Source organism: Acidocella sp. C78, assembly GCF_907164655.1.
In genome coordinates this window covers 1-53,978 of the sequence record NZ_CAJQZK010000003.1, presented here as the reverse complement: position 1 = coordinate 53,978, position 53,978 = coordinate 1, and the positions used below count along the sequence as shown (strand labels likewise).

Sequence of the window (53,978 nt, the reverse complement as noted above, 5' to 3'; positions counted from 1 at the left end):
CTGCAGCAACATCTCCTGCGCCGTCCTGGCGGTGACCGGGAGATGGTGGAGATCCTGGCCCTGGTGCTGCACCATGACGAGCAGGCGGTGTTGGTGGCGGTGGAACTGGCGCTGGAGGACGGCGTGCCGTCCAAGACGCATATCATCAACCGGCTCCACCGGCTGATCGACGGCAAACAGGCTCCGCTTCCGGTCATCACCGCGCCACAGGCACTGACATTGGCCAATGAACCCAAGGCTGACGTCGAGCGCTACGATAGCTTGCGCCAATCTGAGGAGGCCCGCCATGCGTCATGATCCCGCCACCGGCGCGCTCGTCATCATGCTGCGCAGCCTCAAAATGCACGGCATGGCACAGGCCGTCGATGAACTGGCCCAGCAGGGTGCCCCGGCCTTCGAAGCCGCCATCCCGGTACTCTCCCAGTTGCTCAAGGCCGAGACCGCTGAGCGCGAGGTCCGCTCCATGGCCTATCAGTTCAAGGCCGCCCGCTTCCCGGCCTATCGCGACCTGGCCGGCTTCGACTTCGCCAGCAGCGAGGTCAATGAGGCCCTGGTCCGCCAGTTGCATCGTTGCGACTTCATCGAACCCGCCGACAATGTCGTGCTCGTCGGCGGCCCGGGCACGGGCAAAACCCACATCGCCACCGCGCTCGGCGTGCAGGCCGTCGAGCATCACAAAAAGCGCGTCCGCTTCTTCTCCACCGTCGAGCTGGTCAATGCTCTGGAGCAGGAAAAAGCTCAGGGAAAGGCTGGGCAAATCGCCGGCCGTCTGATCCATGCCGACCTCGTCATCCTCGATGAGCTTGGCTATCTGCCCTTCAGCGCCTCAGGCGGAGCTTTGCTGTTCCATCTGCTCAGCAAGCTCTACGAGCGCACCAGCGTCGTCATCACCACCAACCTGAGCTTCAGCGAATGGTCCGCCGTCTTCGGCGACGCCAAGATGACCACCGCGCTCCTCGATCGCCTCACCCACCACTGCCATATCCTCGAGACCGGAAATGACAGCTTCAGGTTCAAAAATAGCTCCGTGCAGAAATCCCAAAAACGAAAGGAGAAAAATCCAGCCTTGACCCCATCATGAAACTCAAATCATAAACTATGGGCGGGTCAAATCTCGATGGAATTCCCGGGTCAGATCTCAGCGGAAATCAACAACGAGACCGCCGCTACGTACCGGGCGTCTGTCGTGAAGAGCCTGTTCCAGGGCATCGAGGACGAAACCGGCATGCGCGGTGCGGCTTACCCGCCAGCCAACGATACGCCGGGCGAATGTATCGATGACAAACGCCACATACACAAAGCCCTGCCAGGTCGCGACATAAGTGAAGTCGGAGACCCAGAGCATATTCGGCGCCGGCGCCTGGAACTGGCGGTTGACGCGGTCCTGTGGGCAGGGTGTCGCCCTGTCGCTGATCGTCGTCCTGACCGGCTTGCCGCGGATCACGCCCTGCAGGCCGATGATCCGCATCAACCGCTCCACCGTGCAGCGGGCAACAGCGCATCCTTCCCGCTGCAACTGCCGCCAGACCTTGCGAGCACCGTAGACCTCGAAATTCTCCGCGAACACGCGCCGGATATCCGCCTCGAGCGCCTCATCCCGCCGGGCCCGTTCTGACCGCCTCTCGGGGTTGGCCCGCTTCGCGACATGCTCGTAGTAGGTCGATGGGGCGATCGGCAGGACCCTGCAGATCGGCTCGACCCCATAAGCCCCGCGGTGATCATCGATGAACGAGATCATGGTTTGAACCGGCGGTCGAGCTCCGCCTGGGCAAAATATGCCGACGCCTTGCGCAGGATCTCATTCGCCTGGCGAAGCTCGCGGTTCTCGCGTTCCAGTGCCTTCAGCTTCGCCGACACTTCCGACGGAACACCAGGCGAGCGGCCGCTGTCGCGATCCACCTTCTGCACCCATTCACGCAGCGTATGCGGTGAGCAGCCAAACTTCGCGGCTATCGACACCATCGCCGCCCACCGCGAGGGATGTTCGCCCTCGTGCTCCAGCACCATCCGCACCGCCCGCTCGCGGACTTCAGGAGAAAACTTGTTCGTCGTCGGACTCGTCATGGCTCCATCCTATTTGGGAGTTGGAGCCTCCGGTAAACCCAGGGCGGTTCAAAAGAGCGGAACGTGGAATGGCATTACATCGCGCCCGGCAAGCCCCAGCAAAACGGGTTCGTCGAAAGCTTCAACGCCCGGCTCCGGGACGAGTGCCTGAACGAGACCTTGTTCACGAGCCTGCCTCAAGCGAGGTCCGTGCTGGCCGCCTGGCGTCACGACTACAATCATCACCGCCCCCATTCGAGCCTGGGCAACAAAACCCCGGCAGAGGTGGCGGGAAAAATCAGCGGCGCGCCGGGTTGGGGGTTAACCTGCGGATTCCGGAGAATTCGCCCATGGATTCCGATTTTACTCAGCAGTCGGTAATATAGGCGACAGTTGGTGCTTTGAAGAATGATTGCACGAGACGTGGTTTGCGCTTGATGGCGGCGAGTTGGGCTTCGATTTTGTCCTGAAGCTTTTCGCCTTGGCGTAGCGGAGTCCGGGCGACGCCCGTCCGCTTCATGTGGCTCCAGACCAGTTCATCTGGGTTCAGGTCAGGGGCGTAGCCTGGCAGAAAATGCAACGTCAGCATTCCATTGGTCGACGCCACGTAGGCTTTCACCAGCGCTGTTTTGTGGGCAGGCAGCCCGTCGAGGACCAGGTGCACCGGCCTCGTGCGGTGCCGCATCATCCGGCGTAGCAGCGCTACGAACAACTCAGCATTCAGGCCGCCTTCATAAGTGCAATACCAGAACCCGCCGCGGGCTGTCACCGCCGAGGCGGCGCTGATCGATTGCCGTTGGCCCGGACGCTCGACGATCGGCGTCTGTCCCTTCACGCCCCAGGTCTTGCCATGCACGGCGTCGGCCCGAAAGCCGGACTCGTCCCAGAAAAAGACCTCGCCGCCACAGGACTTGGCCTGCCTGGCGATTTCAGGAAACCGCTCACGTCGCCATGCCTCGATCGCCTCCGGATCGCGCTGATAGGCACGCTGCAACGGCTTTTGCGGCGTCAGGCCCAGTTTCGACAGCAGTTCGCCCACAGCCGTCACACCGAGTTTGATACCAAACTTGCGCTCGATCAGTTCGGCCACAACGTGCCGGGTCCACAGCCCGAAATCCAGGCCGTATTGGCGCGGATCGCGGCCATTGATCCAACGCAACACCTGCTGCTCCTGGCGCGGCGTCAGACGCCGCGGCCGGCCGGTTGCCGGCCGTGACCGCAAGGCTTTCACCCCGACCCCAGGCTTCGATGCCGCGCTGAGCCATTTATAGATTGTTGTGCGGCTGAACCCGTATGAGGCAATCACCAAAGAGGCCGCTTCGCCCTCGCGCACCCGCTCTACAGCCATCAGCCGGATGGTTTCCAGGGTGCGATGATCAAATCTGCGACCGTCCCGTTTCATGCCAGAATTATATCATCCCCGCAAACATACGACTAGCAAAATGTCGTCTTAATTACCGACTGGTGAGTAATTCGCCCACGATTCCGACGTTTATTCGCCCGGGGATTCCGAGATTTATTCGCCCGGGTAGCGGTCTCTGTGGCTGTTGATTTCGTTGCTCTCCTGTTCTCGTTGGGTCAAGCGGTTTTTGGGGTTTGCTTGCGGATCTTGCGCAGGCTTTCGCCGGTGAGTTCGATGCGGTGGGCATTGTGGAGCAGACGGTCGAGAATGGCGTCGGCGTAGGTCGGATCGCCGATCAGCTCATGCCAATGCGCCGGGGGGATCTGGCTGGTGATGATGGTGGCGCGGCGGCCGTAGCGATCCTCGACGATCTCGAGCAGGTCGTGACGGGCGCCGGCGTCGAGTGGAGCAAGGCCGAAGTCGTCGAGGATCAGTAGATTGACGGCACCGAGGGTGCGGATCATCCGGCCGTGACGCCCTTCGGCGCGGGCGACCGCGAGTTCTGCGAAGAGTTTGGGGGCGCGCTGATAGAGCACGGTCCTGTCATCGCGACATGCCTTGTGACCGAGGGCACAGGCCAGCCACGATTTTCCGACCCCTGTCGGCCCGCTCAGGACGAGATTGTCGTGCGCGTCGATCCACTCACCCTGGATCAGCTTCTGGAACAGAGCCCGATCGAGGCCGCGGGCACTCCGGTAATCGACATCCTCGATTGCAGCGTCATGGCGCAGCCTGGCATGGCGCAGCCTTGTGCTCAACCGCTTGTCACGTCGGACGGTGATCTCGCGGTCGAGCAGAAGACCGAGCCATTCGGCGTGACTGAGGCTGGGGGTTTCGGGATTGGCGTGCAGCTCGGTGAACGCGCGGGCCATGCCTGCAAGACCGAGCTGGTGGATCTGATCGAGGGTCGGATGGTTCAGCATGAGGCTTCTCCTTGTCATCAGTGGAAATATCCGCCGCCCCGGATGTTGGGGTGGCGGATCGGGGTGGGATCGGGACTGGCGGTGCCGGCGGCTCGCTCCAGCCGGTTATCGAGGATGGATTTGACCGAGCCGTAGGTCAGGGTGCCGATGGTGAGCGCGCGCTCGGCCGCGGCATCGAGCCGGTCGGCGCCAACACTGCGGGCCAGGCGAAGGATGCCGATGCAGGCGCGGAACCCCTGCTCCGGATGAGGCCGGCGTTCGAGGATCAGGGTGCAGAGTGTCGCGACCGAGGGACCAAGCCGTGCGGCTTCCTGATGGATCCGTGCGATGGTCCAGTCGCCATAACGCCGGTGGCTCGAGGGCATGTGCTCGGCGATCGTCGTGTGTTTGCCGTTACCCGGCCTGCGTGCGTGCACGGCGATCCGTTCGCCACGGAGAAAGATCTCGACCGTGCGCACGGTGAACCGGGCCTCGACCTCGGCGCGGGCGTGCCGGTAGGGGACGGAGTAAAAATGCTTCTCGATCTCGACGTGATAATCGATGCCGACCCGCCGGCGCCGCCATTGCGCCAGCACATAGGGTTCGGCCGGCAGTTCCTTCAGCGCGGGACGATCGAGTGTTTCCAGCAGATGCCGTCTTGTCGCCCCCAGGCGACGGACGACCCGCTCCTCGTTCAGCCAGCGGCAGAATTCAGCGATCGCGGCATTCAGTTCGGCGAGGCCGTAAAATGCCCGGTTGCGCAGCTTGCCCAGCAGCCACCGCTCCGCCAGCAAAACCGCCACCTCGACCTTCGCCTTGTCACGCGGCCGCCGCGGCCGCGCCGGGAGAATGGCCGTGCCGTAATGGCGCGCCATATCGGTGTAGGTCCGGTTGACCTGTGGATCGTAGAGGCAGGCGCGGATGATCGCGACCCTGGCGTTGTCGGGCACCAGCAGCGCCGGCACGCCGCCAATTGCTGCCAGAGTGCGATTATGCGCCTCGATCCAGTCCGGCAGGGTCTGGGTCCAGGTCGCCTCAGCATAGGTGAAGCTCGATGCGCCGAGAACGGCGACGAAGATCTGGGCCGCACGCGTCTCGCCGGTGAGCCGGTCGATCACCACCGGCACCGTGTCGCCGGCATAATCGACGAACAGCTTCTCGCCCGATGCGTGGGTCTGGCGCATCGTCACCGGTAGCCGGGCTTCCCAGCTCCGGTAGAGCTCGCAGAACCGGCTGTAGCGATACCCATCCGGGTGCTCGGCAATATACTCGTCCCACAGGATCGACAGCGTCACGTGCTTGCGCTGCAACTCGCGGCGGATACGCCCCCAGTCCGGCTCATCCACACGTCGATGCCCCGGCCGCTTGCCCACCGCGCCGTCGAACAAGCGCCTTTCCAATGCCGCTTCGGACAGCGCCAGAGCCCCTGGCCCATCGAGCCCGGCCGCCTCCAGTCGCCGCAGCGTCAAGCGCACCGTCGATGCCGCAACCCCGACCCGGATCCCCACCTGGCGGGTCGAAAGCCCCGCCATCCTCAATCTGACAATCTCGCGCACATCGCGCATCGCAATCCGCTCCACTGGCATTCATCCGCTCCCTCGATCAGCCAAAGGGAGGGAACCTGAACCAGCCAGCAGAGACCTCAAGCCAACCCGGCCAACCCCGCCCGCCTGGGCGAATAAAAGTCGGAACAGGTGGGCGAATTAATCTCGGAATAGGTGGGCGAATAATTCCCGGAATCCCGGGCGAGTTAATCTCGGAATCCCGGGCGAATTGAGCCCGGAATCAGCAGGTTAACCCCCAACCCGGCTGTTGCACCTACGCCCAATCGTGGGCATCACTCGGGGATGAGACTCTACTCGTGAATGGCGGGAACTTGGGGCTCAGACCACCGAAATCGCGCTCCGGTTCGGCCGCCCGCGCCCTCTCCGTTTCTGACCCTTCCTCCGCCGCCCCGGCGCTCAATTTCAGCGATAAACTTCCCTTCCCGTGCCGCCGCCCAATGCACCGCGGCCAGATCGACCTCCTGTCCCGGTACCAAAGTGTGAGCCAACGGCATGCTGTGTTCGTTGATGCCCTGGACCATAATCAGGCTGTCCTGCCGCCACTGATCTCGGCTATGAACGGGGCCTCATTCGCCGCGAGTGCCAGCCCCCCGGCCATCAGCGGCGTCAGCTTCAGGCCGAGAAGCGGCAGAGCGTCATAGGCGAAAACCAGTTGCAGGATCAGCGGCGTTCCTCGAAAAATAGCCACATAGGTCCGTCCGAACCCGGCCAGCAGCGCAAAGCGGGAAAGCTGCATCGCCGCGAGCACGACGCCGATCAGCAGGCCGCCACCCAATCCGAGGCATGTCAAGTCGAGCGTGACGATGATGCCCCGGAGCAGATACGGCATGGCCACTTAGTGGAAGAAGAGATCCATCAGCCGGTCGTCACGAGTCTCGGCGTAGCTCTGCATCCAGTCGACACAGGAGCGGTCGGAGCCTGAGACGAACAGCCGGAGCAGTGTGGCGACGAAGACGGCGCGTTCGACGGCAACGCCGAACTGACGGCCTTTGAGGAGATGGTTCAGCACCTCGCCGATGCCGAGCCGGTCCCAGAGGCGGCCGAACAGCAGGGGGGCACCGATCCTGTGGGCGGCGATCCGGCCGGCATCGATATCGGAGAGGATGATGGAACGTTCGGCGTGCCGTGCGATGGAGGCGACGAGCCTGTCGAGTTCGCCGGATGCGGCGAGGACATCCTTGCAACCGAGGGGTTTGATGATGCGCTGGCGGACGGATTTGCCCACGCGGACGCTTTCGACGAGGTAGAGATAGCTGTGGCCGCGGGCGACTCTCTCGACAACGAACATGCTGATGTTGTGACGGCAGAACCATGCCGAATTCAACAAAGAACTGCTATTCCTTCTTCCTGTGATGGGGTGATTTGTGCTGGATCGACCTGAAGTTTGGGCCGCATCCGAACCCGCCGCAGCACCCGCGCGTCATCACCTCAACCTGGCCCGACAGCGCTCGTCCATCAACAAAAAACCGGGCTGCATACCTCCCGGCTGATAACCCGCTGGGGCTCTTTCGCTCGGCTGATCGTCGCCTGCGGCGCAGCAAGCGCATCTCTTGGGAGTCGAGGCATTCAGACGGGGCTGCGCGCAATCGATTTGATCGCCTCTCTGACCTTGCCCGAAGACCGTTCGATTTCGCGATCCTGCGCCTCTATCTCGGCCTTGACCGCTGCCTCGCTGCCGGGACCATCGGCAATTGATTTCAGGATCTTGCGGCGGGAACTGCGGCTGCCATCGGCATAGGTGACGTCGAACAGGACAATGGCCCGATCGATTCGGCGCTTCATTGCTTTACCGCTTCTACCGAGAAGTCCGACGCATCTGCGTCCGCTGCGTCAGGGGTGTTCGCCTGGATCGGAAGATCGCCTTCTTGGCCCGACTTGCGTCGCAACGCCGCGTCACGCCTCTCCAGATCCTTGGCTTCTTTTTTCGCCTGCTTGAGGCGGTTACGCTCTGCGCGTTGCAAGCCGTAATTTTGCCTGAAGACCACTCGCTATTTTCCTTTTGTCTTCGGAACGCGACAGCATCCGAGACGAATTGACCCATTTCGTCGCTCTTGCTCGGAAGCCATACAGCGTCATGGCATCATCAACGGCCAGGCAGATGTTTATCCGGGGCGTGCATATGTTACCGGGCGCGCAAACTTCGGTCATGGCACATTCGCGTTGTGCGGTCAGCGACACCCCATCGGCTGACCGATGGGGGCGCTATAGATTGAAGGTTAGGCGGCCTGCAAATTCACGGCCGACATTTTGCCCTGCTGGCCGCGCTGCAATTCATAATTGAGCTTCTGTCCTTCATTGAGGGAACCCAGACCCGCACGCTCGACGTCGGACACATGGACGAATACGTCCTTCGAGCCGTCGTTTGGCATGATGAATCCATAACCTTTTTGGGAATTGTACCATTTAACCGTGCCCTGCGACATGGCTTGTCTCCGTCGTTTCGGCGGTCCGCAGGATGCAGACCTATTTACCTTCCAAGAGGGGAAACCGACGGATCAGCGCCGCATGTGAGGGTACACAAACCCCGGCAAGAAAAGTGCCGTTTCGGACTTATGAGCGCTCAGGAAGAAAAACACAACACGGGCCATGATGATAGCGTCCGTCAATGTGGTGGAAATTCTGGTGTAGCTGAAGCGGCCAATGGTCACGCGGCGACGGTGGAAATTCGTGGTGTATCGGCATCGATGGCGGGTGCCATGAGTTCGACCATTCCCTCGATCTGCATATAGCCTGAAGTTTTCACTGATTCGAAAGCAAATTCCCTGTATTTATCGGTGAACTTCGAGATCTGATTTTGCCGCTTACTGGACACGCATGGGGTCGATCCCGATCAGGGCGAAGGCGGTGGTTTGCAGCGACGTGGGGTTTGCCAGAGCGGTGAAGGTGGCGTTCGGCGCCTTGGGTAGGGAGGCGGTGTTGAGGGTCTGTGTGGCGAGATGCGCCATCAGGTCGGTGAAGCTCGAAATCGGCAGGTTCTGGTCGTTGCGGCGTCGCCCGCGCTTGCGATCGGCGGCCGGGGATATCGATGCGGGGGCAACCGGCGATGAGCGTTCAGTTTCCGCGCCTGGCCGGTCGTGATCCTGGAACAGCAGGGGCTTGAGGGCGTCGCGCAGATGCCATTCGACGTAATAGGCCATCATGCAGAGGAAGACGTGGGCACGCACCCGCGGCGAGAGCCAGTGATGCACCGGGCGGATCGCGAGATCGACCGATTTGAGGGACCGGAACGCCCGTTCCACCCGTGAGAGATCCTTGTAGGCTGACACGGCTTCGGTCTCGCTCATGACGTCCGCGCTCACACTGGTGCGGATGACATAGATGCCGTCGAGGGCCGCCTCGCGCGCGATGCTGGCGGCGTTGCGCTGGAAATCGAAGCGGCTGGCGGTGATGGTGAGATCGAAATGCTTGGCCATCTTGCGCTGGTTGATCACCGCCCCCACCGCCAGCCCGATCGCGGCCTCGCCATGAAGAGGAGCGCGTTTGCGCCGTGTCGCATCCCGGATCCGCGCCAGTTCCGTCTCGGTGGCCACGAGCAGCGCCTCGCGCTTGCGCCGTCGTTCGGTCGCCAGGGCGGCGTTGCGACAGGCGATCAGCCGCTCGCCCGGATAATCGGGCGACGTGATCGCGGCGATATCGCGCTCGTCGAACAGCGACATCTGCAGCGGTCCCTCGGCAAGATCCTGGATCTGCCCCGCGCGCAGGCAGCTGATCCAGTCCAGCCCCGCCGGCTTGATCGTCTCGCGGATCCGCGCCGTGGTGATCATTCCGCGATCACCCACCAGGACGACGCGCTCGAGATGGAACCGGCGCTTGAGTTTCTCCACCTGGGCGGCGATCGTCGCCGGATCGGCGGTGTTGCCTTCGAACACTTCCACTGCGATCGGCCGCCCCTCGCGATCGCACAGCAGACCATAGACGATCTGCGGCCGATCGGGCCGGTGATCCCGGCTGTATCCGTGGTGTGCCAGTTCGCAATGCCGGCCTTCGAGGTAGGATGAACTGACGTCGTAGAGCACCAGCGTGCCGTCGCGCAGATGGCGCCTTGCAAACTCCCGTTCGATCCGCCCCTGCTGCGTGCCCAGCCAGTCCAGCGCCGCATAGATCTCGCGCTCTTCAATGACACCGAGATCAAGCATCTGCCCGAGGCTCGATGTTGCGGTCTCCGGGTTCAGGCCGCGCAGGGTCGAGAGCTTCGATCCCGGCGCGATCACCCGGCCGGCGATCAGCGCCAGGGCGAGACTGCGCTCGCGCGACGCCCTCCGGCCCAGCAGGCGGGGTATCCCGAGCTTGCGCATCATCCCGAGTGCCGCCGCCACATGACCATGCGGCAGCGAACGCCGGATCTCCAGCGCCTGATCGGCACCACCAACCACCGCGCCACCCGCGAGCAGCGCTCGTAGGCCATCGATCAACGCGGGCGGCATCTGGCTCAGATTGGCGATGGTACGCTTGTGAACCTTCCGCCCCTCGCGGAAACTCTCCCGCAACAGCACGGCCGGCGCCGATCGGCCATTCGGAACCACATCGATGAACATAACCCGAGCGAATCACAGATCGAGTCGCACCGCAAGCCCCATTTATGGACACAAAACGCTCGCAAGAAATCAGCGCTACGCGAGGCTATCCGCCACGTTCAGGTCATTCCCAAGTAAAAACTTCAGTATAGCGGTTCTGTGTCTGCCATTCGTCGTTGGCCTCGAGCAGCACGGCCCCGATCAGGCGGATGATCGAACCTTCATTGGGAAAGATGCCGACGACATCGGCGCGGCGCTTGACCTCCTTGTTCAGGCCCGACTTAAACAGTCAAACCCGGAACGATACGGTATCGTAAGTTGAGATCTTTGATTTCACTCGAGATTTTCGTAGGCACGTCGGGATTTTGCAAAAACGTGGTGCTAAATAATTGCGCAAATTGCTTCTTTTAACTTGATTTATGATTGGTTTTCGGCTGCCAATTCGGCATGTTCGTGCGCGAGAAGCGAATCAACGGCTACAGCTACCTTTATCTGGTCGAGAGCGTCCGTGAGGACGGGCGCAGCAAGCAGCGCATCATCAAGAACCTGGGCCGGAAGGAAGTCGTCCTGGCCGATGGAGGTCTCGACCGCCTCGCCGCCTCGATCGCGCGCTATGCCGACCGTGCCTCGGTCCTGGCCCAGCTGGCGGCAGGCAATCCGGACGGGCTGAGCTGCAAGCGGATCGGCGCGCCGCTGTTGTTCGGCCGACTGTGGCAGGAGAGCGGGATCGCTGCTGTGTTCGAGGAGCTGCTGGCCGGGCGGCAGTTCGAGTTCCCGGTCGAGCGCGCGGTGTTCGCCACCGTGCTCCACCGGATCATGGTCTCGGGCTCGGATCGCGCCTGCGACAAATGGCTCGAGGATTACGACATTCCCGGCACCGAGGAGCTCGGCCTGCATCACCTCTACCGCGCCATGGCCTGGCTCGGCGAAGAGCTGCCGGACGAGGAACAGGGGGATGCCACGCCCTTTGCGCCACGGACGGTGAAGGATCTGGTGGAAGAGCGTCTCTTCGCCCGACGGCATGATCTGTTCACCGACCTCTCGGTCGTGTTCATGGACACCACCTCGCTGTATTTCGAAGGTGCCGGCGGCGAGACGCTGGGCGCGCGGGGCCACTCCAAGGATTACCGCCCACAGCTCGCGCAGATGATCCTCGGCGTGGTGATCGATCAGGACGGAAGGCCAATCTGCACCGAGATGTGGCCAGGAAACACCGCCGATGTCTCGGTGCTGGTGCCGGTGATCGACCGCCTGCGGTCGCGCTTCGGCATCGGCCGGGTCTGCGTCGTCGCCGATCGCGGCATGATCAGTGCCGCGACGATCGCCGCGCTGGAGGAGCGCGGGCTGGAATACGTGCTCGGCGCAAGGGAACGCACCGACCGCATCGTCCGCGAGGTGGTGCTGGCCGATGAGCGCCCCTACACCCCGCTCTGCCTCGAGCGCGCCGGTGGCGACGAGACCCAGCTCTTCATCAAGGAGGTCAAGGTCGCGGGCAAGCGCTATATCGTCTGCCGCAACGAGGCGGTGGCCATCGAAGAGGCCGAGACCAGGCGCAAGGTGGTCGCCGCCCTCGATCGTCAGCTGACGCGCGGCGATAAGGCGCTGATCGGCAACTCCGCCTATCGCCGCTTCCTGCGCCCGGTCAGTGACGCAAAGCCCGGCCGCAAGCACAAGCTGTTCGAGATCGACGCCGGCAAGCTCGCCGAGGAAGCCCGCTTCGACGGCGTCTTCGTGCTGCGCTCCAACGCCCGGATTTCACCGCTGCAGGCGGTGATCCGCTACCGGGACCTGCAGAATGTCGAACGGCTGTTCCGTGTCGCGAAGGCGACAATGCGCACCCGGCCAATCTACCATTCCTCCGACGCCGCCATCCGCGGCCACGTCTTCTGCTCGTTCCTCGCGCTGATCCTGCACCAGGCGCTCGACGAAAAACTCCGCCGGGCCGGCAAGCGCGTCGAATGGGCCGATCTCCTGCGTGATCTCGACCGCCTCCAGGAGGTCACCATCAGCAAGCGCGGGCAGCAGATCGTCCTGCGCACCCCAGCAACCAACTCGATCGGGCCGATCTTCAAGGCCGCCGGCGTCGCCCTGCCAGCCAACGTGCGAGACGCATCCGCTTCCTGATCCAAATCCTCCCGAAAGCCGCAGGGTGTGGTGCTAAGAAACCACGCGCCCACAATACATGGCTGTTTTCATTGGACTATTTTCAGGTCGCTGTTCAAGTCGGGTCAGGCGTTCGAGCGGATTGGTCGAGTGAATTTTGGTTCGGTGCTGGGCCCGGGTTCGCGGTCATGAGGCAGACGTGAGGAAAGTCTGTCTATTTTCCGATGGATTTTCGATGCGGAATCGGAGCGTGTATCTATGAGGCGGCCTTGGCCTGCGGCGGCTCGATGACTGTGAGCAGCTTCTTTGGCTTTGATATTCCAAGATTTTTCAGGATCTCGGCAGCTTCGGGGCTGATTTTCGTGCGCTGAACAATAGTCCGGCCGGCGATCTGATAGCGGACCGCCTTGAGGCCGGCCAGGATGTGGGCGATCCGCGCCCAGGGAAGGCCGCAGCGCAACTCCGCCGAGCGCTGTATCTGCAGGGCAAGGACGCAGAGCCGGACATGCGCCTCGATCCGGCGCGGGCTCCAGTGATACATCGGCCGGACCTCGAGCCCGGTCTGCTTCATCCGCCGGAAGCAGGCTTCGATGATGGTCCCGCCTTTGTAGCCGAGGGCGACGTCCTCGGTGGACAGCGTGTCGTCGTTGGTGATCACGACGAACTTGCCGTCGAAGCGGGCGGCATGGGCGATCTTTCCGGAATCCAGATGCGGCCTGCCGGCCGCATCCGTGCTCAGGTAGCGGCCGTAGCGGCGCGAGGTGAGCAGTGCGCAGGCGGCCTTGGGATGCTCGGCATCACGTGCGGCGAGCAACGCCAGTTCGGCGCGCAGGCCGGCCAGAACCTCGTCGCGATGCTGGCGCTGCCGCTCGGCTTCCTCAGGGTTCAGGCAAAGAACGTAACGCTTGCGCCGCTCACCGTCGCCGACCACGACCTCCTTGGCCTGAAGATTGTCGGCAACCTTCCGATAGCGCCCCGGTCGGGTCAGAACCGCCTCATCCACATCGCGCAGCCGGCGCATCGGCACCGCCAGGATGTAGTGGCCGAGCCCCTTGCTCAGCGCCATCAGATTGTCCGCCGAATACATGCCAGCGTCGCCGACGAACAGGCAGCGCCCAAGGTTCCAGGCGCGCAGATCCTCCTTGATCCTCGCCACCGTCGCGACATCGGCGGTGTCGCCCGGCAGCACCCAGGAGCGAACCGGCATGCTGTCCCGTGTCACCGCCATGGCGATGATCACCTGCGGCTGATTGTCGCGTCCTTCCTTGCTGTGGCCGCGCCGGCGCAGCGGGGCGAACAGCCGCCCGGCCCAGACTTGCTCGGTCTCGTCGGCCTCGTCGATCTCGAAATAGGCCGTCGTGGTGTCATAGAAGATCAGATCGACATCGAGGCGGAACAGGTCGGCGGCCCGCAGGAACACCGCCCGCTCGATCGCGTCGGCCCAGACCGCCAGAACATCGAGGGCGCGGTAGAGGTGGTCGACCGTCAAATCAGTCGCCTCCGGCAGCCAGGCAGTGTCGGTGAGCCACCGCTCCGCGCAGGCACGCTTCGAGCCTGGATCATCGAGCCGGTTCGCCGCCATCGCGAACAACGCCGCCTCATGCGGAGCGGTGAGCTCCGCCTTGCTCAGGCAATCCCTGACCGCCGGGCCGATGCCGAGTTCCTCCCACAGATGCCGCGCTGTCAGCGGAATGCCGAACTCGAAGGCGGCGTCGATCTCGATATCGGGCGGCGCGGTGCCTGCCGGCGCGCCATCACCGACCTGCTCGTCATCGCCCAGCACACGGTTGATGCTGCGCACCAGCCGCTCGAGAGCGGCGCGATCGAGTTGATCCGCACGGCCGAAACTGTGGATCACCTGGGTCTCCGACCGCTTGCTGTCGGTGTTCCAGACGTTCTCCGCGAGCCCATAGTAGCGGACCGTGGAGCCGTCGCGGTTCCGGCGCTGGGTGACACGCAGATACATGCCTATCGAATAGCGTATCTCGTCAGGTTATAAAAGACACAAGGCCGAGAGTCGTGTGTCTATGTGTTGGCGCAGATTCCGCCCACTCCACGATCATTCAATCCAACCAATTCAACCACTTGCCCAAGCCACACACAGCCAAACCCGACTTGAACAGCGACCTGAAAATAGTCCAATGAAAACAGCCATGTATTGTGGGCGCGTGGTTTCTTAGCACCACACCCTGCGGCTTTCGGGAGGATTTGGATCAGGAAGCGGATGCGTCTCGCACGTTGGCTGGCAGGGCGACGCCGGCGGCCTTGAAGATCGGCCCGATCGAGTTGGTTGCTGGGGTGCGCAGGACGATCTGCTGCCCGCGCTTGCTGATGGTGACCTCCTGGAGGCGGTCGAGATCACGCAGGAGATCGGCCCATTCGACGCGCTTGCCGGCCCGGCGGAGTTTTTCGTCGAGCGCCTGGTGCAGGATCAGCGCGAGGAACGAGCAGAAGACGTGGCCGCGGATGGCGGCGTCGGAGGAATGGTAGATTGGCCGGGTGCGCATTGTCGCCTTCGCGACACGGAACAGCCGTTCGACATTCTGCAGGTCCCGGTAGCGGATCACCGCCTGCAGCGGTGAAATCCGGGCGTTGGAGCGCAGCACGAAGACGCCGTCGAAGCGGGCTTCCTCGGCGAGCTTGCCGGCGTCGATCTCGAACAGCTTGTGCTTGCGGCCGGGCTTTGCGTCACTGACCGGGCGCAGGAAGCGGCGATAGGCGGAGTTGCCGATCAGCGCCTTATCGCCGCGCGTCAGCTGACGATCGAGGGCGGCGACCACCTTGCGCCTGGTCTCGGCCTCTTCGATGGCCACCGCCTCGTTGCGGCAGACGATATAGCGCTTGCCCGCGACCTTGACCTCCTTGATGAAGAGCTGGGTCTCGTCGCCACCGGCGCGCTCGAGGCAGAGCGGGGTGTAGGGGCGCTCATCGGCCAGCACCACCTCGCGGACGATGCGGTCGGTGCGTTCCCTTGCGCCGAGCACGTATTCCAGCCCGCGCTCCTCCAGCGCGGCGATCGTCGCGGCACTGATCATGCCGCGATCGGCGACGACGCAGACCCGGCCGATGCCGAAGCGCGACCGCAGGCGGTCGATCACCGGCACCAGCACCGAGACATCGGCGGTGTTTCCTGGCCACATCTCGGTGCAGATTGGCCTTCCGTCCTGATCGATCACCACGCCGAGGATCATCTGCGCGAGCTGTGGGCGGTAATCCTTGGAGTGGCCCCGCGCGCCCAGCGTCTCGCCGCCGGCACCTTCGAAATACAGCGAGGTGGTGTCCATGAACACGACCGAGAGGTCGGTGAACAGATCATGCCGTCGGGCGAAGAGACGCTCTTCCACCAGATCCTTCACCGTCCGTGGCGCAAAGGGCGTGGCATCCCCCTGTTCCTCGTCCGGCAGCTCTTCGCCGAGCCAGGCCATGGCGCGGTAGAGGTGATGCAGGCCGAGCTCCTCGGTGCCGGGAATGTCGTAATCCTCGAGCCATTTGTCGCAGGCGCGATCCGAGCCCGAGACCATGATCCGGTGGAGCACGGTGGCGAACACCGCGCGCTCGACCGGGAACTCGAACTGCCGCCCGGCCAGCAGCTCCTCGAACACAGCAGCGATCCCGCTCTCCTGCCACAGTCGGCCGAACAACAGCGGCGCGCCGATCCGCTTGCAGCTCAGCCCGTCCGGATTGCCTGCCGCCAGCTGGGCCAGGACCGAGGCACGGTCGGCATAGCGCGCGATCGAGGCGGCGAGGCGGTCGAGACCTCCATCGGCCAGGACGACTTCCTTCCGGCCCAGGTTCTTGATGATGCGCTGCTTGCTGCGCCCGTCCTCACGGACGCTCTCGACCAGATAAAGGTAGCTGTAGCCGTTGATTCGCTTCTCGCGCACGAACATGCCGAATTGGCAGCCGAAAACCAATCATAAATCAAGTTAAAAGAAGCAATTTGCGCAATTATTTAGCACCACGTTTTTGCAAAATCCGTACCCATCCGGTCAGAGCCGCGGACGAGTCTATTTGGCTCTATCTCGGTGGATCAGGATGAGCTCGCGCAGATTTTCGATACCAAAGTCGGTGAAGGCTATGACGCCGCCGTCGCTGAGGTTGTAAACCCAGATCAGGCCGTCTTCGGGTTCCATCTCATTGGCGATGTCCGCGAGCCACTCCTCATCCTCGCCGAGGTCCCTGGCGACACGGTCAATCGTGAAGACGTGGTGGATTTTATTGGTCTGCACGATCAGGCGGCCAGGGCCCAGGATTGCGGTGTCCAGTTCCATGGCATCAATTTCTCGATGCTGGCGACTGGATGACTGGCGATGCGCGCGAGGATGTCGGCGAGCCATGCCTGTGGGTCGACGTTGTTCATCTTTGCCGTCGTGATCAGGCTGTACAACATGGCGGCCCTTTGACCACCGCGATCGGAGCCGGCGAATAGCCAGGATTTTCTGCCCAGAGCAAGGGTGCGTAGGGCACGTTCGGCCGCGTTATTGCTGAGACAAATCCGCCCGTCGGTCAGGAACCGGGTAAATGATGACCAACGGTTCAGCATATAGTCGATCGCCTTCGCCACATCGTTGTGGCGTGAGAGTTTGGCGCGCTCGGCGCGCATCCAGATCTCGAGTTCAGCGACGAGCGGGGCGCCGAGTTGCTGGCGCACCGCCAGGCGTTCAGCGGGTGACTGACCGTTGATCTCCCGCTCGATCTCGAACAGCGCGTCGATGCGCTGCACCGCGGCCAAGGCCATCGGCGCCACGAAGGCGGGGGTCTTACCCTGGGCCTTGCGCTTCGCGTTCCGCGCGATATCGGCCAGCTCGAAGAATTTTCGTCGGGCGTGCGACCAGCACGCCGCCTCGATGATCGGTCCAGGAGATCGGTTCAACTCGTAGAGCTTGTTGTAGCCGCCATAGGCATCGGCCTGGAATATGCCGCGGTATCCGGCGAGATGGGTTTGCGGATGAACGCCGGCGCGGTCACGTGAATAGTAGAACACCGCGCTGGGGGAACCCGATCCGCCGAACGGCCGATCATCACGCACATAAACCCACACGCGCGCCGTATCGGTCTGCCCTCGTGCCATCACCGGCACGGTGGTGTCGTCGCCATGCAGGCGCGCACCCGCGAACACCATCGTCTCGATGTGCTTGAACACCGGCTCCAGCGCCACGCAGGTAGCACCAATCAGATCGGCCAGGGTCGAGACGCTGAGGTGGATGCCTTCCAGTGCGAACCGTTCAGATTGACGGTTCAGCGGCTGATGCTGGCCGAATTTATCGTAGGCGATCATCGCGAGCAGGCCGGGACCGGCAAAAGCGCGTGGAATGGTGTGGAAGGGTGCTGGTTCCTGGCTGATCTTCTCACAATCGCGGCAGGTGAATTTCTCCCGCACATGCTGGATCACCTTGTATTGGCGGGGGATGGATTCCAGTGTCTCGGTCACCGTCTCCCCGAGCTTGGCGAGCCGCGATCCACCGCAGCAGGCGCACTGGGTCGGACCTGGCAGCACAACCCGCTCGCGTGGCAGGTGTTCGGGGAAGGGTTGGCGTGATGGGCGGTTGCGAGTGAAGCCGGCGACAGTCGTGGTTTTGGCCTTCGCGGCCACCTGCTCGGCGCGGAGTTCGTCCTCGGTCGCGGTGGTCTCGAGATCTTCGAGTTCCAGTTCCATCTGATCAAGCAGCCGCGCCGTGCGTTCCGCCTTGGGGCCGTAGAGCGCACGCTTGAGCTTCTCGATCTGCAGCTTCAGATGCGCGATATACGCTGCGGTATCGGACCGCCGAGCACGGTCGCCCAGAATGATCGCCTTCAGCGCAGCGATATCATTCGGCAGGGTCGAAGGATCGAGATCCATGCCCCGTATAGAATCACGAATTTCCAGGGTTTCGCTACAGAAATCCGCTCTGGACCAGGATTTTCCCCAGAATCTTCGCGCCTACCCGGCCGCTTGCGGCCGCCAGGTTTGTTGTGGATTTCGCCAGTCGATCCCCTCCAGAAGATAACCGATCTGACCAGCGGTGAGGGACACAACGCCGTCCGCAGTCTGCGGCCAGATAAACCGCCCTCGATCAAGGCGTTTCGAATACAGCGACATCCCCACGCCGTCGTGCCAGATCGCCTTGACCAGCGACCCGCCGCGTCCGCGAAAGAAAAAAACATCCCCGCAGAACGGCTCCCGTCCCAGACCTTCTTGCACTTGCAACGCGAGCCCCTTCATCCCGCGGCGCATATCCGTATGCCCCGACGCCAGCCAGACCCGCACACCGGCCGAGACCGGGATCACCGCCGCACCGCCGTCAGCACCCGACGCAAGGCGGCAACCCCAACTCCATCATCAACCCGAACACACGTCCCGTCCGGCAGCACGATCTCGATCCGGCTCGCATCGCATCGCGTGGCTCGCCTCTGCGACATCGGATCAACGCTCGCGTCGTTCACCGAAGCTGACTTGCCTGCCGCCCGCGGCATCGACAGTGCCGCACTCGCCATTACCCGCACCGGAATGAATTCCGGTACCATCGGCACCGGCACCAACTCACCACGCCGAACCTGACCGCGCCACTTCCACAATTGCCCTCTCGAAATCGCGTGCCGCCGCGCAACCAGCGCAAACACCGCACCCGGCGCCTCAGCCTCCGCCACAATCCGAAGCTTGTCCTCATCCCGCCAGCGGCGCCGGCGCTCTACCCCCGTGATAATCTCCATCCGCCCGCCGCCCCTTACCATGAATCAGCTCGTAGCAGCGCTCTTATGCACGCCTCCTTGCCGTACCGGCAGGCGGTTCACACCGGATGGATACCAAAATCCCGACGTGCCTACGAAAATCTCGAGTGAAATCAAAGATCTCAACTTACGATACCGTATCGTTCCGGGTTTGACTGTTTAAGTCGGGCCAAATGTGCCTCATGACCGCGAACACGGGCGGAGCTGATCCCGTGTCGACGGCAGACCTCCGCCGTCGACATCCCCGACTCCTGCTCTTTGAGGATGCCGATGATCTGCTCCTCGCTAAACCGACTGCTCTTCATATCGTCCGTCTCCCTGATGGGGCGGACTCTACCCATTTCTGGAGGAAATCCAGGGGCTCAGACCAAAAATATTGATAATATCTGGGTTTTATTTTATAAAAAATGTAACAAATTATCTATTATTTATCAAGGGGTTTTGCGATGCCTAATCAAACTCACAGAAGTGGAAAGCTTTGTGATGAATGGAGGGTTGCGGTCATCATAGCCTCTATCGGAAGACGGATCGAGATAGGGCAGTTGTTGCCACATCTCTTGTCGCAAACATTGCCGCCTTGGAAAATCATATTATCGGTCGAAAAGGATGATGATCTACCAGAGCATATTCCGACCGGCGTAGAAATCATAAAAGGCCCACGCGGCTTAACCACCCAGAGGAACCGCGGTCTCGAAGCTGTCATAGATGAATGCGACGTCATTGTATTTTATGATGATGATTTTATTCCTGCAAAAAATTCGATTTCAGAAATAGTAAATATATTCAAGAAATATCCAGATATTATTGCGTCTACAGGTCTTGTTTTGGCCGATGGCGTAAAAAAGGGGGGATTGAATATAGCGTTTCTGTCGAAATATTAAAAAAATCAGAAATTAAATATACAGATGAAAATATCAAGGATGTTGACTCGCTATACGGCTGCAACATGGCATTACGTACCATGGCTATTGGTAGCATCCGTTTTGACGAGACTTTGCCACTTTATGGATGGCAGGAGGATGTCGATTTGGCTGGACAACTTCTAGTCAAAGGCAGAGTTGTATCCGCTGATACGTTTCAGGGCGTCCACCGGGGCGTTAGTAAAGGCCGTACGCCGGGCACTAAGCTCGGATATGCCCAAGTCATTAACCCAGTATATCTCGTAAAAAAAGGAACAATGTGTTGGAAAAAGGCGTATATTCTTATTTTGAAGAATATTATTGCAAATCATACTCGTTTTTTTTTAGCGGAGCCATTCATTGATCGCCGCGGTCGTGCAAAGGGAAACTGGATTGGCCTTTGGCATATTCTAAACGGTAAATTAGACCCACAAGAGATCAATAGGATAAAGTAAAAATAGCTTATCTTTAGAGCATCATCCGATCAGATGGAGTCATCTGATCGGATAAACCCGGGTTCGCGGTCATGAGGCAGACGTGAGGAAAGTCTGTCTATTTTCCGATGGATTTTCGATGCGGAATCGGAGCGTGTATCTATGAGGCGGCCTTGGCCTGCGGCGGCTCGATGACTGTGAGCAGCTTCTTTGGCTTTGATATTCCAAGATTTTTCAGGATCTCGGCAGCTTCGGGGCTGATTTTCGTGCGCTGAACAATAGTCCGGCCGGCGATCTGATAGCGGACCGCCTTGAGGCCGGCCAGGATGTGGGCGATCCGCGCCCAGGGAAGGCCGCAGCGCAACTCCGCCGAGCGCTGTATCTGCAGGGCAAGGACGCAGAGCCGGACATGCGCCTCGATCCGGCGCGGGCTCCAGTGATACATCGGCCGGACCTCGAGCCCGGTCTGCTTCATCCGCCGGAAGCAGGCTTCGATGATGGTCCCGCCTTTGTAGCCGAGGGCGACGTCCTCGGTGGACAGCGTGTCGTCGTTGGTGATCACGACGAACTTGCCGTCGAAGCGGGCGGCATGGGCGATCTTTCCGGAATCCAGATGCGGCCTGCCGGCCGCATCCGTGCTCAGGTAGCGGCCGTAGCGGCGCGAGGTGAGCAGTGCGCAGGCGGCCTTGGGATGCTCGGCATCACGTGCGGCGAGCAACGCCAGTTCGGCGCGCAGGCCGGCCAGAACCTCGTCGCGATGCTGGCGCTGCCGCTCGGCTTCCTCAGGCCCGACTTAAACAGTCAAACCCGGAACGATACGGTATCGTAAGTTGAGATCTTTGATTTCACTCGAGATTTTCGTAGGCACGTCGGGATTTTGCAAAAACGTGGTGCTAAATAATTGCGCAAATTGCTTCTTTTAACTTGATTTATGATTGGTTTTCGGCTGCCAATTCGGCATGTTCGTGCGCGAGAAGCGAATCAACGGCTACAGCTACCTTTATCTGGTCGAGAGCGTCCGTGAGGACGGGCGCAGCAAGCAGCGCATCATCAAGAACCTGGGCCGGAAGGAAGTCGTCCTGGCCGATGGAGGTCTCGACCGCCTCGCCGCCTCGATCGCGCGCTATGCCGACCGTGCCTCGGTCCTGGCCCAGCTGGCGGCAGGCAATCCGGACGGGCTGAGCTGCAAGCGGATCGGCGCGCCGCTGTTGTTCGGCCGACTGTGGCAGGAGAGCGGGATCGCTGCTGTGTTCGAGGAGCTGCTGGCCGGGCGGCAGTTCGAGTTCCCGGTCGAGCGCGCGGTGTTCGCCACCGTGCTCCACCGGATCATGGTCTCGGGCTCGGATCGCGCCTGCGACAAATGGCTCGAGGATTACGACATTCCCGGCACCGAGGAGCTCGGCCTGCATCACCTCTACCGCGCCATGGCCTGGCTCGGCGAAGAGCTGCCGGACGAGGAACAGGGGGATGCCACGCCCTTTGCGCCACGGACGGTGAAGGATCTGGTGGAAGAGCGTCTCTTCGCCCGACGGCATGATCTGTTCACCGACCTCTCGGTCGTGTTCATGGACACCACCTCGCTGTATTTCGAAGGTGCCGGCGGCGAGACGCTGGGCGCGCGGGGCCACTCCAAGGATTACCGCCCACAGCTCGCGCAGATGATCCTCGGCGTGGTGATCGATCAGGACGGAAGGCCAATCTGCACCGAGATGTGGCCAGGAAACACCGCCGATGTCTCGGTGCTGGTGCCGGTGATCGACCGCCTGCGGTCGCGCTTCGGCATCGGCCGGGTCTGCGTCGTCGCCGATCGCGGCATGATCAGTGCCGCGACGATCGCCGCGCTGGAGGAGCGCGGGCTGGAATACGTGCTCGGCGCAAGGGAACGCACCGACCGCATCGTCCGCGAGGTGGTGCTGGCCGATGAGCGCCCCTACACCCCGCTCTGCCTCGAGCGCGCCGGTGGCGACGAGACCCAGCTCTTCATCAAGGAGGTCAAGGTCGCGGGCAAGCGCTATATCGTCTGCCGCAACGAGGCGGTGGCCATCGAAGAGGCCGAGACCAGGCGCAAGGTGGTCGCCGCCCTCGATCGTCAGCTGACGCGCGGCGATAAGGCGCTGATCGGCAACTCCGCCTATCGCCGCTTCCTGCGCCCGGTCAGTGACGCAAAGCCCGGCCGCAAGCACAAGCTGTTCGAGATCGACGCCGGCAAGCTCGCCGAGGAAGCCCGCTTCGACGGCGTCTTCGTGCTGCGCTCCAACGCCCGGATTTCACCGCTGCAGGCGGTGATCCGCTACCGGGACCTGCAGAATGTCGAACGGCTGTTCCGTGTCGCGAAGGCGACAATGCGCACCCGGCCAATCTACCATTCCTCCGACGCCGCCATCCGCGGCCACGTCTTCTGCTCGTTCCTCGCGCTGATCCTGCACCAGGCGCTCGACGAAAAACTCCGCCGGGCCGGCAAGCGCGTCGAATGGGCCGATCTCCTGCGTGATCTCGACCGCCTCCAGGAGGTCACCATCAGCAAGCGCGGGCAGCAGATCGTCCTGCGCACCCCAGCAACCAACTCGATCGGGCCGATCTTCAAGGCCGCCGGCGTCGCCCTGCCAGCCAACGTGCGAGACGCATCCGCTTCCTGATCCAAATCCTCCCGAAAGCCGCAGGGTGTGGTGCTAAGAGCCCGAATCTGAATGGTAGTGCGACTATCGGTGACGGGCGATTTTTCGTGTGAGCAGGCGGATATGGGCGAGGAAGAGCCATGCGGTGGCGCTGGTAACGGTGGCCTCGAAATCCCTTGCGAGACGTCGGCATCTGCCGAGCCAGGCGAAGGTTCTTTCTACCACCCAGCGCCGCGGCAGGAGTTCAAACCCGCTCGCGGCGTCGGAGCGCTTTACGATCTGTATGGTCCATTTGCCGATTTTGGCGAGGCGTCCATTGAGTTTAGGACCGGCATAACCGCCGTCAGCGAATATGTGCCGCAACCAGGGATACAGGGATTTGACGGATTTGAGCACGTCGGGCGCCCCGTCGCGGTCCTGAATACCGGCATGATGAACGACGGCACCGACGAGGTGGCCGATTGTATCTGTGATGATGTGGCGCTTGCGGCCCTTGATCTTCTTTCCGGCATCGAACCCGCGCGGCCCGCCGGCTTCGGTGGTCTTGACCGACTGACTGTCGATCACACCGGCTGTGGGCGAAGCCTCGCGTCCGGCCATTTCCCGCGCCTGCATGACTAGGACGTGATTGATGCGATCGAACGTGCCGTCACGACAGAAGCGGTAGAAATACCCCTGCACGGTGGTGAACGGAGCGAATTCCTTCGGGATCTGGCGCCACTGACAGCCGGTTGCCAGCATGTAGAAGATGGCCTCCACAATCCTTCGAAGCGCCACCCTTCGGGGTCGGCCTCGATGCTGCGGAGCGGGCATGAACGGCTCGATCATGGCCCATTCAGCGTCGGTGAGGTCGCTTGCGTAGCGCAATCCGGCCCGGCAATATCGTCGCCGAGCGATTTCAGTCCAGGTCATCGTGTCTCCGTCCGTCTTCGCAAACGAACTGAATCACAACTTACTGAAATCGCTCAACTATCTTTTTCGGTCCGGCTCTAAGAAACCACGCGCCCACAATACATGGCTGTTTTCATTGGACTATTTTCAGGTCGCTGTTCAAGTCGGGCCTGACGTGTCGAAAGCGACGCGCTCCAGAAGGCTGACGGAGAATAGGTCTGCATTGATAATATACAACAAAATCATCTAAATTACAATAAAATTTCTAATAATATCAATATTTTGATGGCCAGTTCGGCAAGCCCGCCCGTTCGTGGCGGTCTTGGTTTTTCGCGGTGAACACGCGACTATCGGGACCGTCGGATCTTGCCGAGGCGCTCGCGGTTCTCCGCTTCCTGTGTCGCCTTGAGCAGATACTCGTGAAAGATCTCGGTCGCGACGATACCGTCCGCGCGGTTGTAGTGCTCGGCCATTACGTCCTCGCACTCGGGGGCAAGAACACGCACCTTCTTCGACATGGCGTCCGCCAGCGGCTGTGAAAAACTCGCTAGTGTGCCGATTCCGAAGTTCCTATGCAGAGTGATCGTGGATGGCGTTGGTGCGCTGGCAGAAGCGTTGGACGGCGGCGAGGATTTCGTCGGCTGACTTGACCCAGCGGAATGGCTTAGGGTCGGCGTTGCGGGCGTCGATATAGGCGGTGATCGCCGCCTCCAGTTCTCGGACGGAGCGGTGCGCGCCGCGGCGGATCTGGTCATCGGTGAGCATGCCGAAGAAGCGTTCGACCTGATTGATCCAAGACGCCGAGGTGGGGGTGAAGTGCACATGCCAGCGGGGCCGTTTGGCGAACCAGTCGCGGATCAGCTTGGTCTTGTGGCTCGACGCGTTGTCCATCACCACGTGCACGTCGAGATCAGCGGGGACATTCTTCTCAACCATGTCCAGGAAGCGGCGGAAGTCTGCGGCACGGTGGCGTGGCATGCACTTGCCGATGATCGTTCCGATCTTGACGTCAAGTGCGGCGAACAACGATGTCGTGCCGTGCCGCTTGTAGTCGTGGGTGCGACGCTCGGCTTGCCCGGGACGCAGCGGCAAGATCGGCTGGGAGCGGTCGAGCGCCTGCACCTGTGTCTTCTCGTCGACGCAGAGCACCACCGCACGGTCGGGCGGGTTCAAGTAGAGCCCAACAATGTCGCGCACCTTCTCGATGAACAGCGGATCGGTCGAAAGCTTGAATGTCTCGCTTCGATGAGGCTGCAGAGAGAAGGCCCGCCAGATGCGGTGCACGGTCGATGGTGCCAGTCCGGACGCCCGCGCCATCGACCGAGTGCTCCAGTGCGTCGCCGCCGCGGGCAGCTTCTCCAGCGTCGTCGTTATCACCTCGGCAATCTTGTCATCGCCGATCTTGCGCGGCGCGCCGGGGCGAGGTTCGTCGAGCAGGCCATCCAGACGCTTCGCGGCAAACCGCGTCCGCCAGGTCGCCACCGTTACCCGCGTGATCCGGAGTTTCTCGGCGATCCCGAGATTGCTCATGCCGTCGGCGGCCAGCAGTATAATCTCGGCGCGCATTGCGTCCCCGCGAGCGATTTTGCGCCGTCGGATGCGCGTCTGAAGTTCAATGCGCTCCTCGTCACTCAACTCGATCCGAACCGCCTGTCCCCACGCCATCCTGACACCCTCCGAGATCTTCAGCGATCACAGAATCACCTTTAGGGGCTTATGGCTAGATATTTCAGAGACGGCACACTAGCAAGACACGTGCATTGGGGTTCTCACGCGCCAGCCGGACGGCCCGATGGATCGCCACAATGGTCTTGCCGGTTCCGGCCGAGCCGGCAACGCGTGCCGGTCCAGCAAAGGAACGCTCAACGAGCGATCGCTGAGAGGGATGAAGAAACACCCCCCATTTTTCCCACGGGAACGCGAGCGCCTGCTCCAGCTCCTCCTGGTCGGCGATAGGCCTGATACGCCGCAGAGCGTCGGGATGCGCGAAAGGATCAGCGGAAGCCGGAGCAGGCGCGGGGGCAGGAAGCCGGCCCGTGGTTGCGTATTCGAGCAACGCCTCCACCGCTTCGGCCGGCAGGTGATCGGCGAGTGCAAAGAAGCGATCCTCGCTCGCCTGGCGCACATCAAACAGCCAATCTGGCGGCACGCCAATCGACAACAGGGCATCGTCCGCCACGTTTCCAAACAGCATCGCCGCGTTTCCTGGCGCTGTCGCCATATCGGGAGCATCTGGCGAAGCGGCAGCACGCGGCGGCACGACATCCTCGACAAGCTCGCGCATCTCAACAATCTGAATTGCACCGGTCCGCGGGTGTGCCACGATTCTACGCCGCTCAGCCCATGCATACGCATCGTCATGATGGCCGACATAGGCCAGCAGCAGGTCTGCTCCAGTCTTGTGAATGACGATGCGGATATCCTGGCTTACGCGCACGGACCAGAAATGCGGGTCCTTCGACCGATCGATCCTGTGAAGCTTCAGCCCAGGCCGCGATGGGTCGACCTGCAGGTCGAATACCGCTGTCTTCACGGCCTTTTGCTCCGGCGCGGCAAGACGCGCGAGGGCTGCGGTAAAGGCGTCGGCGATTCGGAATGTCGCGGTCACCCGGGCCGAGACTCCTTCGACAAGGCGTCGATCCTGCCGACGATCCGCAGGATGAGGCCGGAGTTGAACGCATCCAGCAGAGCGCCATCACAGAACCGATCCTGGCGAATCACGACGGTCAGCAGCCGTGCGATTTGCTCCGGCGTGGCCTTGGCGAGGACGCTCTCATCGTCGCGCAGCGACTCTGCTTCCTCGCTCCCCGACCAGGATGGCCAGTCGAAACTACCCACGACCCAATTGTTGTCATAGGCCGCCTGGACGAATGACGTCGCTTGGTCACTCAGAACTGCATAAGGAACCGAAAAGCTTCCATCCGGATTTGGCTCCGTCCCGCTCATCCTGCCTGGATCGAAATGCGGCGACTCAAATTCTGGAAGGAACCGGGCGAGAGCATCGATATTTTCCTGGCTGAAAGTGCCGCTATCCATGGTCATTCCCAATTGATCAGAGGCTCGGGTTCGTACGGTCTTCTTGGCGTTCGCCTGAACGCTTGGAAATCAAGAGAGCGCATCATGCCTCCCATCAAATCTTTTAAGCAATCGCAAACACCTCCAATAATTTCCCTTTCGTGTGCATCGGGAAACATCCTTCTGGCTTGCAACAGATGCTGCCAGAAAATCATATCAAATGCAGATGACTGTATCCAATCAACACTTTCACCATAGCCAGCTATCCACTCTACACTACGCCGGATTCCAACATCCCTCTCAAAGAAAAATCCAGCGTTATTCTCGTTTCCAAACAGGCACGCCCCAAAAAATATCCCTTTTATACTTCCACCGATACTATTTCTTAAAATATTATTTAGTTGTGTTCTGCTTATCCGATCAACTGAACCATGAATCCCATTATCGTCTCCATGCGCACCAATATAAATATAGTTTTTTCTTGTATTATTTCCACATACATGGCCTAATATTGAACGAAGCGTTTCGTTTGTGGCAAAATTTTCAAAATGATATTCATGGATATTTTCAAATTGCATTTCCATGAGTAAATCAAAAAGTCCTTTAACAGATATATTTCTATTATTTTCCCAGCGACCTTCAAGTACAACCAATCCACTCACTGTCTATTTTCCCCCTGTTTTATAAACCAAAAACCTTCATCACCTCATCGCCGAAGTGATTGATCACCTTTACTGCAATTCTTCCGCTCGCCGGTCGCTCGAACGGGCGGGACGTGTCCGAATAGAGGGTTGCCCATGCGTCTTCGTCGATATCGGCCTGTAGCGCCGTCTTGAGGCTCTTGTAGGGGTCGTTGGCGCCGAGGAAGTAGGCGTGGCGGACAAAGAAACTCTCTTCGTCATAATCGGTATCGATGAACCAGGCCGCGATGCCGGCTGTGTCGTTCGAGCGGATTTCGCCGGTGTTGGGGTCGAACACGTCGACGCCGTTTACCTTGACCCGGATTTTTTCGCCGCCATCGTCGAGGATTTCCACGTCCGGCTCGCCGAACACGACAAACATGTTGCCGCGCCCGGTGTTCTTCAGTTCGGCCGACATGTGCATGTCCGGATTGATCCGCGCCTTGATGATCTTCAGGCTGCCGAGATTGCCCAATTCGGTGGAGTGGGTGCGGATTCCGGAGAATTCGCCCATGGATTCCGATTTTAATTCGCCCACGATTCCGACGTTTATTCGCCCGGGGATTCCGAGATTTATTCGCCCGGGTAGCGGTCTCTGTGGCTGTTGATTTCGTTGCTCTCCTGTTCTCGTTGGGTCAAGCGGTTTTTGGGGTTTGCTTGCGGATCTTGCGCAGGCTTTCGCCGGTGAGTTCGATGCGGTGGGCATTGTGGAGCAGACGGTCGAGAATGGCGTCGGCGTAGGTCGGATCGCCGATCAGCTCATGCCAATGCGCCGGGGGGATCTGGCTGGTGATGATGGTGGCGCGGCGGCCGTAGCGATCCTCGACGATCTCGAGCAGGTCGTGACGGGCGCCGGCGTCGAGTGGAGCAAGGCCGAAGTCGTCGAGGATCAGTAGATTGACGGCACCGAGGGTGCGGATCATCCGGCCGTGACGCCCTTCGGCGCGGGCGACCGCGAGTTCTGCGAAGAGTTTGGGGGCGCGCTGATAGAGCACGGTCCTGTCATCGCGACATGCCTTGTGACCGAGGGCACAGGCCAGCCACGATTTTCCGACCCCTGTCGGCCCGCTCAGGACGAGATTGTCGTGCGCGTCGATCCACTCACCCTGGATCAGCTTCTGGAACAGAGCCCGATCGAGGCCGCGGGCACTCCGGTAATCGACATCCTCGATTGCAGCGTCATGGCGCAGCCTGGCATGGCGCAGCCTTGTGCTCAACCGCTTGTCACGTCGGACGGTGATCTCGCGGTCGAGCAGAAGACCGAGCCATTCGGCGTGACTGAGGCTGGGGGTTTCGGGATTGGCGTGCAGCTCGGTGAACGCGCGGGCCATGCCTGCAAGACCGAGCTGGTGGATCTGATCGAGGGTCGGATGGTTCAGCATGAGGCTTCTCCTTGTCATCAGTGGAAATATCCGCCGCCCCGGATGTTGGGGTGGCGGATCGGGGTGGGATCGGGACTGGCGGTGCCGGCGGCTCGCTCCAGCCGGTTATCGAGGATGGATTTGACCGAGCCGTAGGTCAGGGTGCCGATGGTGAGCGCGCGCTCGGCCGCGGCATCGAGCCGGTCGGCGCCAACACTGCGGGCCAGGCGAAGGATGCCGATGCAGGCGCGGAACCCCTGCTCCGGATGAGGCCGGCGTTCGAGGATCAGGGTGCAGAGTGTCGCGACCGAGGGACCAAGCCGTGCGGCTTCCTGATGGATCCGTGCGATGGTCCAGTCGCCATAACGCCGGTGGCTCGAGGGCATGTGCTCGGCGATCGTCGTGTGTTTGCCGTTACCCGGCCTGCGTGCGTGCACGGCGATCCGTTCGCCACGGAGAAAGATCTCGACCGTGCGCACGGTGAACCGGGCCTCGACCTCGGCGCGGGCGTGCCGGTAGGGGACGGAGTAAAAATGCTTCTCGATCTCGACGTGATAATCGATGCCGACCCGCCGGCGCCGCCATTGCGCCAGCACATAGGGTTCGGCCGGCAGTTCCTTCAGCGCGGGACGATCGAGTGTTTCCAGCAGATGCCGTCTTGTCGCCCCCAGGCGACGGACGACCCGCTCCTCGTTCAGCCAGCGGCAGAATTCAGCGATCGCGGCATTCAGTTCGGCGAGGCCGTAAAATGCCCGGTTGCGCAGCTTGCCCAGCAGCCACCGCTCCGCCAGCAAAACCGCCACCTCGACCTTCGCCTTGTCACGCGGCCGCCGCGGCCGCGCCGGGAGAATGGCCGTGCCGTAATGGCGCGCCATATCGGTGTAGGTCCGGTTGACCTGTGGATCGTAGAGGCAGGCGCGGATGATCGCGACCCTGGCGTTGTCGGGCACCAGCAGCGCCGGCACGCCGCCAATTGCTGCCAGAGTGCGATTATGCGCCTCGATCCAGTCCGGCAGGGTCTGGGTCCAGGTCGCCTCAGCATAGGTGAAGCTCGATGCGCCGAGAACGGCGACGAAGATCTGGGCCGCACGCGTCTCGCCGGTGAGCCGGTCGATCACCACCGGCACCGTGTCGCCGGCATAATCGACGAACAGCTTCTCGCCCGATGCGTGGGTCTGGCGCATCGTCACCGGTAGCCGGGCTTCCCAGCTCCGGTAGAGCTCGCAGAACCGGCTGTAGCGATACCCATCCGGGTGCTCGGCAATATACTCGTCCCACAGGATCGACAGCGTCACGTGCTTGCGCTGCAACTCGCGGCGGATACGCCCCCAGTCCGGCTCATCCACACGTCGATGCCCCGGCCGCTTGCCCACCGCGCCGTCGAACAAGCGCCTTTCCAATGCCGCTTCGGACAGCGCCAGAGCCCCTGGCCCATCGAGCCCGGCCGCCTCCAGTCGCCGCAGCGTCAAGCGCACCGTCGATGCCGCAACCCCGACCCGGATCCCCACCTGGCGGGTCGAAAGCCCCGCCATCCTCAATCTGACAATCTCGCGCACATCGCGCATCGCAATCCGCTCCACTGGCATTCATCCGCTCCCTCGATCAGCCAAAGGGAGGGAACCTGAACCAGCCAGCAGAGACCTCAAGCCAACCCGGCCAACCCCGCCCGCCTGGGCGAATAAAAGTCGGAACAGGTGGGCGAATTAATCTCGGAATAGGTGGGCGAATAATTCCCGGAATCCCGGGCGAGTTAATCTCGGAATCCCGGGCGAATTGAGCCCGGAATCAGCAGAGTGGGCGTCGAAATTGAAGGCGCAGGCGATCAGCACGTCGAACCGCGCATCCGCGGCCTCGCGCGCGGCGGCGACGATGTCCTGCCGGCCGACGGTGCCGTATTCCGGGCCGATCAGGATGGCGGCGCGGCGCTCTGCGCCGCTTTCGCCTTCGATGAACGTGCCCTCCGCGCCGATATATTTGCCTGGCCAGGGCGAGAGGCTCTCGAAGCTGATGCGGTCCCCTTTGGCATGCTGCTTGACGCCCTCCGCCTTGAGATAGTCGATGACGATGGCGGCAAAATCCTGGCCTGCGCGGGTGGCGTCCGCCGGTGCGGCATCGCTGAGCAGCTCCTCCTCGCTGGCGGGCAGCACGCGGTGGGGCGAGAGGCTTTCCACTGTGAACGGGCCGGCGACGCGCACGCGGGCATTGTCGGTGTAAGAGCCGGACCGAAAAAGATAGTTGAGCGATTTCAGTAAGTTGTGATTCAGTTCGTTTGCGAAGACGGACGGAGACACGATGACCTGGACTGAAATCGCTCGGCGACGATATTGCCGGGCCGGATTGCGCTACGCAAGCGACCTCACCGACGCTGAATGGGCCATGATCGAGCCGTTCATGCCCGCTCCGCAGCATCGAGGCCGACCCCGAAGGGTGGCGCTTCGAAGGATTGTGGAGGCCATCTTCTACATGCTGGCAACCGGCTGTCAGTGGCGCCAGATCCCGAAGGAATTCGCTCCGTTCACCACCGTGCAGGGGTATTTCTACCGCTTCTGTCGTGACGGCACGTTCGATCGCATCAATCACGTCCTAGTCATGCAGGCGCGGGAAATGGCCGGACGCGAGGCTTCGCCCACAGCCGGTGTGATCGACAGTCAGTCGGTCAAGACCACCGAAGCCGGCGGGCCGCGCGGGTTCGATGCCGGAAAGAAGATCAAGGGCCGCAAGCGCCACATCATCACAGATACAATCGGCCACCTCGTCGGTGCCGTCGTTCATCATGCCGGTATTCAGGACCGCGACGGGGCGCCCGACGTGCTCAAATCCGTCAAATCCCTGTATCCCTGGTTGCGGCACATATTCGCTGACGGCGGTTATGCCGGTCCTAAACTCAATGGACGCCTCGCCAAAATCGGCAAATGGACCATACAGATCGTAAAGCGCTCCGACGCCGCGAGCGGGTTTGAACTCCTGCCGCGGCGCTGGGTGGTAGAAAGAACCTTCGCCTGGCTCGGCAGATGCCGACGTCTCGCAAGGGATTTCGAGGCCACCGTTACCAGCGCCACCGCATGGCTCTTCCTCGCCTGTTGATTTCCGCTGAGATCTGACCCGGGAAGGCCGGATTTTTCCACTGAGATTTGACCCATGTTTGACTGTTTCCCCGTCTGGAAGAGGCGGGGGCGAACGGAGTGTTGGACATGGCGTTTTTGAGCATTATCCGCCGGTGGCATAAGCGTGAGCATGTGCCGATCCGAGAGATTTCCCGGCGCACAGGCGTGTCGCGGAACACGATCCGCAAATATCTTCGGTCTGATGTGATTGAGCCGAAGTTTCAGGTTCTGGACCGGCCGAGCAAGCTTGATCCTTATGCCGAGAAGCTTTTGGCGTGGCTGCGCCGTGAAGCTGGCCGGCCGCGCAAGCAGCGGCGGACGGTCAAGCAGCTATACGGTGATCTCGTCAGCCTGGGCTATGACGGTTCCTACAATCGTGTGGCGGCCTTTGCCCGGGCTTGGAAGGGGGAGTGCCAACGGCTGCAGCAGACCGCCGGCCGGGGAACCTTCGTGCCCTTGGCCTTTGCGCCTGGCGAGGCGTTCCAGTTTGACTGGAGCGAAGATTTTGCGATCATCGGTGGCGTCCGCGTCAAGTTGCAGGTGGCGCACACCAAACTGTCGCATAGCCGGGCGTTCATTGTTCGGGCCTATCTGCTGCAGACACATGAGATGTTGTTCGACGCGCATAACCACGCCTTCCAAGCTCTCGGCGGCGTACCGCGGCGCGGGATTTACGACAACATGCGCACCGCCGTTGACAAGGTCGGCCGTGGCAAGGAGCGCAGCGTCAACGCCCGCTTCCTGGCGATGACCAGCCATTATCTCTTCGAGGCCGAGTTCTGTAATCGGGCCGCCGGTTGGGAGAAGGGGCAGGTTGAGAAGAACGTCCAGGATGCACGCCACCGCCTGTGGCAGTCCATGCCTCCGTTCGAAAGCTTGGACGCCCTGAACGACTGGCTGGAGCGGCGCTGCCGGGAGCTGTGGGAGCAGACCGCGCATGGCAACGAGCCGGGAACCATTGCCGATGTCTGGGCCAGCGAGGTTGAGAGCCTCATGCCTGTGGGCCGTCCGTTCGATGGGTTCGTGGAACACACCAAGCGGGTCTCCTCGACCTGCCTGATCCACTTGGAGCGTAACCGCTACAGCGTGCCGGCCTCTTTTGCCAACCGGCCGGTCAGCCTGCGGGTCTATCCCGACAGGCTGGTGGTGGCGGCGGAGGGGCAAATCATCTGCGAGCATCCGCGCATCATCGACCGGACGCACAACGGCCCAGGGCGCACTGTGTATGACTGGCGGCATTATCTGGCGGTGATCCAGCGCAAGCCGGGCGCCTTGCGCAACGGTGCGCCGTTCCTGGAATTGCCCGATGCCTTCAAGCGGCTGCAGCAACATCTCCTGCGCCGTCCTGGCGGTGACCGGGAGATGGTGGAGATCCTGGCCCTGGTGCTGCACCATGACGAGCAGGCGGTGTTGGTGGCGGTGGAACTGGCGCTGGAGGACGGCGTGCCGTCCAAGACGCATATCATCAACCGGCTCCACCGGCTGATCGACGGCAAACAGGCTCCGCTTCCGGTCATCACCGCGCCACAGGCACTGACATTGGCCAATGAACCCAAGGCTGACGTCGAGCGCTACGATAGCTTGCGCCAATCTGAGGAGGCCCGCCATGCGTCATGATCCCGCCACCGGCGCGCTCGTCATCATGCTGCGCAGCCTCAAAATGCACGGCATGGCACAGGCCGTCGATGAACTGGCCCAGCAGGGTGCCCCGGCCTTCGAAGCCGCCATCCCGGTACTCTCCCAGTTGCTCAAGGCCGAGACCGCTGAGCGCGAGGTCCGCTCCATGGCCTATCAGTTCAAGGCCGCCCGCTTCCCGGCCTATCGCGACCTGGCCGGCTTCGACTTCGCCAGCAGCGAGGTCAATGAGGCCCTGGTCCGCCAGTTGCATCGTTGCGACTTCATCGAACCCGCCGACAATGTCGTGCTCGTCGGCGGCCCGGGCACGGGCAAAACCCACATCGCCACCGCGCTCGGCGTGCAGGCCGTCGAGCATCACAAAAAGCGCGTCCGCTTCTTCTCCACCGTCGAGCTGGTCAATGCTCTGGAGCAGGAAAAAGCTCAGGGAAAGGCTGGGCAAATCGCCGGCCGTCTGATCCATGCCGACCTCGTCATCCTCGATGAGCTTGGCTATCTGCCCTTCAGCGCCTCAGGCGGAGCTTTGCTGTTCCATCTGCTCAGCAAGCTCTACGAGCGCACCAGCGTCGTCATCACCACCAACCTGAGCTTCAGCGAATGGTCCGCCGTCTTCGGCGACGCCAAGATGACCACCGCGCTCCTCGATCGCCTCACCCACCACTGCCATATCCTCGAGACCGGAAATGACAGCTTCAGGTTCAAAAATAGCTCCGTGCAGAAATCCCAAAAACGAAAGGAGAAAAATCCAGCCTTGACCCCATCATGAAACTCAAATCATAAACTATGGGCGGGTCAAATCTCGATGGAATTCCCGGGTCAGATCTCAGCGGAAATCAACAGATCATGGCGAAGGATCGCTATGGCTGCGCGACACACCGGCGGAAGGGAACATGCGCGAACGGCGCAACGATTTCCCGACAGAGGATCGAGGCGCGGGTGCTTGGCGCGCTCAAGGAGAAGATGGTCACGCCGGACCTGGTCGAGGACTTCATTCGCACCTTCGAGGAGGAGGTCAGCAAGGCCGGCCAGGAGCGGGTGAAGCGTGAGCAGCGGACCCGCGATCGCCTCGGAGAGATCGAGCGCAGCATCAAACGGATCATCCGGGTGATCGAGGATGGCGGTTATGTCCGCTCAATGACCGACCAGTTACGCGCGCTGGAAGCCGAGCAGGATGCGTATTCCGATGAAGCCGGCCATGCATTCCGAAACGAAGCCGGCCACCGTTCCGATTTGAAGCCGGCCACCTGCGCGTCGTTCGGTTAGGTCACATGTTAAAGATCGTCTTGTCCTTTCCTGGGGTCAAGCTTGCATGGTGACGGTAGCGGGGTTTTTCTTTTTGCGGAGGCTCTCGCCGGTCAGTTCGATCCGGTAGGCGTTGTGGACCAGTCGATCGAGAACGGCGTCGGCGATGGTGGGATCGCCAATGATTTCGTACCAGCGATCGACCGGCACCTGGCTGGTGATGATGATGGATCGGCGGTCGTGGCGGTCCTCGACGATTTCGAGCAGGTCACGGCGCTGATCCGCGTTCAATGTCTCCGGCCCCCAATCGTCGAGGATAAGCAGATCGACCCGCGCGATCTGGCGGAGCGTTGCGGCGTACCGGCCATCGCCGCGCGCCAGAGCCAATGCGGCGAACAGTCGCGGGACACGGTGATAGGCGGTGGACAAATCCTCACGGCATGCTTTCTGACCGAGGGCGCAGGCGATCCAGCTTTTGCCGACGCCGCAGGGACCGGTGATGATCAGATTATGCTTGGCGCGGATCCAGTCGCATCCGGCGAGTTTGAGGAACATCGCGCGATCCAGACCACGTGCGGTCCGATAATCGATATCTTCGACGGTGGCCGCCTGGCGCAGCTTGGCCACGCGGGCCAGCCGCTCAAAACGCTTCTGCCGCCGCAGCGTTGTCTCGTGATCGAGCAGCAACGCCAGCCACGCGGCATGATCGAGGCTGGCGGTCTCGGGATGCGCCCCAAGATCCTTGAATCCCTTGGCCATGCCATGCAGGCCAAGGTCGTGCAGTTGATCGAGGGTCGGATGGGTCAGCATGGTTGGTCCTTTCAATGAAAATAGCCGGAACCACGGAGATTGCCGTGGGTAATGACCGCCTGGGGCTCGCCCGCCGCGGCGGTTGAACGATCGAGCTTGTTGGCGACGATCGAGGCGAGACTTTTGTAGGTGAACGCACCGATCGCGACGGCGCGGTCGGCTACGGCCTCAGCGCGGGCGGGTTCGAGGTCCTTGAACAATCGGAGAATCCCGAGACAGGTCCGGAACCCCTGTTCGGGATGCGGCCGGCTGGCGAGGATGGCGGTGATCAGCCCTTCGGTATGCGGGCCGATGGAGGCGCCCCAGCGGCGGAATCGCTCCGGCGTCCATTCGGCGTAGCGCCGGTGGGCACTCGGCATGTGCTCGATATCGGTGCCATGCTTGCGGCCGCCGTAGCGCCGCTGGTGAACCGCAATGCGCTTGCCGTGGTGGAATATCTCAATGCCGCGTTCGGTCGCGCGGGTATTGACCTGCTGGCGGATCAGTTCATGCGGCACCGAATAGAAAAACCCGCAGACCTCGACGTGATAATCCAGCGCGACCCGTGCCAGACCCCATTCGGCGAATTCATAGTCGGATGCCGGCAACGCCGCGAGCGCGGGCCGCTCGATCGTCTCGAAGAGATGCCGGCGGCTGACGCCGATCCGGCGCATGACATAGTCGTTGATCCGATCGACCATGCAGGCGATCGCCTGGTTGGCTTCGGCCAGCGAGAAGAACGTCTGCCGGCGCAGGCGCCCCAGGATATAGGTTTGAGCAAAGCGTACCCCGGATTCCACCTTCGCTTTATCGCGGGGCCGGCACGGACGCGCAGGGAGCACGCCGACCCCGTAATGTGACGCCATGCGCCCGTAGCTGAGGTTGATCTCGGGATCGTAGAACGATGGCTTGTTGACGCCGGACTTCAGATTATCCGGCACTATCAGCCGCGGAACACCGCCAAATGCGCGGAACATGCGGACATGCGCGCCAATCCAGTCCGGCAGCGTCTGGGTCCAACTCGCCTCCGCATAGGTGAAGCTCGATGCGCCGAGCACGCCGACGAAGATCTCCGCCTGTCGAACTTCGCCACTCGCCCGATCGACAATGCCAATCCGCTTGCCGGAATAATCGACGAAGACCTTGTCGCCAGCACGATGATCCTGGCGCATGACCGGTGACAGGCGGGCCTCGAATTCCCTGAACAGTTCGCAGAACCGCGAATATCCGTAACCGTCCGGGTGCTGGTCACGGTACTCCTCCCAAAGCACCTGCAGATTCACCCCAGGCCGCTTCAGTTCGCAGACCAGTTCGTCCCAGGCCGGCTCGGCACGGCGCCGCCCCCCCTGCTTGTAGCCACTGCGGGCAAACAGCCGCTCTTCGATCGCCGCATCGGTCAGCTCGGCCGGCACCGGCCACGCCAACCCCGCCTCCTGTGCCCGCTTCAAGTTATCCTGGATCGTACTGCGCGCCACACCGAGCATCCGCCCGATCTCCCGCGCGCTGATGCCGTCCCCGGCAAGCCGTAACATCTGTCGTATCTGCCGCATCGTCAGCTCTCTCCTGGCCGGCATCCAATCCTCCACGTGGTTGATCACGAGAAGGCAGATGCCCGAGTCGCTGACCCAGCCAAATAACGCTCAAAACCTCAGCCAGGTGGCCGGAATGAAATCGGAATGCCGGCCGGCTTCAAATCGGAACGGTGGCCGGCTTCACCTCGGAATACCTGGCCGGCTTCAATCGGAATCCGCACTCGGATTGCTCCAGCGCCATCTCGACGATCTGGTCCTGCACCTCGGGCGCGATGCGGTTCCACACCCGGCCAGGCGCGCAAGGCCGATCCTCCAGCCCCTCCGGTCCCCCATCGAGATAGCGGTCATACCAGCGGTAGAACGTCCGCCGGGCGATGCCGAGTTGGTCCAGCGTGCGCTTGGCGGGCAGGTGCGCTTGCTCGACGATCCGGATGATTTCGAGTTTCTCCGATGCGGGATACCTCATGCGTCGTCGTCCCCATCCGCGATCATGCTTTTTTTGAGCAGGCGGTTTTCGAGCGTCAGATCGGCAACGCATTCCTTCAGGGCACGGGCTTCGCGGCGCAGGTCCTGCACCTCGCCGGTGGTCGCGGCACGGGCGGTGTCGCCAGCCAGGCGGCGCTTGCCGGCTTCCATAAATTCCTTCGACCAGGTGTAATACAGGCTCTGCGCGATGCCTTCCTTGCGGCATAGCTCGGCGATGCTGTCCTCGCCGCGCAGGCCATCAAGCACGATGCGGATCTTGTCCTCAGCCGAAAAATGCCGCCGGGTCTGCCGCCGGATGCCCTTCACCACCGCTTCCGCAGGGGACTTGGCTGGCGATCTTTTCAAGGAGGGTTGGGGCTTCATCTTCGTTCCTTCGTCACGGCGACGAAGCCCCAACCCTCCTTAAATCACAACCTCAAATCTGTGCCATTGGTGCTGACGCGGGACACTTATATTAAAAATTAATATCTAAAAAACTTTTTTATATAAATAAGTTCCTTCACCAACTTCTGAATATATCAATCTATATCCATAATTATACATATAATCATCTATTGATAAACTATAGTTTTTTTCAATCAAAATTGATTGACTATTAAAAAGAAAATGTCTTATAATATCAATTTTTTTATTGAAATTTAATATGTTTATTACCACTAAATCAAAATATTTTATATTTTTTATGTAATCATTTAAATTTTTATTACCATCAGAAGCAAGATCTTCAATGGTCATTTCTAATACGTGAAAATTAATATGATTCACAATTAAGTTTTTCTGAAAATTTAAAAAATTTTTGTTTTTAAAATCTACCGTCCACACTTCGTAATCGTCGATACCACAAAGACCAACCGAAAAATATCCAATATCCCCGGATAAATCTAAGATTTTTTTAGGAGTTATATTTCTTTTTATAAAACTTAGCAACCTTTCATTATGAAATATTCCATGATTTTTTATAAAAAATCCAATATCATCATTTTGCAATATCAGAGGTCGGCCAAACTTTAATTTTGTAAAATACTCATTTTTTCTAACAATTTTACAAAAATTATCTATAAAAAATTCAGTAATTTTTGGAATGCCGAATTTATTTATCATATTTTTAATTTGATCGTCATTTTTTCCTCTTACATTTATATTAAAAAGACTTTTATTTTGATCTGGATTTATATCTATAAAATATCTGTCTCCAATAACAGAAGCACAATTACCCTTCATTGTATGCATAAACCAAAACCAAATATCATCTGCAGTAGGGCATAGTTCCATTGCTAAATAAATATCTAAGATGCGGTCATCAAAAGATTCGGGGGGGTATAATACACCCCCTACTCCCGTTGGAAAAACCAACGGCGATTTTATTTGGCAAAAATTTTCTTCTGGAGTATCTATAATCCATTTATTGTATTCTTTTAGTTGTCCATTACAATCATATTGAATTAGATGCGCTCTATGGGCAACAATACCATTTATATTTTTAAAAGATAAAATTAATTCTTCAAGCCAAGTTGGCTTATATAATACATCATCATCTGCTGTTACTAAGTATTCATTTGGAAACTCAATTATAGAAGGTATAAGTTTATTATAAGATTTCCAATCTTCATTTAATTTTCTAACTTCAAAAGTACCATTTATTAATTCAATAATTTTTCTTGGCAATAAATTATATTCATTTTTGAATACCCATAATATAATTTTATCTGGTTTAATGCTCTGATTTAATAGAGAAATAATTGTAAAATAAACAGTTTGAAATCTGTCCGGATAAGATGTAAGACTGATGATTATTTTACTTTTCAAATCGTGATTTTTAATTATATTTGGCTTAATTATTTTGAGTAGATTTTCAATGTTCATGCTGCGATCTCACTCTCATGATTGAACCGCCCCGGGTTTACCGGAGGCCATTTGGGTTAAGCTAAGCGGCGATCTTCATCTGATCGAGTGTGGCGAAATATCGTTGTTCGGCTTCGGCGGGCGGGATGTTGCCGATCGGCTCGAGAAGGCGCCTGTGGTTAAGCCAGTCGACCCATTCGAGCGTTGCGAACTCGACGGCTTCCAACGATTTCCACGGCCCGCGACGACGGATGACCTCGGTCTTGTAAAGGCCGTTGATGCTCTCGGCGAGAGCGTTGTCGTAGCTATCGCCGACACTGCCGACGGACGGTTCGATGCCGGCCTCCATCAGGCGCTCGGTGTATTTGATCGAGACATACTGGCTGCCCCGATGGCTATGATGGACGAGACCGCCGCTACGTACCGGGCGTCTGTCGTGAAGAGCCTGTTCCAGGGCATCGAGGACGAAACCGGCATGCGCGGTGCGGCTTACCCGCCAGCCAACGATACGCCGGGCGAATGTATCGATGACAAACGCCACATACACAAAGCCCTGCCAGGTCGCGACATAAGTGAAGTCGGAGACCCAGAGCATATTCGGCGCCGGCGCCTGGAACTGGCGGTTGACGCGGTCCTGTGGGCAGGGTGTCGCCCTGTCGCTGATCGTCGTCCTGACCGGCTTGCCGCGGATCACGCCCTGCAGGCCGATGATCCGCATCAACCGCTCCACCGTGCAGCGGGCAACAGCGCATCCTTCCCGCTGCAACTGCCGCCAGACCTTGCGAGCACCGTAGACCTCGAAATTCTCCGCGAACACGCGCCGGATATCCGCCTCGAGCGCCTCATCCCGCCGGGCCCGTTCTGACCGCCTCTCGGGGTTGGCCCGCTTCGCGACATGCTCGTAGTAGGTCGATGGGGCGATCGGCAGGACCCTGCAGATCGGCTCGACCCCATAAGCCCCGCGGTGATCATCGATGAACGAGATCATGGTTTGAACCGGCGGTCGAGCTCCGCCTGGGCAAAATATGCCGACGCCTTGCGCAGGATCTCATTCGCCTGGCGAAGCTCGCGGTTCTCGCGTTCCAGTGCCTTCAGCTTCGCCGACACTTCCGACGGAACACCAGGCGAGCGGCCGCTGTCGCGATCCACCTTCTGCACCCATTCACGCAGCGTATGCGGTGAGCAGCCAAACTTCGCGGCTATCGACACCATCGCCGCCCACCGCGAGGGATGTTCGCCCTCGTGCTCCAGCACCATCCGCACCGCCCGCTCGCGGACTTCAGGAGAAAACTTGTTCGTCGTCGGACTCGTCATGGCTCCATCCTATTTGGGAGTTGGAGCCTCCGGTAAACCCAGGGCGGTTCAGTGACAGCTTGTTGACGACTCGGGCCATGGCTGAATCTTACCCACAAAGTTACCCACGTGGAAACTCTGGATTCGGGCAAAATGGGGTGGATGAGCGTGGACGGAAATCTGTTTTAAGTCGCTGATATCAAAGATTTTATGGGATGATGCCGGACAGTGCTGGATGTAGGGGTGGCGGAGGGGATGTCCGCCTTACCTCGTGATCTAGCCTCAGAGAAACGGCGGCATACACCCAGCGATATAGCCAAAGTTTGCCCTATAACGTCCATTGACGTCCTAGGACGTGCGGGATTATGGTGTATCCATGAAGGCCCGAGCATGTAGCCGGACAGTTCGACGGAGAGTCTGACGTGATGAGCCCAGCGACCACGGCACATAGACCCCCTGCGGTTTCTGCGGTTTTTGCGGTTCCTGAGTGTCGGCCAAATGAAATCAATGGTTTAAGTGCCAAACAAAACCGCAAACGGGTTGCGGTTCGGTTGCGGTTTTCTGCGGTTTTCTGCGGTTCGGGGTGCTGACGATGCCCAAAACCGTCTCAAAACGCTTGAACGCTCTCGCCATTACGAACGCGAACCGCGAGGGCAACCTGCACGATGGGGGCGGTTTGTATTTGCGCGTTCGGGCTGACGGCTCGAAAAGTTGGGCGTTCCGCTACACGATGGCCGGGCGCAAGCACTGGATGAGCCTTGGGCCGCTGCGTGATGTATCCCTAGCGGAAGCCCGCGAGCAGGCCCGCCAGCTACGTAATCTTGTGCGGGATGGGTTCGATCCGCTCGCCCAGCGCCGCGAACGCCAGCACCTCGCCGCCGAGCAGACTGCCAGAACCTTCGATGCCGTCGCCGCGGCCTATGTCGAGGCGCACAAGGCCGAGTGGAAGAACGCAAAGCACCGGCAGCAGTGGGAGAACACGCTCGCCACCTACGCCAGCCCGATCATCGGCAAGCGGCCGATAAGCGAGATCAGCCTGCTCGACGTCCGCCGGGTGCTCGATCCGATCTGGGCCGAAAAGCCGGAGACGGCTAGCCGGCTGCGCGGCCGCGTTGAGGCCGTGCTGGCATATGCGACCGTCAACGGCTGGCGCAGCGGCGACAACCCGGCGCGGTGGCAGGGGTTCCTCGATCAGATTTATGCACCGAAAACGAAGGTGCGGGCGGTCAAGCATCACGCCGCGCTCGATTACCACGACATGCCGGCCTTCATGGCCGAACTGCGCGAGCGTGAAGCCGTTTCGGCGCGATGCCTAGAGTTCGCCATCCTGACGGCTACACGCTCCGGCGAGGCGCGCGGTGCACGATGGGATGAGGTCGATTTTGACGCGGCCGTGTGGGTGATCCCGGCAGCCCGCATGAAGATGAAAAAGGAACACCGCGTGCCGCTGGCACCGCGTGCCGTCGAGATATTGCGCGAGATGGCAGAACGCTCGCCCCGCCGGGATGGGCTGATCTTCCCCGGCGGCGCACCTGGCAAGCCCATGACCGACGTTGCGCTCGCAAAGGCCGTTGCCGTGCTGCGGCCGGGATACACGGCGCATGGGATGCGGTCATCGTTCCGCGATTGGGCCGCCGAGATGACCAGCTTTCCGCGCGAGATCGCCGAGGTTGCGCTGGCGCATATCAACAAGGACCGAACAGAGGCGGCGTATCAGCGTGGCGATTTGCTCGCGAAGCGCCGGCAATTGATGGAAGCCTGGGCGAACTACTGCGCCGGGCTGGCCGAGGAATCTGGAAGGGTGGTGGCCATGCGCCGCGCCTGAGCCGGGAACCGTGCCGGCCGGATGCCGGCGAGAGGTGGCCCGGCGGTGTTACAGCACCGCCGGGCAATGGCCTCGATTGAATGGTCCGAAGGAGGACAAAAACGATGACCGAGAAGGTCTATACCACGAATCGCGGCGCAAATGACAACGCCGCCACGCTGGGCGCCCTGCAAGCCGTCCTGAGCCGGCAGGCGGCAGAACTCCGCGCGCTGGCCGTAACACCCGTGCAGCGCGCCATCGTCGCCCGCGCGGCGGTGCAGATGATCGAGCGGACGATGGCCGAGGTGCGGTCATGAACCGGCGCAGCACGATCCGGGCCGCGATGGCAAGCGCCGCCGCCGCCATGGTCGCCCCTGCCGTGGCGAACGCTGCCGGCAACCCCGATGACGAGCTGATCGCCATGGCCGACCGCTACATCGCCCTCGATGCACAATACAACGCAGCCTATCGGGTGCCGGACCTCACAATGGAGACCGAGGAGAAGATCGACCAGCAGACCGCCCCGATGCAGGATGAGATGAACGACATTCTCGACCGCATCACGCGCACCGAGGCGAAGACGCCCGCCGGGGTGGCCGCAATCGCCCGCGTTGTCACTGCCTACCTTGACCCGAGCGAACGCGACCCCGAGGACGAAGACCGATATCTGAGCGACCGGCTGATCTCGCGCCTCACACGCGAAGCGGGGAGGCTGGCATGACGCGCCCCGTCAAGAGCGTGGTTGAAATCCGCGTTGCCGATGTAGAGGACAGCACCACCCGGATGCAGGATGCCGCCCGCGCCTTGCGGTTGTTCATGACCAATCTTCCAGCCGCGCCCGACGAATACAGGTTGCGCTCCCTGCGCTGGCTGGCGGATGCGGTTGAAACCGAGGCAGACGTGTTGCGGGATAACTGGCAGAAATTCTGCGACGATGCGGGCATGAACTCCGGCGAGCAGGCAGCATGAGCGGGGGCAAGAGAAAAGGCGGGGAGCAATCCCCGCCCGAGCCTCAATTTGCCGAAATCGTTAAGGCGGATGGAACAATAATATTCCGGGCGGAGGTTCCACCTCCACGGTTTCGCCAACTAGACGCTGAGGCGCAATCGCGCATCGTCTCCGCAGTTAGACTGCCTCTTGCGGTGTCCGACGAACTGGCCGCAGCAGCTTGGCGCAATGTGCACATGGTGATGTTCTCACTTGCTCACGCGATTGAACCTCGTCCTGACACGTTCAAGAAATCTGACTGGCTGAAAATGAAAAAGTTGGCTGGCGAGCTTAAGCACTTATGCGCTCGGCACGTTCGAGAGCAGCCAGAAACAGCCGAGCAAGACCCCTGTTTTGATCTAATTGGGCGGCTCGACCATCTAGAAAATTGGTCGAAGCGACAATCTGCGATGTCTGGCCGAGCGCGCGGCCAGCCTCGCCCAAATTGGCTTAACGGCGCGTTGGAAGACTTTCGCCTTTCATTTGCTCACTTGTTCGGTGTCGAACCAACAGACGCGCCGAAAGCCCCGTTCAATAGGTTTGTTCAGGCAACGTTGCGAGAACTCTCGGGCATTGAAATCGGCAATGATTGGCTGCGCGACAAGCGCAGAAAACAAGGCGGGAAGTAATCTGAAAAAAACTGCTTTGTTCCCGCAAAAGGACTTTGTCAGTACGATACGCGACCTGATAACTGGATCGTCAGTCCATTAACATCCGTATGGAGTAAGGAATGACGACTGACACAAAACTTCTCTACCGGCCAGCCGAGGCGCAGGCCGCCCTAGGCGTCAGACACGCAAAGTTCTGGGAGCTGGTGAAGGCCGGGACGTTCGACGTCCGCAAGCTGGGCCGCTCGACGTTCATCACCGCTGAGAGCCTCCGCCGGTTCGCTGAGAACCTGCCCAAGAGCGCGGCCTGATCCCCAAAATGCAAACCGCCCCGAAAACCTACTGGCTCCGGAGCGGCGCGGAAATCTTTGGATTGCTTGGCGGCGATCAAGAGATAGACGTGCCGGCGCTCGGCTGCAAGCGGTTTTTCGGGCAGAAAGGATGCCCTAAATGGTTGACCGCAAAACCGCTGCCGACCGGCAGCACGACCGACTCATCGACGACATCGAAACCCGTTCCCGCCGCCGCATTTTGACAATTGAGATGCCCGAGGCTGATCTGCGCCGGGCCGCCCGCTCGCTCGCCAGCCGGGCGGACTGGATCATGGCGAAGCGCGAGAGGGACAGTGTTCTTCGCGCAGCCGCCGACATCGAGGCCCGCCATTGTCGCCGCATCGCCGAGGCGCTGGCTGGGCTGATCAGGGAGGGCAACTAATGGCCTCGCTGGACACCGCGCTCGACCTCGCCGCCGCCGGCCGCGCCGTTTTCCCCGTAGGCAACGACAAGTCGCCTCGCTGCCCGCGCGGTCACCTTGCCGCCTCGACCGATCCCACCACGATCCGCGCTCTGCACCGCGATTACGGATTCGTCCTGATCGGGATCGCGACCGGCGAACGCTCCGGCATCGCCGCGCTCGACATCGACAACAAGCCCGGCGGCCTCGAATGGTTCGCCGCGAACCGCGACAAGTTGCCCGCGACCCGGACGCATCGCACCCGCTCCGGCGGGCTGCATCTGTGGTTCAAACACCGGCCCGGATTGCGTTCCAGCGTAGCGGCAATTGCGCCCGGTATCGACGTCCGGGCGGACGGGGGATCGTGCATCTGGTGGCCAGCCGCCGGCCTCCCTGTCCTGTCTGCCGGCCCGCTGGCCGAGTGGCCTAACTGGCTGGTACCGCCGCCGAAACCGGCCTGGACGCCGCCCCCTGCCGCCCCCTGGACTGGCGGCGATCACCGCAGCCGCCGCTATGCCGAGGCGGCCCTACGGCGCGCAATCGAGCGTGTCGCCGGCGCCGCGCCTGGCACCCGCAACGCCACGTTGAACGCCGAGACTTACGGGTTGTTGCGCCTGACCACGACAGGCGGCCTGTCCTCCGGCGAGGTGGCGGAGGCGATGGCACACGCCGCCATCGTCGCCGGCCTCGAACGGCGCGAGATCGAGGCGACTCTCAAATCGGCACTATCGGCGCGCGGGGGTGCAGCATGAACCATTTCAACGCCGAGCAGATAGCCCGCGATGCCGCCGCGAAGGCGAGCACGCCACCGGAGTTGAAACGCCCGCTCCGGCGCGAAACGCCGCCGCCTGAACCGTATCCGATGGACGCACTACTTGGGCTGCGCCCAGCCGTCGAGGCCATCCAGCGCCGCACGCAAGCGCCGGGCGCGCTCTGCGCTGCATCGGTGCTCGCGGCCGCCGGTTTCGCTGCCGCGATTCATCACGATGTTGAAATCCCAGTCATCGGGACGCGGCCGTTACTCACCGCGTTCATGACGGTTGGCCAATCTGGTGAGCGCAAATCTACCGTTGACCTGCTGGCCAGCCTCCCGATCACCCGCGCCGAGGCCGCACTGGCGGCGCAATTCGAGGTGGATCAGGACAAATTCGGTCGCGATAAAGAGGCTTTTGACGCTGCCCGGATCGAGGCCCGCAAGGCTGCCAAAGACGGCCGCGCCGCCGCCGAGCGCGCGCTGGCGGATGTTGGATCGGAACCGAAGGCGCCGGCTCCGCCGATCCTGACCGCGCAGGAAGGGACCATTGAGGGGCTGATTAACCTCCTGACGCTGAGGCCCTACGCCTCGATTTTTTCAGCCGAGGGCGGCCAGTTTCTCGGCGGCCATGCGATGAGTGAGGACGCAGCGTTAAGGACGATGACCACGCTAAACGCATTGTGGGACGGCGCCCCGATCAAGCGGCTGCGGGCAGGCAAGGCCACATTCGCACCCGGCCGCCGCGCCTCCCTTAGCTTGTTCGTTCAACGCAGCGTTGCTGCTCTCCTGCTGGGAAACGCCAGCGCGAGAGATAACGGCCTGCTCGCCCGGATGCTGATATCGGAGCCGGAGAGCACCATCGGCTCACGCATGTGGCGTGAGCGAGAACCGGACTTCGATGAGTTCCTCGACGAATACAACGACCGTTTGGGCTACATGCTCGCCAAGCAGCCGCGCCGCCTCGAAGGATCGGACGGCCTCGATCCGGAGCCGTTGCCCTTCAACGTCGAGGCCGAACGGCGGCTGATCGCGTATTACAACGACGTCGAGCGCGACCTGGCGGACGGCCGCCGCTACGCCTCACTCCGTGGTTTCGGCTCGAAGATGACCGAACATGCCAGCCGCCTCGCCGGCATCCTCGCCGCCTATGCCGGGCGGGATATGATCGACGCCGAGACTTTCGAGGCCGGCGCAACGCTGGCGACCTGGTATGCCGGCGAGCAGTTGAGACTCGGCGAGACGGTTGCGCCTGATCCCGAACTGGACGCCGCTGCGGAACTGCTCGCCTGGTGGCAGGCCCAGCCCGATCCACGCCTTTACCTCACTGCGCTTTACAAGTCCGGGCCGAACCGGCTGCGAAAAGCCGATGACGCAAAGCGCGCCGTTGCCATTCTCGAAGATCACGGATGGATCGAGCGGCTGCCGGCCGGAACGGTGCTCGACGGAAGCCCGAGGCGTGAAGCCTGGGGACTCATCCAATGATGCAGGTAAGGACAAAAGCCGAGTTCAGCCGCGTCATCGAGGTTGCTTCGCGCCTCGTGCCGTGGCGCCTGCCGCTCTATGCAGCCGCAGCCGAGGGGCTGGTCCAGCTTGTCGAGGTAACGCCCGGCGCCGGGCTTCCCAAATCCCTCGACCGGGCAGCGCGGCCGCTGGTCATCCTCGTTGGTGACGATGGCGATGCACCCATCGGCCCGGCTGGCTGGCGATGCACGCCAAGGCTGCGGCGGATGGCCCGCAGTGCCGTGATCCACGCGACGGGCGGTGAACCGCTGCATTATCGAAACGCAGTCAATGCCGCTGTATCGGGCGCGGCGCCGCTCGCCCTGATCGAGACAACGACCCAGCAGGCCCAAGCCTGGCGTGCAGTATTCGGGCAGCGGCCTCAAATATTGATCCTCCCGCCGCCGGGCGACCGTCACCCGCGCGTCACGCCGGCCCAGCCGACACACTGACGGCATACAGGCGCCCGTAAACGTATCCAAGACGGGCGCCAAATCCCCAAACGACTGACATAAACAAGCCTATTGCTGGAATGGATCAGCGATAGCGGCGGAAACCACGTCCGCCGTATATCGTTGAGATGGCACCTGCGGCGCAATCGGTGCAGATGTAGTGCGCAAGCCGGTTCAAATAATGATCGTCTATGATCCATAGTAATTCATAGTAATATGCTACCGTATGCCGAACAGTATATTTAATATTTCTTGTCTCCTATCCGCCATTTCTGCTATTATTTGAAAAGTTGACTATAGGAATGCAGTAAATGGGCAAGCCGTTTTCAGAGATGACCCCGATTGAACAGCACGTGAACCGGCGGCGGATGCGCGCCGGCTTCGATGCGGGATGGACCGAGGAAATCGGCGTTCGCGATCTGGCTGGGCGCGAGGGCGATATCGTCTCTGCCGCGATCCTCGATCACGTTCAGCGCGTCCAGCGAGCAACTGATTCCGCCCGGCAGAACGAAAATGCGCTGAACGGCACGTTGAAGCGTCTCGGGCTCGACCGTTGAAAGGAAATCAGATGGACCTTCAGGACATTCTCAACCTCCGCGATGCAGGCCTGCCGCAGCGGGCGCGCGAAGCCTATCAGGCGGCGATCAGCCGGGTTGCGACCGCGACCACGGCAATCAGCGATGCCGAGGCCGCCGTTGCCGCAGCCCGCGCCACCCGCGCCAACCTCGTGCAGCGGGCCGCCGAAGGCGAGGCTATCGACACTGGCGAACTCATGAAGGCCGAGGCCGCCATCCGCGCCGCCGAGGATAGCGTCCTGTTCCGGCGCGAAAGCGTTGCCGCTGCCGAGGCCGCCGTCACGAAGGCCGGCGATGATCTCCGCACCGCAGAGCAGCGCGCTTGGGAGCCTGTTCTCGCTGCCGGGATCAAGCTGCGGATCGAAGGCGCGGCTATGATCGTTGAGGCAAAGCGACTGCTCGCAAACGGCGAGGCGGCTTTCAGTGCCGGCGTTGAAGCGGTCGGGCGGGCAATGGCCGGTGGCGTCAATCTCCGGCTGGGCTTCATGCCGGGGGCCAACCCCGAGATGTTCAACGGCGTTCTCAGCCCCGAGCATCCGAACCCGGACGCGGAGCGCCGCACGTGGTCCGCGCATCTCGACGCAGAGGGCGACGTGATCCTGCCGGATACCGCCCGCAAGCTGCTGGAAGCCGCCGAATGACCGTTGGAAGCGTCAACCCGTTCAATCCCGCCGGCACGGTCGCCATTGCCGCGACCTCGACCAGCGCGAGCACGGCATTGCCGGCGAAGGGCGATACGGTGGTGGTGACGAACCCCACGGCCTCGCTTGCCTTCGTCCGCGTCGGCAATGGGCCGCAGATCGCCAGCGAGAGCGATATGCCGGTGGCGGGTGGAACGCGGGCACGCATCTTTGCCGGGCCCTACGTCAACCAGATCGGCGCCGTCATGCCGGGCGGCTCCGGCACGATCTACGCGACGGTAGGTGATGGCACCGAATTCTGAGACCGCGCCGCCTATCCAGCGCGCCCGGCCCGGCGAGGTTTGCTCCATTTCCTCGCCGGGCCACCCCGTCGCGTCGAAAGGAACTGACCGATGCTGAAAAGTTACAAAATCGGGATCGAGATAGCCGCGATCAATTCGGTCGGCCCGGTGCTCAAGCTGATCTCGAAGGACATGATCGGCCTCGGCAAGCAGGCAAAGTATGTCAGCAGCCAGATCAAGGGCGTCCGCATGGCCGCCATCGGCGCGGCGGCGGCGCTGGGCGGCATGGCGATCCTCAAGGCGTCGTCTGACCTCGCCACCTACGGCAACCGGCTGGCGAACGTCCAGAGCCGGCTGCAGCAGATGGGCGTCTCGGCCCGCAATGTCGGCGACCTGACCAATGCCGCGTTCACGCAATCCATGCGGACGCCGAACGTGGACTGGTCCGACGCGCTGGCCGCACTCACCAAGGGCCGCACGGTGCTGGGATCGAGCGCCGAGGCCGTGCGCGCTGCGCCGCTGATCGTCCGCGCCGAAGGCGTCCTGTCGAACTGGGGCATGGGTGGTCCGACCGCGCTGGGCGAACTCCTGAAGGCCATCGAACTGCGCGGCGGCACGTATGGCCCGGACGGCAAGACGTTCTCGGTCGGCGCGCTGGGGCGCAACCTGAATTACGCGCTCGAGGCGCAGAACATCGCCGGCAAGCTGCTGACGCCGAACCAGATCATGCGGGCCACGAAACTCGCCGGCGCGGCGTCGCAAATGATGAGCGGCTTCGCTTGGTGGTCCAGCATGGCGGAAGCCGTGCAGCAGATGGGACCGACCGGCGGTCGCGGTTTCGGCATGGTCATGAAGGCGCTTTCCGGCGGTCCGATCAGCCGGATGTATGCCTACAACATGAAGCGTTACGGCCTCGTCGCGCCCGGCGGTTTCATCCATATCCCGCACACCTTCCAGACCGCCATCAAGCCCGGCGCGCTCAAAGGATCCAAGATCCTTTACAGCCAAGGCTTGTTCGCCTGGACGCAGAAGGTGCTGGTGCCGACGCTGGAAGCGCACGGCGTTCACGGCAAGAAGAACCTGCTCGCCGCGGTCTATCAGACGATCAGCAGCCAGACCGGCTCGCGTCTCGTCGCGAACATGATCACGAACGCGCTATCCTACATCCGCACGCAGAAGCAGATGCGGCAGGCCGGGCGCGTGTCGGTCTACGGCGTCCAGATGGCGACCTCCATGACCGGGCCGCTGCACGCCTTCGAGGGGGCATGGACAAGCCTGCTGGAAGCCCTCGGCACGCCGTTGGTCAAGCCGGCGATCGCCATCCTCAACGCCATGACCAGCGCCGTAACCGGCGTGACGAAATGGTCGAAGGTGCATCCGGCGATGGTCCGCGACATTGTGGGCGGCATAGCCGGTCTGGGCGTGGCACTGGTGGGCCTCGGGACGGGCGCCGTGCTGGTCGGCCTCGCAACCGCCGGCGCCATCCCGGCGACGATAGCGGGCGCGGTGGCGGCAATTGCTACCGGAACCGGCGCGATCATCGCCAACTTCAACGGGATCAAGACCGTCTTCCACGACCTCGGCAACGACTTCAGGCAGTTCAATCACTGGCTGCTCGGGCTCGAGCGGACGATCAACGGCTTTCTCGAACATCCGATCCGAAGTATCGGCAGCGGCCTCGCATCCGCTGGTCACGCGCTGGCAACCGACATTGCCAACCATCCACACGGCATGCTGCCGGCGTGGGATACGGCAGGCAGGCAGCCTGCGGTGCCGTATGGGTCGGGTGTGGGTGCGCTGGTGCACGGCGTCCACATCACCAACCCGCACGATATCGCCAAGGCGGTCAAAAGCGGCCTCGGCGCGTCCCTGAACCGCAACCAGAGCGGCACCACGGGCTTTAACGGGCGCGTCTCGCCCGCTGGCTCGCCTGCCTACGCGGACGGCCTATAAGCAAGCACCGCACCCCCAGCCGAAAGAGCATCCGCGCCTGGCGCCGGTTTCTTGCCGGGGCCAAGGCCGGGCGAATCCGCACGCCGAGGCGGAAAAAGAGCCGATGACCGCAATCGACGACGCCGCCATTGTGCTGCTGCTGGCCCGCGCCTTGGCCGCTGCATCCGGCGAGGGGCGGGTGGCGACACCTGCCCTTCACGCCGCTTGCCGGGCCGCGTTCCCGTCTTGGCACGTCACGCCCGCCGAGATCGGCGCGATCCTGTCCGCCGCCGGCTGGAAGCATAAGCAATGGCGCGAAAGGCGCGGAAATCCTGACAATCGGATGCGCGGATACATGCCGCCAATGCCGGAGGGGCAACGATGAGTGCCGAACCGCTTAACCGGTGCGCGCGCGTCTATATAGACGAAGGCGTGACGCGGCACCGCAGACCGGAGACCTGCAGATGACTGAAACATTGCGCGCCAAAATGGCCGCCAAGGCCGGCGGCGACGTTGTCCGCACCGCCTGCAGGAATGACCTGATCGCCGCCCGCCGCAAGCTCTATGCCGGCGCCAAGGCGGTTGACGCCGCGTTGAAGCTGGGCACGGATGAGATGATCGACGCCGCGCGCCCGCTGGTGGCCGCTGCACGGCTGCTGCCCGATGCCTGACGCCATGACCGAGGATCAGATCGAGATGGTCGCCCTGGTGGCCGTGGCAGCCGCCGCCGCTCTGGGAGACAACAAGATCAGCACCGCCCGCCTCGTTGCCGCGTGCCGCACGGTGCCGCAACTTTCCACTGTCACACGATTCGGAGTTGGCCGCGCCATGAAGGGCGCCGGCTTTCAACGGGCGCAATGGCGTGAGTTCGGTGCAAAGTGCTCATTCTGCTCGGATCGAGTGCGAGGATACCGCATTGAGCGTAGCCGCAAGGCGCAACAGTGTGACGAAAACGCAACAAAGGGATACAACCATACGCGCACGGGAGAGGTCCATGACTGACGCCGAGATTGCCGAACTGCGCCGCGTAGCCGAAAACCAGCTGGTGCGGCCATCTGAGCGTGTGGAAGCCCGGCGCAAGCTGGTGGAGATGGGCGAGGTGCGGCAGCGCCGGATCAGCGCCAAGGACAAGTCATATGCCCTGATCGAAGCACGGCAGATGCTGCGGGAAATGGGCTTCGAATAGAATGGCGCCAAGTCGACTTCTAACCGTGCCCGGAATGCATCCGGAACAGCGCGAACAAGGTGAGGCCGATCAGGCTGGCGCCTCCCATCAGCAGAACGCCAATGGCCTCGGATCGGTTCTCGGATTTCGTCTTTTGCGGATAGGTGTGATGCATCGAATGTCTCCTGTCCAGGCGCTCTACCGATTGCCGGATAAAGGGGTTGATTTGTGCTGATCCGGCCGGTTTTGCATGTTGAACGCGGCGAGCCATGCGCAGGGCGTACCTGACACGGTCAGACATACGTCCTCATTGAAGCCGGTCGTGCTGATTGGAAGGCTACTGACGATGAGTATCTTTTTTCTTTCGCCGTAGCGGATGGTATAGCGAATTATTCAGATATAGCAAGGTTTCTAAAAATAATATGAAAATTGATGCGATACAAACTATAATTAAAACCAAAATAATAGGGTGAGCTATCAGATCATAATACCAAGACAGGAATTTTATCATTTGAATTTTTCCAGACAAACAAACTGAGTTTTCACAAATTTATCGAAATAAATATACTTTTTAATTGTAAATTAATGTGCAGTTATGCCGCGCGAGCGCGCGCTGTTCACGCAGCGCCGCAAGGAGGCATACGAGGCGCTCCATCCCGAGACGAAATACGAAAACACGCTTCACAAAGGCTCGGGTCGCCAACTTGGCGACCCGGAAGATCGGGCGCCCCGTTTCACAGCCGACACCGCAGTCCGCACCGGCCAGTCAGAGCGCAGCGTGCAGCCAGCACCCGCCCGGTTATCTCGCACTGCGTGGCGGGCCGCTCTGCGGCGATACGTGAGCCTGTAGAGGCGTCCCAGCCGGCGGATCGTCAATGCTTCCGTCACCGCCTGGCGACGGGCTGGGCGAGGCCGCAGGCCGGGCGCCGGCTTCCATGCCGACGATGCCCGAAACCGCCCCCAGATCGAGCGCCGGTCAATGCGCCATCGCCCTGCATCCTGCCGCCGGTCGGGTGCCGGTCATGGGGCGGTCGCCGCGCGCCGGATTGCACGCCAGTTATCGACCCAATAGGGGAGACATAGATAGCGGATGAGGCATAGATAACCGGCATATAAAGGCTATTGCATTGCCATAGGGCATGAATTGACCGCGCATCACCCGAAAAACCGCAGAAAACCGCAAGGAACCGCAAGTGGGTTGCGGTTTTTCGAGGCCACCAACTCGACTAAATACCTGCATTTTTTCCAAGCATAGCCTCAAAACCGCAGGAACCGCAGGAACCGCAAGGGGTGCCAATCGCCCGAAACCGCGCAAACCGCCTCTCTAGGCTAAACACAAATTAAAATAGGACAGTATTACTGTCATATTATATATCTTATAGATATATTCTGCGGTTTTTAGAACAACTTTCAATACATCGTGTCTATGGCTTGGGCTTTTGAAAAGTAACATTCCGATTGGTGCGGGACGTCCATAGACGTCCGACAAGAT

Annotated in this window: 61 protein-coding genes, 5 pseudogenes and 2 other annotated features (1 of these 68 running past the window's edge); of the genes and pseudogenes, 31 read left to right on the top strand and 35 right to left on the bottom strand. The window is 61.1% G+C overall.

The features are described 5' to 3' along the window. Nucleotides 1-297, top strand: the 3' portion of a protein-coding gene (istA, locus tag ACIDOCELLA78_RS000000100010) for an IS21 family transposase (RefSeq protein WP_201727833.1). The gene continues 1,233 nt to the left of window position 1, outside the view; only the last 297 of its 1,530 coding nucleotides appear in the window; its start codon lies beyond the left edge, outside the window; it ends in the stop codon at nt 295-297. Beyond that, the gene (istB, locus tag ACIDOCELLA78_RS000000100005; protein WP_013641220.1) at nt 287-1,081 is read left to right on the top strand and encodes an IS21-like element helper ATPase IstB; all 795 of its coding nucleotides are present in this window, start codon (nt 287-289) and stop codon (nt 1,079-1,081) included. The genes istA (ACIDOCELLA78_RS000000100010) and istB (ACIDOCELLA78_RS000000100005) overlap by 11 nt, the downstream gene beginning before the upstream one ends. A gap of 72 nt (nt 1,082-1,153) precedes the next feature. Here istB (ACIDOCELLA78_RS000000100005) and ACIDOCELLA78_RS000000100000 read toward each other — a convergent pair. After that, nucleotides 1,154-2,064, bottom strand: a pseudogene (locus tag ACIDOCELLA78_RS000000100000) (IS3 family transposase); the annotation flags it as partial. After that, nucleotides 1,664-1,780, bottom strand: a sequence feature (AL1L pseudoknot). (Overlaps the previous pseudogene by 117 nt.) Before the next feature lie 51 nt (nt 2,065-2,115). Here ACIDOCELLA78_RS000000100000 and ACIDOCELLA78_RS99995 point away from each other — a divergent pair. Then, nucleotides 2,116-2,424, top strand: a pseudogene (locus ACIDOCELLA78_RS99995) (transposase); the annotation flags it as partial. On the opposite strand, the gene ACIDOCELLA78_RS99990 reads toward ACIDOCELLA78_RS99995, so the two are convergent. The 8 genes from ACIDOCELLA78_RS99990 to ACIDOCELLA78_RS99955 all read right to left on the bottom strand — a co-directional run bounded on the left by ACIDOCELLA78_RS99990 (nt 2,411) and on the right by ACIDOCELLA78_RS99955 (nt 8,335). Then, nucleotides 2,411-3,445, bottom strand: a complete 1,035-nt coding sequence (locus ACIDOCELLA78_RS99990) for an IS630 family transposase (protein ID WP_201727480.1) — start codon at nt 3,443-3,445, stop codon at nt 2,411-2,413. The pseudogene ACIDOCELLA78_RS99995 and the gene ACIDOCELLA78_RS99990 sit on opposite strands and share 14 nt — an antisense overlap. A 176-nt stretch (nt 3,446-3,621) precedes the next feature. Next, nucleotides 3,622-4,368, bottom strand: a complete 747-nt coding sequence (gene istB / locus ACIDOCELLA78_RS99985; protein WP_201727488.1) for an IS21-like element helper ATPase IstB — start codon at nt 4,366-4,368, stop codon at nt 3,622-3,624. Nucleotides 4,369-4,385: 17 nt separating this feature from the next. Continuing rightward, nucleotides 4,386-5,912: an IS21 family transposase gene (gene istA / locus ACIDOCELLA78_RS99980; RefSeq protein WP_201727680.1), complete on the bottom strand. Its 1,527-nt coding sequence runs from the start codon at nt 5,910-5,912 to the stop codon at nt 4,386-4,388. 523 nt (nt 5,913-6,435) lie between these two features. Next, nucleotides 6,436-6,741: an ABC transporter permease subunit gene (locus tag ACIDOCELLA78_RS99975; RefSeq protein WP_201727849.1), complete on the bottom strand. Its 306-nt coding sequence runs from the start codon at nt 6,739-6,741 to the stop codon at nt 6,436-6,438. A gap of 6 nt (nt 6,742-6,747) precedes the next feature. Continuing rightward, nucleotides 6,748-7,200 carry a hypothetical protein gene (locus ACIDOCELLA78_RS99970; protein ID WP_249675089.1) on the bottom strand — a complete coding sequence of 151 codons (453 nt, stop codon included), beginning with the start codon at nt 7,198-7,200 and terminating at the stop codon, nt 6,748-6,750. Between the two features lie 278 nt (nt 7,201-7,478). Next, nucleotides 7,479-7,694 (bottom strand): hypothetical protein, encoded by a 216-nt coding sequence (locus tag ACIDOCELLA78_RS99965; RefSeq protein ID WP_201727848.1) that lies wholly within the window; start codon nt 7,692-7,694, stop codon nt 7,479-7,481. After that, entirely contained in the window at nt 7,691-7,897 is a 207-nt protein-coding gene (locus ACIDOCELLA78_RS99960) for a hypothetical protein (protein WP_201727847.1), read from the bottom strand. The genes ACIDOCELLA78_RS99965 and ACIDOCELLA78_RS99960 overlap by 4 nt, the downstream gene beginning before the upstream one ends. A gap of 231 nt (nt 7,898-8,128) precedes the next feature. Next, a complete protein-coding gene (locus ACIDOCELLA78_RS99955; protein WP_201727846.1) occupies nt 8,129-8,335 on the bottom strand; it encodes a cold-shock protein in 207 nt (68 codons plus the stop codon). Between the two features lie 129 nt (nt 8,336-8,464). Between ACIDOCELLA78_RS99955 and ACIDOCELLA78_RS99950 the strand changes: the two genes are divergently transcribed. Beyond that, nucleotides 8,465-8,641: a hypothetical protein gene (locus tag ACIDOCELLA78_RS99950; protein WP_214006272.1), complete on the top strand. Its 177-nt coding sequence runs from the start codon at nt 8,465-8,467 to the stop codon at nt 8,639-8,641. Nucleotides 8,642-8,713: 72 nt separating this feature from the next. Here the strand turns inward: ACIDOCELLA78_RS99950 and ACIDOCELLA78_RS99945 are convergent, their stop codons facing one another. Then, nucleotides 8,714-10,447, bottom strand: coding sequence for an IS1634 family transposase (locus tag ACIDOCELLA78_RS99945; RefSeq protein ID WP_201727483.1), 1,734 nt, complete (start codon nt 10,445-10,447; stop codon nt 8,714-8,716). Nucleotides 10,448-10,550: 103 nt separating this feature from the next. Then, a pseudogene (locus ACIDOCELLA78_RS99940) lies at nt 10,551-10,700 on the bottom strand (transposase); the annotation flags it as partial. Nucleotides 10,701-10,873: 173 nt separating this feature from the next. On the opposite strand from ACIDOCELLA78_RS99940, the gene ACIDOCELLA78_RS99935 reads away from it, so the two are divergent. After that, nucleotides 10,874-12,550 carry an IS1634 family transposase gene (locus ACIDOCELLA78_RS99935; RefSeq protein WP_201727475.1) on the top strand — a complete coding sequence of 559 codons (1,677 nt, stop codon included), beginning with the start codon at nt 10,874-10,876 and terminating at the stop codon, nt 12,548-12,550. 235 nt (nt 12,551-12,785) lie between these two features. Here ACIDOCELLA78_RS99935 and ACIDOCELLA78_RS99930 read toward each other — a convergent pair whose 3' ends face one another. From ACIDOCELLA78_RS99930 to ACIDOCELLA78_RS99900, 7 genes and pseudogenes are all read right to left on the bottom strand, one after another. Next, complete coding sequence (locus ACIDOCELLA78_RS99930; protein ID WP_201727845.1) at nt 12,786-14,495, bottom strand: IS1634 family transposase; 1,710 nt, start codon at nt 14,493-14,495, stop codon at nt 12,786-12,788. 247 nt (nt 14,496-14,742) lie between these two features. After that, entirely contained in the window at nt 14,743-16,419 is a 1,677-nt protein-coding gene (locus ACIDOCELLA78_RS99925; protein WP_201727475.1) for an IS1634 family transposase, read from the bottom strand. A gap of 117 nt (nt 16,420-16,536) precedes the next feature. Continuing rightward, nucleotides 16,537-16,800, bottom strand: coding sequence for a hypothetical protein (locus ACIDOCELLA78_RS99920; protein WP_249674923.1), 264 nt, complete (start codon nt 16,798-16,800; stop codon nt 16,537-16,539). Continuing rightward, on the bottom strand, nt 16,761-18,368 hold the full coding sequence (gene tnpC / locus ACIDOCELLA78_RS99915) for an IS66 family transposase (protein ID WP_201727518.1): 1,608 nt from the start codon (nt 18,366-18,368) through the stop codon (nt 16,761-16,763). Before tnpC ends, ACIDOCELLA78_RS99920 begins: the two co-directional genes overlap by 40 nt. An 81-nt stretch (nt 18,369-18,449) precedes the next feature. Beyond that, nucleotides 18,450-18,797: an IS66 family insertion sequence element accessory protein TnpB gene (tnpB, locus tag ACIDOCELLA78_RS99910; protein ID WP_201727519.1), complete on the bottom strand. Its 348-nt coding sequence runs from the start codon at nt 18,795-18,797 to the stop codon at nt 18,450-18,452. Then, nucleotides 18,794-19,219, bottom strand: coding sequence for an IS66-like element accessory protein TnpA (gene tnpA / locus ACIDOCELLA78_RS99905; RefSeq protein WP_201727520.1), 426 nt, complete (start codon nt 19,217-19,219; stop codon nt 18,794-18,796). Before tnpA ends, tnpB begins: the two co-directional genes overlap by 4 nt. 214 nt (nt 19,220-19,433) lie before the next feature. Then, nucleotides 19,434-19,542, bottom strand: a pseudogene (locus tag ACIDOCELLA78_RS99900) (transposase); the annotation flags it as partial. A 141-nt stretch (nt 19,543-19,683) separates the two neighbouring features. Here ACIDOCELLA78_RS99900 and ACIDOCELLA78_RS99895 point away from each other — a divergent pair. Then, complete coding sequence (locus tag ACIDOCELLA78_RS99895; RefSeq protein ID WP_201727844.1) at nt 19,684-20,118, top strand: glycosyltransferase family 2 protein; 435 nt, start codon at nt 19,684-19,686, stop codon at nt 20,116-20,118. 65 nt (nt 20,119-20,183) lie between these two features. Beyond that, entirely contained in the window at nt 20,184-20,591 is a 408-nt protein-coding gene (locus ACIDOCELLA78_RS99890) for a hypothetical protein (RefSeq protein WP_201727843.1), read from the top strand. Nucleotides 20,592-20,730: 139 nt separating this feature from the next. Here ACIDOCELLA78_RS99890 and ACIDOCELLA78_RS99885 read toward each other — a convergent pair whose 3' ends face one another. Next, entirely contained in the window at nt 20,731-21,288 is a 558-nt protein-coding gene (locus ACIDOCELLA78_RS99885; RefSeq protein WP_249675087.1) for a hypothetical protein, read from the bottom strand. Between ACIDOCELLA78_RS99885 and ACIDOCELLA78_RS99880 the strand changes: the two genes are divergently transcribed. Continuing rightward, nucleotides 21,262-21,399, top strand: a complete 138-nt coding sequence (locus ACIDOCELLA78_RS99880; protein WP_201727842.1) for a hypothetical protein — start codon at nt 21,262-21,264, stop codon at nt 21,397-21,399. The two genes, ACIDOCELLA78_RS99885 and ACIDOCELLA78_RS99880, sit on opposite strands and share 27 nt — an antisense overlap. A 130-nt stretch (nt 21,400-21,529) precedes the next feature. After that, nucleotides 21,530-23,206: an IS1634 family transposase gene (locus tag ACIDOCELLA78_RS99875; protein ID WP_201727475.1), complete on the top strand. Its 1,677-nt coding sequence runs from the start codon at nt 21,530-21,532 to the stop codon at nt 23,204-23,206. Between the two features lie 63 nt (nt 23,207-23,269). Here the strand turns inward: ACIDOCELLA78_RS99875 and ACIDOCELLA78_RS99870 are convergent, their stop codons facing one another. The 10 genes from ACIDOCELLA78_RS99870 to ACIDOCELLA78_RS99825 all read right to left on the bottom strand — a co-directional run bounded on the left by ACIDOCELLA78_RS99870 (nt 23,270) and on the right by ACIDOCELLA78_RS99825 (nt 31,423). After that, nucleotides 23,270-24,097 (bottom strand): IS5 family transposase, encoded by an 828-nt coding sequence (locus tag ACIDOCELLA78_RS99870; RefSeq protein WP_201727504.1) that lies wholly within the window; start codon nt 24,095-24,097, stop codon nt 23,270-23,272. Between the two features lie 326 nt (nt 24,098-24,423). Further along, nucleotides 24,424-24,594: a hypothetical protein gene (locus tag ACIDOCELLA78_RS99865; protein ID WP_201727841.1), complete on the bottom strand. Its 171-nt coding sequence runs from the start codon at nt 24,592-24,594 to the stop codon at nt 24,424-24,426. A 52-nt stretch (nt 24,595-24,646) separates the two neighbouring features. Continuing rightward, on the bottom strand, nt 24,647-25,741 hold the full coding sequence (locus ACIDOCELLA78_RS99860) for an IS630 family transposase (RefSeq protein ID WP_201727840.1): 1,095 nt from the start codon (nt 25,739-25,741) through the stop codon (nt 24,647-24,649). A 64-nt stretch (nt 25,742-25,805) separates the two neighbouring features. Next, entirely contained in the window at nt 25,806-26,684 is an 879-nt protein-coding gene (locus tag ACIDOCELLA78_RS99855) for a type II toxin-antitoxin system RelE/ParE family toxin (protein WP_201727839.1), read from the bottom strand. Continuing rightward, the gene (locus ACIDOCELLA78_RS99850) at nt 26,681-27,118 is read right to left on the bottom strand and encodes a DUF6508 domain-containing protein (protein ID WP_201727838.1); all 438 of its coding nucleotides are present in this window, start codon (nt 27,116-27,118) and stop codon (nt 26,681-26,683) included. The genes ACIDOCELLA78_RS99855 and ACIDOCELLA78_RS99850 overlap by 4 nt, the downstream gene beginning before the upstream one ends. Then, nucleotides 27,115-27,753, bottom strand: coding sequence for a hypothetical protein (locus ACIDOCELLA78_RS99845; RefSeq protein WP_201727837.1), 639 nt, complete (start codon nt 27,751-27,753; stop codon nt 27,115-27,117). The genes ACIDOCELLA78_RS99850 and ACIDOCELLA78_RS99845 overlap by 4 nt, the downstream gene beginning before the upstream one ends. A gap of 19 nt (nt 27,754-27,772) precedes the next feature. Next, nucleotides 27,773-28,285, bottom strand: a complete 513-nt coding sequence (locus ACIDOCELLA78_RS99840) for a hypothetical protein (protein WP_201727836.1) — start codon at nt 28,283-28,285, stop codon at nt 27,773-27,775. Between the two features lie 121 nt (nt 28,286-28,406). Further along, nucleotides 28,407-29,153 (bottom strand): IS21-like element helper ATPase IstB, encoded by a 747-nt coding sequence (gene istB / locus ACIDOCELLA78_RS99835; protein ID WP_201727488.1) that lies wholly within the window; start codon nt 29,151-29,153, stop codon nt 28,407-28,409. 17 nt (nt 29,154-29,170) lie between these two features. Then, nucleotides 29,171-30,697, bottom strand: a complete 1,527-nt coding sequence (gene istA / locus ACIDOCELLA78_RS99830) for an IS21 family transposase (protein WP_201727680.1) — start codon at nt 30,695-30,697, stop codon at nt 29,171-29,173. Between the two features lie 138 nt (nt 30,698-30,835). Then, a complete protein-coding gene (locus tag ACIDOCELLA78_RS99825; protein ID WP_214006271.1) occupies nt 30,836-31,423 on the bottom strand; it encodes a hypothetical protein in 588 nt (195 codons plus the stop codon). A 1-nt stretch (nt 31,424) separates the two neighbouring features. On the opposite strand from ACIDOCELLA78_RS99825, the gene ACIDOCELLA78_RS99820 reads away from it, so the two are divergent. The 4 genes from ACIDOCELLA78_RS99820 (at nt 31,425) to ACIDOCELLA78_RS99805 (ending at nt 35,134) form a co-directional block, all read left to right on the top strand. Beyond that, nucleotides 31,425-32,216, top strand: a complete 792-nt coding sequence (locus ACIDOCELLA78_RS99820; RefSeq protein ID WP_201727834.1) for an IS5 family transposase — start codon at nt 31,425-31,427, stop codon at nt 32,214-32,216. A 107-nt stretch (nt 32,217-32,323) separates the two neighbouring features. Beyond that, on the top strand, nt 32,324-33,853 hold the full coding sequence (gene istA / locus ACIDOCELLA78_RS99815; RefSeq protein WP_201727833.1) for an IS21 family transposase: 1,530 nt from the start codon (nt 32,324-32,326) through the stop codon (nt 33,851-33,853). Then, entirely contained in the window at nt 33,843-34,637 is a 795-nt protein-coding gene (gene istB / locus ACIDOCELLA78_RS99810; RefSeq protein WP_013641220.1) for an IS21-like element helper ATPase IstB, read from the top strand. Before istA (ACIDOCELLA78_RS99815) ends, istB (ACIDOCELLA78_RS99810) begins: the two co-directional genes overlap by 11 nt. Nucleotides 34,638-34,714: 77 nt before the next feature. Continuing rightward, nucleotides 34,715-35,134, top strand: coding sequence for a hypothetical protein (locus tag ACIDOCELLA78_RS99805; RefSeq protein ID WP_201727832.1), 420 nt, complete (start codon nt 34,715-34,717; stop codon nt 35,132-35,134). Between the two features lie 36 nt (nt 35,135-35,170). Here the strand turns inward: ACIDOCELLA78_RS99805 and istB (ACIDOCELLA78_RS99800) are convergent, their stop codons facing one another. The 5 genes and pseudogenes from istB (ACIDOCELLA78_RS99800) to ACIDOCELLA78_RS99780 form a co-directional block, all read right to left on the bottom strand. After that, the gene (istB, locus tag ACIDOCELLA78_RS99800) at nt 35,171-35,923 is read right to left on the bottom strand and encodes an IS21-like element helper ATPase IstB (protein ID WP_201727831.1); all 753 of its coding nucleotides are present in this window, start codon (nt 35,921-35,923) and stop codon (nt 35,171-35,173) included. 11 nt (nt 35,924-35,934) lie between these two features. Then, entirely contained in the window at nt 35,935-37,476 is a 1,542-nt protein-coding gene (gene istA / locus ACIDOCELLA78_RS99795) for an IS21 family transposase (protein WP_201727830.1), read from the bottom strand. A 142-nt stretch (nt 37,477-37,618) separates the two neighbouring features. Further along, nucleotides 37,619-38,283, bottom strand: a pseudogene (locus ACIDOCELLA78_RS99790) (transposase); the annotation flags it as partial. Between the two features lie 105 nt (nt 38,284-38,388). Then, the gene (locus ACIDOCELLA78_RS99785) at nt 38,389-39,783 is read right to left on the bottom strand and encodes a hypothetical protein (protein ID WP_201727829.1); all 1,395 of its coding nucleotides are present in this window, start codon (nt 39,781-39,783) and stop codon (nt 38,389-38,391) included. 61 nt (nt 39,784-39,844) lie between these two features. After that, a protein-coding gene (locus ACIDOCELLA78_RS99780; RefSeq protein WP_201727828.1) for an IS3 family transposase occupies nt 39,845-41,076 on the bottom strand; the annotation gives its coding sequence in 2 pieces (ribosomal slippage) (nt 39,845-40,785 and nt 40,785-41,076; 1,233 coding nt in all). After that, nucleotides 40,676-40,792 (bottom strand) — a sequence feature (AL1L pseudoknot). It overlaps the preceding gene by 117 nt. A gap of 571 nt (nt 41,077-41,647) precedes the next feature. On the opposite strand from ACIDOCELLA78_RS99780, the gene ACIDOCELLA78_RS99775 reads away from it, so the two are divergent. The 18 genes from ACIDOCELLA78_RS99775 to ACIDOCELLA78_RS99690 all read left to right on the top strand — a co-directional run bounded on the left by ACIDOCELLA78_RS99775 (nt 41,648) and on the right by ACIDOCELLA78_RS99690 (nt 52,507). After that, complete coding sequence (locus tag ACIDOCELLA78_RS99775) at nt 41,648-42,880, top strand: phage integrase central domain-containing protein (protein ID WP_201727922.1); 1,233 nt, start codon at nt 41,648-41,650, stop codon at nt 42,878-42,880. 104 nt (nt 42,881-42,984) lie between these two features. Beyond that, nucleotides 42,985-43,176 carry a hypothetical protein gene (locus tag ACIDOCELLA78_RS99770; RefSeq protein ID WP_201727827.1) on the top strand — a complete coding sequence of 64 codons (192 nt, stop codon included), beginning with the start codon at nt 42,985-42,987 and terminating at the stop codon, nt 43,174-43,176. After that, nucleotides 43,173-43,580 carry a hypothetical protein gene (locus ACIDOCELLA78_RS99765; RefSeq protein ID WP_201727826.1) on the top strand — a complete coding sequence of 136 codons (408 nt, stop codon included), beginning with the start codon at nt 43,173-43,175 and terminating at the stop codon, nt 43,578-43,580. Before ACIDOCELLA78_RS99770 ends, ACIDOCELLA78_RS99765 begins: the two co-directional genes overlap by 4 nt. Further along, nucleotides 43,577-43,828, top strand: coding sequence for a hypothetical protein (locus ACIDOCELLA78_RS99760; RefSeq protein WP_174503950.1), 252 nt, complete (start codon nt 43,577-43,579; stop codon nt 43,826-43,828). Before ACIDOCELLA78_RS99765 ends, ACIDOCELLA78_RS99760 begins: the two co-directional genes overlap by 4 nt. 173 nt (nt 43,829-44,001) lie before the next feature. Next, on the top strand, nt 44,002-44,475 hold the full coding sequence (locus ACIDOCELLA78_RS99755; protein ID WP_201727825.1) for a hypothetical protein: 474 nt from the start codon (nt 44,002-44,004) through the stop codon (nt 44,473-44,475). 101 nt (nt 44,476-44,576) lie between these two features. Then, nucleotides 44,577-44,765: an AlpA family transcriptional regulator gene (locus ACIDOCELLA78_RS99750; protein WP_043509204.1), complete on the top strand. Its 189-nt coding sequence runs from the start codon at nt 44,577-44,579 to the stop codon at nt 44,763-44,765. A 139-nt stretch (nt 44,766-44,904) separates the two neighbouring features. Next, nucleotides 44,905-45,168 carry a hypothetical protein gene (locus ACIDOCELLA78_RS99745; RefSeq protein ID WP_174503948.1) on the top strand — a complete coding sequence of 88 codons (264 nt, stop codon included), beginning with the start codon at nt 44,905-44,907 and terminating at the stop codon, nt 45,166-45,168. Next, a complete protein-coding gene (locus ACIDOCELLA78_RS99740) occupies nt 45,168-45,938 on the top strand; it encodes a bifunctional DNA primase/polymerase (protein ID WP_174503947.1) in 771 nt (256 codons plus the stop codon). The genes ACIDOCELLA78_RS99745 and ACIDOCELLA78_RS99740 overlap by 1 nt, the downstream gene beginning before the upstream one ends. Next, nucleotides 45,935-47,422, top strand: coding sequence for a YfjI family protein (locus ACIDOCELLA78_RS99735; protein WP_201727824.1), 1,488 nt, complete (start codon nt 45,935-45,937; stop codon nt 47,420-47,422). Before ACIDOCELLA78_RS99740 ends, ACIDOCELLA78_RS99735 begins: the two co-directional genes overlap by 4 nt. Further along, nucleotides 47,419-47,892, top strand: a complete 474-nt coding sequence (locus ACIDOCELLA78_RS99730; RefSeq protein WP_174503945.1) for a hypothetical protein — start codon at nt 47,419-47,421, stop codon at nt 47,890-47,892. The genes ACIDOCELLA78_RS99735 and ACIDOCELLA78_RS99730 overlap by 4 nt, the downstream gene beginning before the upstream one ends. Nucleotides 47,893-48,224: 332 nt before the next feature. Further along, nucleotides 48,225-48,449 carry a hypothetical protein gene (locus ACIDOCELLA78_RS99725; protein WP_201727823.1) on the top strand — a complete coding sequence of 75 codons (225 nt, stop codon included), beginning with the start codon at nt 48,225-48,227 and terminating at the stop codon, nt 48,447-48,449. 11 nt (nt 48,450-48,460) lie between these two features. Next, nucleotides 48,461-49,108, top strand: a complete 648-nt coding sequence (locus tag ACIDOCELLA78_RS99720) for a hypothetical protein (RefSeq protein ID WP_174503943.1) — start codon at nt 48,461-48,463, stop codon at nt 49,106-49,108. Beyond that, entirely contained in the window at nt 49,105-49,410 is a 306-nt protein-coding gene (locus tag ACIDOCELLA78_RS99715) for a hypothetical protein (protein ID WP_174503942.1), read from the top strand. Before ACIDOCELLA78_RS99720 ends, ACIDOCELLA78_RS99715 begins: the two co-directional genes overlap by 4 nt. A gap of 90 nt (nt 49,411-49,500) precedes the next feature. Continuing rightward, entirely contained in the window at nt 49,501-51,342 is a 1,842-nt protein-coding gene (locus ACIDOCELLA78_RS99710; RefSeq protein ID WP_201727822.1) for a hypothetical protein, read from the top strand. 103 nt (nt 51,343-51,445) lie between these two features. Further along, nucleotides 51,446-51,706 carry a hypothetical protein gene (locus ACIDOCELLA78_RS99705; RefSeq protein WP_012039945.1) on the top strand — a complete coding sequence of 87 codons (261 nt, stop codon included), beginning with the start codon at nt 51,446-51,448 and terminating at the stop codon, nt 51,704-51,706. Nucleotides 51,707-51,785: 79 nt separating this feature from the next. After that, nucleotides 51,786-51,992, top strand: a complete 207-nt coding sequence (locus ACIDOCELLA78_RS99700) for a hypothetical protein (protein ID WP_155856378.1) — start codon at nt 51,786-51,788, stop codon at nt 51,990-51,992. 4 nt (nt 51,993-51,996) lie between these two features. Further along, nucleotides 51,997-52,323, top strand: coding sequence for a hypothetical protein (locus tag ACIDOCELLA78_RS99695; RefSeq protein ID WP_155856377.1), 327 nt, complete (start codon nt 51,997-51,999; stop codon nt 52,321-52,323). Then, nucleotides 52,316-52,507, top strand: a complete 192-nt coding sequence (locus tag ACIDOCELLA78_RS99690; protein WP_043509195.1) for a hypothetical protein — start codon at nt 52,316-52,318, stop codon at nt 52,505-52,507. The genes ACIDOCELLA78_RS99695 and ACIDOCELLA78_RS99690 overlap by 8 nt, the downstream gene beginning before the upstream one ends. 19 nt (nt 52,508-52,526) lie before the next feature. Here ACIDOCELLA78_RS99690 and ACIDOCELLA78_RS99685 read toward each other — a convergent pair whose 3' ends face one another. Then, a complete protein-coding gene (locus ACIDOCELLA78_RS99685; RefSeq protein WP_012039943.1) occupies nt 52,527-52,787 on the bottom strand; it encodes a hypothetical protein in 261 nt (86 codons plus the stop codon). Nucleotides 52,788-53,978 lie beyond the last annotated feature (1,191 nt).

Coding starts and splice junctions, on each gene's coding strand:
- ACIDOCELLA78_RS99865 (WP_201727841.1), bottom strand. CDS start 24,594: ATGTCGAAGAAGGTGCGTGTTCTTGCCCCCGAGTGCGAGGACGTAATG.
- ACIDOCELLA78_RS99955 (WP_201727846.1), bottom strand. CDS start 8,335: ATGTCGCAGGGCACGGTTAAATGGTACAATTCCCAAAAAGGTTATGGA.
- ACIDOCELLA78_RS99720 (WP_174503943.1), top strand. CDS start 48,461: ATGGACCTTCAGGACATTCTCAACCTCCGCGATGCAGGCCTGCCGCAG.
- ACIDOCELLA78_RS99785 (WP_201727829.1), bottom strand. CDS start 39,783: ATGAACATTGAAAATCTACTCAAAATAATTAAGCCAAATATAATTAAA.
- istA (WP_201727833.1), top strand. CDS start 32,324: ATGGCGTTTTTGAGCATTATCCGCCGGTGGCATAAGCGTGAGCATGTG.
- istB (WP_013641220.1), top strand. CDS start 33,843: ATGCGTCATGATCCCGCCACCGGCGCGCTCGTCATCATGCTGCGCAGC.
- ACIDOCELLA78_RS99930 (WP_201727845.1), bottom strand. CDS start 14,495: ATGTATCTGCGTGTCACCCAGCGCCGGAACCGCGACGGCTCCACGGTC.
- ACIDOCELLA78_RS99975 (WP_201727849.1), bottom strand. CDS start 6,741: ATGCCGTATCTGCTCCGGGGCATCATCGTCACGCTCGACTTGACATGC.
- ACIDOCELLA78_RS99685 (WP_012039943.1), bottom strand. CDS start 52,787: ATGTCTGACCGTGTCAGGTACGCCCTGCGCATGGCTCGCCGCGTTCAA.
- ACIDOCELLA78_RS99695 (WP_155856377.1), top strand. CDS start 51,997: ATGACCGAGGATCAGATCGAGATGGTCGCCCTGGTGGCCGTGGCAGCC.
- ACIDOCELLA78_RS99700 (WP_155856378.1), top strand. CDS start 51,786: ATGACTGAAACATTGCGCGCCAAAATGGCCGCCAAGGCCGGCGGCGAC.
- ACIDOCELLA78_RS99895 (WP_201727844.1), top strand. CDS start 19,684: ATGCCTAATCAAACTCACAGAAGTGGAAAGCTTTGTGATGAATGGAGG.
- ACIDOCELLA78_RS99840 (WP_201727836.1), bottom strand. CDS start 28,285: ATGGGCGAATTCTCCGGAATCCGCACCCACTCCACCGAATTGGGCAAT.
- ACIDOCELLA78_RS99950 (WP_214006272.1), top strand. CDS start 8,465: ATGAGCGCTCAGGAAGAAAAACACAACACGGGCCATGATGATAGCGTC.
- ACIDOCELLA78_RS99945 (WP_201727483.1), bottom strand. CDS start 10,447: ATGTTCATCGATGTGGTTCCGAATGGCCGATCGGCGCCGGCCGTGCTG.
- ACIDOCELLA78_RS99705 (WP_012039945.1), top strand. CDS start 51,446: ATGACCGCAATCGACGACGCCGCCATTGTGCTGCTGCTGGCCCGCGCC.
- ACIDOCELLA78_RS99890 (WP_201727843.1), top strand. CDS start 20,184: ATGGCATTACGTACCATGGCTATTGGTAGCATCCGTTTTGACGAGACT.
- ACIDOCELLA78_RS99820 (WP_201727834.1), top strand. CDS start 31,425: ATGACCTGGACTGAAATCGCTCGGCGACGATATTGCCGGGCCGGATTG.
- ACIDOCELLA78_RS99730 (WP_174503945.1), top strand. CDS start 47,419: ATGATGCAGGTAAGGACAAAAGCCGAGTTCAGCCGCGTCATCGAGGTT.
- istB (WP_013641220.1), top strand. CDS start 287: ATGCGTCATGATCCCGCCACCGGCGCGCTCGTCATCATGCTGCGCAGC.
- istA (WP_201727680.1), bottom strand. CDS start 30,697: ATGCGCGATGTGCGCGAGATTGTCAGATTGAGGATGGCGGGGCTTTCG.
- ACIDOCELLA78_RS99880 (WP_201727842.1), top strand. CDS start 21,262: ATGCTCGGCATCACGTGCGGCGAGCAACGCCAGTTCGGCGCGCAGGCC.
- ACIDOCELLA78_RS99860 (WP_201727840.1), bottom strand. CDS start 25,741: ATGGCGTGGGGACAGGCGGTTCGGATCGAGTTGAGTGACGAGGAGCGC.
- ACIDOCELLA78_RS99775 (WP_201727922.1), top strand. CDS start 41,648: ATGCCCAAAACCGTCTCAAAACGCTTGAACGCTCTCGCCATTACGAAC.
- istB (WP_201727831.1), bottom strand. CDS start 35,923: ATGCTGACCCATCCGACCCTCGATCAACTGCACGACCTTGGCCTGCAT.
- ACIDOCELLA78_RS99875 (WP_201727475.1), top strand. CDS start 21,530: ATGTTCGTGCGCGAGAAGCGAATCAACGGCTACAGCTACCTTTATCTG.
- ACIDOCELLA78_RS99710 (WP_201727822.1), top strand. CDS start 49,501: ATGCTGAAAAGTTACAAAATCGGGATCGAGATAGCCGCGATCAATTCG.
- istA (WP_201727680.1), bottom strand. CDS start 5,912: ATGCGCGATGTGCGCGAGATTGTCAGATTGAGGATGGCGGGGCTTTCG.
- ACIDOCELLA78_RS99935 (WP_201727475.1), top strand. CDS start 10,874: ATGTTCGTGCGCGAGAAGCGAATCAACGGCTACAGCTACCTTTATCTG.
- tnpC (WP_201727518.1), bottom strand. CDS start 18,368: ATGGATCTCGATCCTTCGACCCTGCCGAATGATATCGCTGCGCTGAAG.
- ACIDOCELLA78_RS99770 (WP_201727827.1), top strand. CDS start 42,985: ATGACCGAGAAGGTCTATACCACGAATCGCGGCGCAAATGACAACGCC.
- ACIDOCELLA78_RS99990 (WP_201727480.1), bottom strand. CDS start 3,445: ATGAAACGGGACGGTCGCAGATTTGATCATCGCACCCTGGAAACCATC.
- ACIDOCELLA78_RS99805 (WP_201727832.1), top strand. CDS start 34,715: ATGGCGAAGGATCGCTATGGCTGCGCGACACACCGGCGGAAGGGAACA.
- ACIDOCELLA78_RS99765 (WP_201727826.1), top strand. CDS start 43,173: ATGAACCGGCGCAGCACGATCCGGGCCGCGATGGCAAGCGCCGCCGCC.
- ACIDOCELLA78_RS99715 (WP_174503942.1), top strand. CDS start 49,105: ATGACCGTTGGAAGCGTCAACCCGTTCAATCCCGCCGGCACGGTCGCC.
- istB (WP_201727488.1), bottom strand. CDS start 29,153: ATGCTGAACCATCCGACCCTCGATCAGATCCACCAGCTCGGTCTTGCA.
- ACIDOCELLA78_RS99725 (WP_201727823.1), top strand. CDS start 48,225: ATGACCCCGATTGAACAGCACGTGAACCGGCGGCGGATGCGCGCCGGC.
- istB (WP_201727488.1), bottom strand. CDS start 4,368: ATGCTGAACCATCCGACCCTCGATCAGATCCACCAGCTCGGTCTTGCA.
- istA (WP_201727830.1), bottom strand. CDS start 37,476: ATGCCGGCCAGGAGAGAGCTGACGATGCGGCAGATACGACAGATGTTA.
- ACIDOCELLA78_RS99745 (WP_174503948.1), top strand. CDS start 44,905: ATGGTTGACCGCAAAACCGCTGCCGACCGGCAGCACGACCGACTCATC.
- ACIDOCELLA78_RS99740 (WP_174503947.1), top strand. CDS start 45,168: ATGGCCTCGCTGGACACCGCGCTCGACCTCGCCGCCGCCGGCCGCGCC.
- ACIDOCELLA78_RS99925 (WP_201727475.1), bottom strand. CDS start 16,419: ATGTTCGTGCGCGAGAAGCGAATCAACGGCTACAGCTACCTTTATCTG.
- ACIDOCELLA78_RS99850 (WP_201727838.1), bottom strand. CDS start 27,118: ATGACCATGGATAGCGGCACTTTCAGCCAGGAAAATATCGATGCTCTC.
- ACIDOCELLA78_RS99750 (WP_043509204.1), top strand. CDS start 44,577: ATGACGACTGACACAAAACTTCTCTACCGGCCAGCCGAGGCGCAGGCC.
- ACIDOCELLA78_RS99965 (WP_201727848.1), bottom strand. CDS start 7,694: ATGAAGCGCCGAATCGATCGGGCCATTGTCCTGTTCGACGTCACCTAT.
- ACIDOCELLA78_RS99870 (WP_201727504.1), bottom strand. CDS start 24,097: ATGACCTGGACTGAAATCGCTCGGCGACGATATTGCCGGGCCGGATTG.
- ACIDOCELLA78_RS99970 (WP_249675089.1), bottom strand. CDS start 7,200: ATGTTCGTTGTCGAGAGAGTCGCCCGCGGCCACAGCTATCTCTACCTC.
- ACIDOCELLA78_RS99690 (WP_043509195.1), top strand. CDS start 52,316: ATGACTGACGCCGAGATTGCCGAACTGCGCCGCGTAGCCGAAAACCAG.
- ACIDOCELLA78_RS99920 (WP_249674923.1), bottom strand. CDS start 16,800: ATGGAACTGGACACCGCAATCCTGGGCCCTGGCCGCCTGATCGTGCAG.
- ACIDOCELLA78_RS99735 (WP_201727824.1), top strand. CDS start 45,935: ATGAACCATTTCAACGCCGAGCAGATAGCCCGCGATGCCGCCGCGAAG.
- tnpA (WP_201727520.1), bottom strand. CDS start 19,219: ATGGAGATTATCACGGGGGTAGAGCGCCGGCGCCGCTGGCGGGATGAG.
- ACIDOCELLA78_RS99760 (WP_174503950.1), top strand. CDS start 43,577: ATGACGCGCCCCGTCAAGAGCGTGGTTGAAATCCGCGTTGCCGATGTA.